General features: G+C 72.4%; 53 protein-coding genes, 1 tRNA gene and 1 pseudogene. 30 read left to right on the top strand and 25 right to left on the bottom strand.

Annotated features, from left to right (window positions below; genetic code table 11):
* Positions 1-22: 22 nt before the first annotated feature.
* Positions 23-928 (bottom strand): ABC transporter permease, encoded by a 906-nt coding sequence (locus tag JSX79_RS13955; protein WP_229086725.1) that lies wholly within the window; start codon positions 926-928, stop codon positions 23-25.
* The gene (locus tag JSX79_RS13950) at positions 928-2,058 is read right to left on the bottom strand and encodes an ABC transporter permease (RefSeq protein ID WP_229086724.1); all 1,131 of its coding nucleotides are present in this window, start codon (positions 2,056-2,058) and stop codon (positions 928-930) included. The genes JSX79_RS13955 and JSX79_RS13950 overlap by 1 nt, the downstream gene beginning before the upstream one ends.
* A 254-nt stretch (positions 2,059-2,312) precedes the next feature.
* On the opposite strand from JSX79_RS13950, the gene JSX79_RS13945 reads away from it, so the two are divergent.
* The 3 genes from JSX79_RS13945 to JSX79_RS13935 all read left to right on the top strand — a co-directional run bounded on the left by JSX79_RS13945 (position 2,313) and on the right by JSX79_RS13935 (position 4,435).
* Positions 2,313-3,041: a GntR family transcriptional regulator gene (locus JSX79_RS13945; protein WP_022907943.1), complete on the top strand. Its 729-nt coding sequence runs from the start codon at positions 2,313-2,315 to the stop codon at positions 3,039-3,041.
* A gap of 89 nt (positions 3,042-3,130) precedes the next feature.
* Positions 3,131-3,940, top strand: a complete 810-nt coding sequence (locus JSX79_RS13940) for an Ltp family lipoprotein (protein ID WP_229086723.1) — start codon at positions 3,131-3,133, stop codon at positions 3,938-3,940.
* A 60-nt stretch (positions 3,941-4,000) separates the two neighbouring features.
* Positions 4,001-4,435 carry a VOC family protein gene (locus JSX79_RS13935; RefSeq protein ID WP_229086722.1) on the top strand — a complete coding sequence of 145 codons (435 nt, stop codon included), beginning with the start codon at positions 4,001-4,003 and terminating at the stop codon, positions 4,433-4,435.
* 6 nt (positions 4,436-4,441) lie between these two features.
* On the opposite strand, the gene JSX79_RS13930 is transcribed toward JSX79_RS13935, so the two are convergent.
* Positions 4,442-5,401: a manganese catalase family protein gene (locus tag JSX79_RS13930; RefSeq protein ID WP_229086721.1), complete on the bottom strand. Its 960-nt coding sequence runs from the start codon at positions 5,399-5,401 to the stop codon at positions 4,442-4,444.
* A 166-nt stretch (positions 5,402-5,567) separates the two neighbouring features.
* Here JSX79_RS13930 and JSX79_RS13925 point away from each other — a divergent pair, with 166 nt between their 5' ends.
* Positions 5,568-6,536 (top strand): helix-turn-helix transcriptional regulator, encoded by a 969-nt coding sequence (locus tag JSX79_RS13925; RefSeq protein WP_070416877.1) that lies wholly within the window; start codon positions 5,568-5,570, stop codon positions 6,534-6,536.
* Positions 6,537-6,545: 9 nt separating this feature from the next.
* A complete protein-coding gene (locus JSX79_RS13920; protein WP_071295327.1) occupies positions 6,546-7,421 on the top strand; it encodes a DUF808 family protein in 876 nt (291 codons plus the stop codon).
* Positions 7,422-7,472: 51 nt separating this feature from the next.
* Here the strand turns inward: JSX79_RS13920 and JSX79_RS13915 are convergent, their stop codons facing one another.
* The gene (locus JSX79_RS13915) at positions 7,473-8,312 is read right to left on the bottom strand and encodes a glycoside hydrolase family 16 protein (protein WP_070416879.1); all 840 of its coding nucleotides are present in this window, start codon (positions 8,310-8,312) and stop codon (positions 7,473-7,475) included.
* A 187-nt stretch (positions 8,313-8,499) separates the two neighbouring features.
* Here JSX79_RS13915 and JSX79_RS13910 point away from each other — a divergent pair, with 187 nt between their 5' ends.
* Together JSX79_RS13910 and JSX79_RS13905 are read left to right on the top strand one after the other, a co-directional pair.
* Entirely contained in the window at positions 8,500-8,853 is a 354-nt protein-coding gene (locus JSX79_RS13910; protein WP_071295328.1) for a helix-turn-helix transcriptional regulator, read from the top strand.
* Complete coding sequence (locus JSX79_RS13905) at positions 8,850-9,533, top strand: cation diffusion facilitator family transporter (RefSeq protein WP_071301769.1); 684 nt, start codon at positions 8,850-8,852, stop codon at positions 9,531-9,533. Before JSX79_RS13910 ends, JSX79_RS13905 begins: the two co-directional genes overlap by 4 nt.
* Before the next feature lie 15 nt (positions 9,534-9,548).
* Here the strand turns inward: JSX79_RS13905 and JSX79_RS13900 are convergent, their stop codons facing one another.
* The 3 genes from JSX79_RS13900 to JSX79_RS13890 all read right to left on the bottom strand — a co-directional run bounded on the left by JSX79_RS13900 (position 9,549) and on the right by JSX79_RS13890 (position 13,328).
* Entirely contained in the window at positions 9,549-11,510 is a 1,962-nt protein-coding gene (locus tag JSX79_RS13900) for a potassium transporter Kup (protein WP_229086720.1), read from the bottom strand.
* A gap of 371 nt (positions 11,511-11,881) precedes the next feature.
* A complete protein-coding gene (locus JSX79_RS13895; RefSeq protein WP_229086719.1) occupies positions 11,882-12,769 on the bottom strand; it encodes a serine hydrolase in 888 nt (295 codons plus the stop codon).
* Between the two features lie 157 nt (positions 12,770-12,926).
* On the bottom strand, positions 12,927-13,328 hold the full coding sequence (locus tag JSX79_RS13890) for a hypothetical protein (protein WP_071295331.1): 402 nt from the start codon (positions 13,326-13,328) through the stop codon (positions 12,927-12,929).
* Between the two features lie 141 nt (positions 13,329-13,469).
* Between JSX79_RS13890 and ppk2 the strand changes: the two genes are divergently transcribed.
* From ppk2 to JSX79_RS13865, 5 genes are all read left to right on the top strand, one after another.
* Complete coding sequence (gene ppk2 / locus JSX79_RS13885; RefSeq protein WP_070416884.1) at positions 13,470-14,378, top strand: polyphosphate kinase 2; 909 nt, start codon at positions 13,470-13,472, stop codon at positions 14,376-14,378.
* Between the two features lie 72 nt (positions 14,379-14,450).
* A complete protein-coding gene (locus JSX79_RS13880; protein WP_229086718.1) occupies positions 14,451-15,266 on the top strand; it encodes a glycosyltransferase family 2 protein in 816 nt (271 codons plus the stop codon).
* Positions 15,263-16,099: an endonuclease/exonuclease/phosphatase family protein gene (locus JSX79_RS13875; protein ID WP_229086717.1), complete on the top strand. Its 837-nt coding sequence runs from the start codon at positions 15,263-15,265 to the stop codon at positions 16,097-16,099. Before JSX79_RS13880 ends, JSX79_RS13875 begins: the two co-directional genes overlap by 4 nt.
* Positions 16,096-16,719: a hypothetical protein gene (locus JSX79_RS13870; RefSeq protein WP_083295052.1), complete on the top strand. Its 624-nt coding sequence runs from the start codon at positions 16,096-16,098 to the stop codon at positions 16,717-16,719. The genes JSX79_RS13875 and JSX79_RS13870 overlap by 4 nt, the downstream gene beginning before the upstream one ends.
* A gap of 98 nt (positions 16,720-16,817) precedes the next feature.
* A complete protein-coding gene (locus JSX79_RS13865; protein ID WP_229086716.1) occupies positions 16,818-17,582 on the top strand; it encodes a carboxymuconolactone decarboxylase family protein in 765 nt (254 codons plus the stop codon).
* Between the two features lie 99 nt (positions 17,583-17,681).
* On the opposite strand, the gene JSX79_RS13860 is transcribed toward JSX79_RS13865, so the two are convergent.
* From JSX79_RS13860 to JSX79_RS18725, 4 genes are all read right to left on the bottom strand, one after another.
* The gene (locus JSX79_RS13860) at positions 17,682-18,518 is read right to left on the bottom strand and encodes an alpha/beta fold hydrolase (RefSeq protein WP_229086715.1); all 837 of its coding nucleotides are present in this window, start codon (positions 18,516-18,518) and stop codon (positions 17,682-17,684) included.
* Between the two features lie 56 nt (positions 18,519-18,574).
* Positions 18,575-19,291: an alpha/beta fold hydrolase gene (locus JSX79_RS13855; RefSeq protein WP_071295148.1), complete on the bottom strand. Its 717-nt coding sequence runs from the start codon at positions 19,289-19,291 to the stop codon at positions 18,575-18,577.
* Positions 19,292-19,429: 138 nt separating this feature from the next.
* Complete coding sequence (locus tag JSX79_RS13850; RefSeq protein ID WP_229086714.1) at positions 19,430-22,153, bottom strand: AAA family ATPase; 2,724 nt, start codon at positions 22,151-22,153, stop codon at positions 19,430-19,432.
* A gap of 124 nt (positions 22,154-22,277) precedes the next feature.
* Positions 22,278-23,021 (bottom strand): IclR family transcriptional regulator, encoded by a 744-nt coding sequence (locus JSX79_RS18725; RefSeq protein ID WP_229086713.1) that lies wholly within the window; start codon positions 23,019-23,021, stop codon positions 22,278-22,280.
* A 101-nt stretch (positions 23,022-23,122) separates the two neighbouring features.
* On the opposite strand from JSX79_RS18725, the gene JSX79_RS13840 reads away from it, so the two are divergent.
* Together JSX79_RS13840 and JSX79_RS13835 are read left to right on the top strand one after the other, a co-directional pair.
* Positions 23,123-23,737 (top strand): nuclear transport factor 2 family protein, encoded by a 615-nt coding sequence (locus JSX79_RS13840; RefSeq protein WP_229086712.1) that lies wholly within the window; start codon positions 23,123-23,125, stop codon positions 23,735-23,737.
* Positions 23,734-25,185, top strand: coding sequence for an amidohydrolase family protein (locus JSX79_RS13835; RefSeq protein WP_229086711.1), 1,452 nt, complete (start codon positions 23,734-23,736; stop codon positions 25,183-25,185). The genes JSX79_RS13840 and JSX79_RS13835 overlap by 4 nt, the downstream gene beginning before the upstream one ends.
* Before the next feature lie 25 nt (positions 25,186-25,210).
* Here JSX79_RS13835 and JSX79_RS13830 read toward each other — a convergent pair.
* A tRNA-Gln gene (locus JSX79_RS13830) sits at positions 25,211-25,282 on the bottom strand.
* Between the two features lie 80 nt (positions 25,283-25,362).
* Here JSX79_RS13830 and JSX79_RS13825 point away from each other — a divergent pair.
* The 3 genes from JSX79_RS13825 to JSX79_RS13815 all read left to right on the top strand — a co-directional run bounded on the left by JSX79_RS13825 (position 25,363) and on the right by JSX79_RS13815 (position 27,736).
* Positions 25,363-25,857, top strand: coding sequence for a MarR family winged helix-turn-helix transcriptional regulator (locus tag JSX79_RS13825; protein WP_070416944.1), 495 nt, complete (start codon positions 25,363-25,365; stop codon positions 25,855-25,857).
* Positions 25,858-25,959: 102 nt separating this feature from the next.
* Positions 25,960-27,285 (top strand): D-alanyl-D-alanine carboxypeptidase, encoded by a 1,326-nt coding sequence (locus tag JSX79_RS13820; RefSeq protein ID WP_229086710.1) that lies wholly within the window; start codon positions 25,960-25,962, stop codon positions 27,283-27,285.
* A 10-nt stretch (positions 27,286-27,295) separates the two neighbouring features.
* Positions 27,296-27,736: a VOC family protein gene (locus JSX79_RS13815; protein ID WP_229086709.1), complete on the top strand. Its 441-nt coding sequence runs from the start codon at positions 27,296-27,298 to the stop codon at positions 27,734-27,736.
* Positions 27,737-27,742: 6 nt separating this feature from the next.
* Here JSX79_RS13815 and JSX79_RS13810 read toward each other — a convergent pair whose 3' ends face one another.
* From JSX79_RS13810 to glp, 8 genes and pseudogenes are all read right to left on the bottom strand, one after another.
* Positions 27,743-29,089, bottom strand: a complete 1,347-nt coding sequence (locus JSX79_RS13810; RefSeq protein WP_374475511.1) for an ABC-F family ATP-binding cassette domain-containing protein — start codon at positions 29,087-29,089, stop codon at positions 27,743-27,745.
* A gap of 56 nt (positions 29,090-29,145) precedes the next feature.
* Positions 29,146-29,614: pseudogene (locus JSX79_RS18865) on the bottom strand (ATP-binding cassette domain-containing protein); the annotation flags it as partial.
* A 161-nt stretch (positions 29,615-29,775) separates the two neighbouring features.
* Positions 29,776-30,174 carry a PLDc N-terminal domain-containing protein gene (locus JSX79_RS13805; RefSeq protein WP_070416948.1) on the bottom strand — a complete coding sequence of 133 codons (399 nt, stop codon included), beginning with the start codon at positions 30,172-30,174 and terminating at the stop codon, positions 29,776-29,778.
* Positions 30,175-30,196: 22 nt separating this feature from the next.
* Complete coding sequence (locus JSX79_RS13800) at positions 30,197-30,841, bottom strand: hypothetical protein (protein ID WP_229086707.1); 645 nt, start codon at positions 30,839-30,841, stop codon at positions 30,197-30,199.
* A gap of 34 nt (positions 30,842-30,875) precedes the next feature.
* The gene (locus JSX79_RS13795) at positions 30,876-31,319 is read right to left on the bottom strand and encodes a molybdenum cofactor biosynthesis protein MoaE (RefSeq protein ID WP_229086706.1); all 444 of its coding nucleotides are present in this window, start codon (positions 31,317-31,319) and stop codon (positions 30,876-30,878) included.
* A complete protein-coding gene (locus JSX79_RS13790) occupies positions 31,316-31,828 on the bottom strand; it encodes a molybdopterin-binding protein (RefSeq protein ID WP_229086705.1) in 513 nt (170 codons plus the stop codon). Before JSX79_RS13790 ends, JSX79_RS13795 begins: the two co-directional genes overlap by 4 nt.
* Entirely contained in the window at positions 31,825-32,316 is a 492-nt protein-coding gene (gene moaC, locus JSX79_RS13785) for a cyclic pyranopterin monophosphate synthase MoaC (RefSeq protein ID WP_229086704.1), read from the bottom strand. The genes JSX79_RS13790 and moaC overlap by 4 nt, the downstream gene beginning before the upstream one ends.
* Positions 32,313-33,542, bottom strand: a complete 1,230-nt coding sequence (gene glp / locus JSX79_RS13780; RefSeq protein ID WP_229086703.1) for a gephyrin-like molybdotransferase Glp — start codon at positions 33,540-33,542, stop codon at positions 32,313-32,315. Before glp ends, moaC begins: the two co-directional genes overlap by 4 nt.
* Positions 33,543-33,661: 119 nt before the next feature.
* Between glp and JSX79_RS13775 the strand changes: the two genes are divergently transcribed.
* From JSX79_RS13775 to JSX79_RS13735, 9 genes are all read left to right on the top strand, one after another.
* Entirely contained in the window at positions 33,662-34,561 is a 900-nt protein-coding gene (locus JSX79_RS13775) for an MTAP family purine nucleoside phosphorylase (protein ID WP_229086702.1), read from the top strand.
* Positions 34,558-35,628, top strand: coding sequence for an NAD-dependent epimerase/dehydratase family protein (locus JSX79_RS13770; RefSeq protein WP_229086701.1), 1,071 nt, complete (start codon positions 34,558-34,560; stop codon positions 35,626-35,628). The genes JSX79_RS13775 and JSX79_RS13770 overlap by 4 nt, the downstream gene beginning before the upstream one ends.
* Positions 35,629-36,139: 511 nt before the next feature.
* Entirely contained in the window at positions 36,140-36,886 is a 747-nt protein-coding gene (locus tag JSX79_RS13765) for a glycosyltransferase family 2 protein (RefSeq protein WP_229086700.1), read from the top strand.
* Positions 36,883-37,515 carry a DUF2064 domain-containing protein gene (locus JSX79_RS13760; protein ID WP_139219734.1) on the top strand — a complete coding sequence of 211 codons (633 nt, stop codon included), beginning with the start codon at positions 36,883-36,885 and terminating at the stop codon, positions 37,513-37,515. Before JSX79_RS13765 ends, JSX79_RS13760 begins: the two co-directional genes overlap by 4 nt.
* Positions 37,512-38,174, top strand: coding sequence for a class I SAM-dependent methyltransferase (locus JSX79_RS13755; RefSeq protein WP_229086699.1), 663 nt, complete (start codon positions 37,512-37,514; stop codon positions 38,172-38,174). The genes JSX79_RS13760 and JSX79_RS13755 overlap by 4 nt, the downstream gene beginning before the upstream one ends.
* Positions 38,175-38,292: 118 nt before the next feature.
* Positions 38,293-38,538, top strand: a complete 246-nt coding sequence (locus JSX79_RS13750; protein ID WP_071295066.1) for a hypothetical protein — start codon at positions 38,293-38,295, stop codon at positions 38,536-38,538.
* 153 nt (positions 38,539-38,691) lie between these two features.
* Positions 38,692-40,311, top strand: coding sequence for a phosphoglucomutase (alpha-D-glucose-1,6-bisphosphate-dependent) (pgm, locus tag JSX79_RS13745; protein ID WP_229086698.1), 1,620 nt, complete (start codon positions 38,692-38,694; stop codon positions 40,309-40,311).
* Positions 40,312-40,323: 12 nt separating this feature from the next.
* Positions 40,324-41,259, top strand: a complete 936-nt coding sequence (locus JSX79_RS13740) for a hypothetical protein (protein ID WP_229086697.1) — start codon at positions 40,324-40,326, stop codon at positions 41,257-41,259.
* Between the two features lie 187 nt (positions 41,260-41,446).
* Positions 41,447-43,927, top strand: coding sequence for an MDR family MFS transporter (locus JSX79_RS13735; RefSeq protein WP_229086696.1), 2,481 nt, complete (start codon positions 41,447-41,449; stop codon positions 43,925-43,927).
* Between the two features lie 8 nt (positions 43,928-43,935).
* Here the strand turns inward: JSX79_RS13735 and JSX79_RS13730 are convergent, their stop codons facing one another.
* Positions 43,936-44,853 carry a site-specific DNA-methyltransferase gene (locus JSX79_RS13730; RefSeq protein WP_374475493.1) on the bottom strand — a complete coding sequence of 306 codons (918 nt, stop codon included), beginning with the start codon at positions 44,851-44,853 and terminating at the stop codon, positions 43,936-43,938.
* A 46-nt stretch (positions 44,854-44,899) separates the two neighbouring features.
* Positions 44,900-46,285, bottom strand: coding sequence for a hypothetical protein (locus JSX79_RS13725; protein WP_229086694.1), 1,386 nt, complete (start codon positions 46,283-46,285; stop codon positions 44,900-44,902).
* Positions 46,286-46,354: 69 nt separating this feature from the next.
* Between JSX79_RS13725 and JSX79_RS13720 the strand changes: the two genes are divergently transcribed.
* Positions 46,355-46,642: a GNAT family N-acetyltransferase gene (locus JSX79_RS13720; RefSeq protein ID WP_070416961.1), complete on the top strand. Its 288-nt coding sequence runs from the start codon at positions 46,355-46,357 to the stop codon at positions 46,640-46,642.
* A gap of 39 nt (positions 46,643-46,681) precedes the next feature.
* Here the strand turns inward: JSX79_RS13720 and JSX79_RS13715 are convergent, their stop codons facing one another.
* Positions 46,682-47,011, bottom strand: coding sequence for a hypothetical protein (locus JSX79_RS13715; RefSeq protein ID WP_139199469.1), 330 nt, complete (start codon positions 47,009-47,011; stop codon positions 46,682-46,684).
* A 232-nt stretch (positions 47,012-47,243) separates the two neighbouring features.
* On the opposite strand from JSX79_RS13715, the gene JSX79_RS13710 reads away from it, so the two are divergent.
* Positions 47,244-48,803 (top strand): ATP-binding protein, encoded by a 1,560-nt coding sequence (locus JSX79_RS13710; protein ID WP_229086693.1) that lies wholly within the window; start codon positions 47,244-47,246, stop codon positions 48,801-48,803.
* A 22-nt stretch (positions 48,804-48,825) separates the two neighbouring features.
* Here JSX79_RS13710 and JSX79_RS13705 read toward each other — a convergent pair whose 3' ends face one another.
* Entirely contained in the window at positions 48,826-49,875 is a 1,050-nt protein-coding gene (locus tag JSX79_RS13705) for a biotin/lipoate A/B protein ligase family protein (protein WP_070416964.1), read from the bottom strand.
* 79 nt (positions 49,876-49,954) lie between these two features.
* Positions 49,955-50,830 carry an alpha/beta fold hydrolase gene (locus JSX79_RS13700; RefSeq protein WP_229086692.1) on the bottom strand — a complete coding sequence of 292 codons (876 nt, stop codon included), beginning with the start codon at positions 50,828-50,830 and terminating at the stop codon, positions 49,955-49,957.
* 98 nt (positions 50,831-50,928) lie between these two features.
* Between JSX79_RS13700 and JSX79_RS13695 the strand changes: the two genes are divergently transcribed.
* Positions 50,929-52,071 carry an inorganic phosphate transporter gene (locus tag JSX79_RS13695; protein WP_229086691.1) on the top strand — a complete coding sequence of 381 codons (1,143 nt, stop codon included), beginning with the start codon at positions 50,929-50,931 and terminating at the stop codon, positions 52,069-52,071.
* Between the two features lie 11 nt (positions 52,072-52,082).
* Positions 52,083-52,352, top strand: a complete 270-nt coding sequence (locus tag JSX79_RS13690; protein WP_071303526.1) for a hypothetical protein — start codon at positions 52,083-52,085, stop codon at positions 52,350-52,352.
* Positions 52,353-52,484 lie beyond the last annotated feature (132 nt).

Genomic DNA, 52,484 nt, shown 5'->3' with positions numbered 1-52,484 from the left:
CGCGTGGGGCGGGTGGTCGCCGTCAGACCCGCGACCGGCCGACGAAGGCCGCGACCAGGACCGAGGCGGACCAGACGGAGAGGCCGAGGGCGGCTGCCGGGAAGAGCACCGGCCACCACCGCCCCACCGCGGCGTCCGGGGCACCGGCGGCGAGCATGGTGCCCCACTCCGCGGTCGGTGTCGGGATGCCGACGCCGAGGAAGCCGAGGGCGGCGCAGAAGATGATCGCCATCCCGAAGATCGTCGAGGTGTTCTCGATCGTCGTCCGGGCGGAGTTCGGCAGCACGTGGCCCAGGAGCAGGCGCAGTTCGGACTCGCCGGACATCCGGGCGGCGTCGACGTAGCCGTCCGACCGTGTGCGGAGGACCTCGGTGCGCATCAGCCGCGCCTGGAACGGGATGAGGACGATCGCGAGGGCGAGCGTGATCACCACGGCGTTGCGTCCGAAGAACGACACGATCACGAGTCCGGCGATCATCACCGGGATCGACTGCACGAGGTCGACGGCGCGGCCCAGCAGTCGGGCCACGAACCCGAGCACGGTGCGGTCGCCCTGGTACATGCCCGAGACGAGCCCGATCACGATGGCGACGACGGTGGCGATGACCGTGATGCAGATCGCGATCACGATGTCGAGGCGGAACGCGGTCATCACCCGGGAGTAGACGTCGAGGCCGTTCGCGTCCGTGCCGAACCAGAACTCCCCCGACGGGGCCTCCGACTGCCCGCCGACCACCGACGTGGCCGGGTGGTTCACCAGGTACGGCCCGACGACCGCGAGCACGACGAGCACGGCGAAGGGAACGAGCCGCAGGACGAAGCCGGTGCGCCCGGCCGGTCGACCGACGCGACCGTCCTGCGTCGAGCGGGTGCTCCCCGCTCCGGTGGTCGTCGGCTCGGGCAGCGCGGTGGGGGTGTCGAGCGCCATCAGGCGTCCTTCCCGGCGACGCCGGCGCGCCGCCTCGAGTCGAGGAGCATCGTGACGATGTCCGTGACGAGGTAGATGACGAGGCACATCGCCGCGGTGACGAGGAGGAACGACCGCAGCGCGAAGACGTCGGAGGCGTTCACCGCGTCCACGGCGTACTGCCCGAGTCCGCCGAGACCGAAGAGCGACTCGAGGACCACCGCGCCGCCGAGGAACAAGCCGAACAGCATGCCGAGCGTGGCGACCGCCGAGGGGAGCGCCCGGCGGTAGATGCTCGCGAGGACCGTCCGGCGGGACGCTCCGGACGCCACCCGGAACCGGGTGGCGGGGTCGTCGATCGCCTGGTCCAGGTTGACGATGAGCATCTTGATGAGCAGCGGGGAGTGGGCGACGACCATCACGACGACGGGCAGCACGAGGTGCTGCGCGTACGACGCGAGGGCTGCCGGGTCCCCGGCGATGAGCGCGTCCACCATCGGGAAGTTCGTGACGGTGGGCGGCGCGATGAGCAGCGGGTCGAGGCGGCCGCTCGGCGCCGGGGCCCAGTGCAGCTCGGCGTAGAAGACGAAGAGGAACGCGATGCCGATGACGTACTCGGGCAGCGCGCCCGCCGACCGGGCGTAGGCGGTGAGCAGCTTCGCGAAGCGGTTGCGGCGGTGCGTGACGATGAAGTGCGCGGTCACGAGCGACACCGCCGACGCGAGGAGCAGCCCCCAGAACACGAGCTCGAGCGTCGCCGGTACCCGGGTCGCGAGGTCCTGCGCGACCGGTCGGCCGGTGGCGATCGACGTGCCGAAGTCGAGGTGGGCGAGCTGTGTCAGGTAGGTGCCGAGCTGCTGGATCCACGAGCCGGTCAGCCCGTAGGACTCCCGCGCCTGCTCGAGCTCGGCGCCGGACAGGCGTCCGCCGGTGGCCGACACGACCGGGTCACCGGGGATGAGCTGCACGAGGAAGAACGAGACGAGGACGAACACCAGGACGTTGGCGACGGTCAGTCCGGCCGGGCGCAGGAACCAGAGACGCTCCCGGGCGCTTCGTCGCCTCGTCGTCAACGAGGTGTCGAGGGCGGCGAGACGCTCGGCCTCCGCACGGGTCGCATCGTCGACGATGTCGGGCTCTCTCACGGTCATGTGCCGGCCTTCCGTCGCATCGGGTGGTGGTCAGCAATGCTCGCGATCGTTCGTTTCCGACGACCGCTCCGGGTGTAACCGGATCATTAAGCGACCAACGGCGAAAGGAAAGCCCAGGTGAGAGCGACTTCACCCGACCGTTCACGCCGTTCGCGCGGTTCGGAGGAATCCGTTGCCCTGCGCGACGAGCGTCGTATACTCACTGCACCCGAGCCGCATCGTGGCGGTGAGATCCTGCGACGATCGGAGTCACGATGAGCGACACGCTGTCCGACCACCCGCGCGCGAAGGGCGGGTCCTCACGCGGCCGACAGATCTCGGCGAGACGGGTCCGCGACCTCATCACCGCCTCGATCCGCGAGGGGCACATCGCACCCGACGCTCCCCTCGCCGAAGAGGACCTCGTCACGCTGTTCGACACCAGCCGCGGTTCCGTCCGCGCCGCGCTCGCGCAGCTCCGGGACACCGGGTTCCTCGAGCGCCGGCCGCGCGTGGGGACGAAGGTCACGCACCGCGGGGTCGTCGTGCCCCTCACCGACATCGACGCCGACAGCGAGCACGTCTACGTCGAGCGCTTCGAGGACCGCATCGTGCCGAGCTTCCCGCTCGTGCGCGAACGGCTCCGCATCGACGAGGACCACGTCCGGATGATCGAGAACCTGCTCGTCACCGACGACGACGTGATCGGACTCCGCGCCGCCTACTTCTCGGTGCGCTACACGCACTCCCCCGAGAGCCTGTCCGGGCCGATCAACATGACGACGGTGCTCCGCGACTTCTTCGACGCGTCGCGCGGCGAGGTGCTCGTCACCATCGGCAGCGAGGCGGCCGACGCCCACACGGCGAAGATGCTCGGTACCGAGGTCGGCGCGCCGCTCATCGTGCGCGAGGTCACGTACCACGACCTCGACGGCGTGCCGGTCCAGACCGTCTTCGACCGGTACCGCGGCGACCGCGTGCGACTCGAGGGTTCCACCCTCTGACCCAGGAGGCGCGGCGCGCCCCGAACTGGGGCCGGGTGATCTGGCTCAACGAACATGAACCATCTCTCACCTTTGCGATACTGATTGGTATGACAACACCCGAGCCGCAGGGGGGCGGCACGTCACCGACTCCTCCCCCGTACCAGCCGCACGCCCCGGCAGGCCAGACCTTCGCTCCGTACCCCGGCGCCCCCACTCCGCAACAGCGCACTGCCGGACTCGCGATCGCCGCGTTGGTCGTCGGGATCGTGGCGTTCGTGTTCGGATGGGTCCCCGTGTTCGGCGCGATCGTCGGCGTGGTCGCCGTCGTTCTCGGCGCGATCGCTCTCCGGAAGCGTCAGTCGAAGGGTCTCGCCATCACGGGCCTCGTCCTCGGCGCCGTGGCCACCATCACGTCGATCACCTTCGCGGCCGGACTCGGTGCGTTGGTCGGCACGGCATCCGACTCGGCGACGCAATCGTCCGTCGTCGCGGAGTCGGCCACCCCGGCGCCGGCCGCGGCCGAGGAGTCCGAGAGCGCCTCCCCCTCGGAGAGCTCCGAGTCCGAGCCGTCCGAGGCCCCCTCCGAGAGCACCGAGGCTGCGCCCGCGACGCCCGTGGAGTACACCTCCGCCCTCGTCAAGGCCGAGAGCTACTCCGAGATGATGCACATGAGCAAGGTGGGCATCTACGACCAGCTCACCTCGGAGTACGGCGAACAGTTCTCCGCCGACGCAGCGCAGTACGCGATCGACCACGTGCAGGCGGACTGGAACGCGAACGCGCTCGAGAAGGCGAAGAGCTACCAGAAGGACATGTCGATGTCCCCCGCCGCGATCCGCGACCAGCTGGTCAGTGAGTACGGCGAGAAGTTCCTGCCGGCCGAGGCCGACTACGCGATCGCGCACCTCAACGACTGACACCGGAACGAGCAGCGGAGGCCCTGTCGAACGACGGGGCCTCCGCTGTATCGTCTGCCCATGGCGACGGTGCGGCAGGTGCAGGTGACGTTCGACTGCGCGGACCCCGAGCGGGTGGCGCGCTTCTGGTGCGAGGTCCTCGGCTACGTGGTGCCGCCGCCACCGGAGGGGTTCGACTCGTGGGACGCCTTCGACCGGGCGCTGCCCCCGGAGCACCGCGGCTCGGCGTTCGCGTGCGTGGACCCGACCGGAGTCGGCCCGCGGTTGTTCTTCCAGCGCGTGCCGGAGGGCAAGGTCGTGAAGAACCGCGTGCACCTCGACGTCCGGGTCGGCAGCGGGCTCGTCGGCGCCGAACGGCTCGCCGCCCTCGACGCCGAGAGCGACCGGCTCGTCGCCCTCGGCGCCACGCAGTTCCGGCGCATGCTCGCCGACGAGGTCAACGAGTCGTGCATCGTCATGCATGACGTCGAGGGCAACGAGTTCTGCCTCGACTGAGACCGGTCAGGCGACGGGGCCGTACACCGGCGCCTCGGCCTGGTCGAGCTCGAGCTCGAGCTCCGCGGTCTGCTGGATGAGTGCGAGCAGATCGGCGTCGAGCCCCGGCGCGAACTCCTCGAGCCGCTCCGGCGCGATGAACGACGGCACCCCGGCGGGTGCCTGCTCGGACGCGTCGAGGTCGGTGCCGTCGTTCGACGGGGAGGCGCCGCGGAAGATCTTCGCGGCCTCGGACGCACCGTCGAGGTCGAAGCTGTACTGCTTGCTCTGCAGCCCCAGGTCGACGAGCGCCTTGACCTCGGGGAACGCCTCGGCGTTGGTCTTCGGGATCGGCAGGAGCTTCCCCCAGTCGACGCCGAGGGCCTCGAGCGCCTTCGCGTAGGCGTTCTCGTGCGCCTGGTCGCGCACGATCAGGTACGCGATGGTGCTGCGAGCGGTGGGGTTGTCGGTCATCTCGTAGATCCGGCACTTCTGCAGGCGGCCGGTCGACTCGAGCATGAGGTTGTACAGCAGGTCGAGCGGCAGGTTGCCGGAGTTGTACACGTAGCTGCCGCTCCACGGGTTCCCGGCCGCGTCGACCGGCAGGGCTCCCTGGGCACCGACGAGGTAGTGGTGGATGTTGCCCGTGTCGAGCGCGATGTGCAGCGGGGTCGCCCCCTTCGCCCCGGGGGTGTCGAGCGGGTCGGTGAGCTTGCCGGAGTACTCGGGAGCACCGTCGAGCAGCCGCGAGATCGTCGTGCCGATGAGCTCGACGTGGCTGATCTCCTCGGTCCCGACGCCCTGGATGAGGTCGCGGAACGGCTTCGCGGCCGGACCCCGGAAGTTCATCGCCTGGAACAGGTACTGCATCATCGTGCGCATCTCGCCGAACTGCCCGCCGAGTCCCTCCTGCAGGGCGTTGGCGGCCGCGGGGTCCGGTTCGCCGTCGGCGATCTCGTTGATCCAGGTCTGTGCGTGGAAGTACATGTGGTCCTCCGTCCGAGCGACGGATCCGCCGCTGTCCTCACCGTCCTCGGCGGCGTCTGGCAGCCCGTACGGAACAGCCGCCGAACGCAGTCGCGTCCGTGGTCGGGTGCGCGAACTGCGTCGCGATGTGACCGATCGGGGACGACATGCGCGACACTGGTCGGACATGGTCCACGATGTCGCGCCGATCCACGTCGATCGCCGGGGGTCCTCCCTCGACGATGCCGTGGCGCTGTACGAGCGGGTGTACGACAGCCGTGACATCCACATCGGCGATGCTGCCCGCGACGGGTTCGCCTTCCGCTTCCGAGCCGTCGGCGACCAGGACGTGGTGGTGGGCACCTCGGACGTGGCGGCACGACGGTGGGGCACGATCGTCCCCGGTCACGACTACGTCCTGGCGTGGGCGACCGGCCCCGGCATGACGATCGACACCGGGACCCGCGACCCGGTGCAGCTGCTGCCCGGCATCCCGGTGATGTACCCGGTCGGTCGCGACTTCACGTTCGAGGGGCTCCCCTCGGGACAGCACTCGGTCCGGTTCGGTGGCGCGTTCCTCGAGTCGATCGCCGCTGCGCGCCGCGGCGACGACGAGCCGCGGCAGCTCGCGTTCCGCCGCACGCTGGGGGTGGACGCGCTGCGGCTGCTCCGCAGCCGGATCGGCGAGGCCGCACCGCGCCTCCTGGACCCGACGGCGCCGGAGACGGTCCGCGCACGCTGGAACCAGTCGATCGCGGACGCCGTGGCGGCGGCGTTCGACGCGACGCCGTCGTCGGCGCCCACGGTGGCGGTCGGGTCGTCGACGATCCGGTTCGCCAAGGAGTGGATGGTCGCGAACGCCCGCCGGCCGCTCACGGTCGCCCAGGTGAGCGCTGCGGCCGGGGTGAGCGCGCGGGGGTTGCAGGCCGCCTTCCAGCGGAACGTCGGCGTCCGGCCGATGCAGTTCCTGCGCGAGGCCCGGCTGCACGGGGTCCGCGCCGAACTGCTCGCGGGCGACCCCGAGCGCGTGACGGTCGCCGAGGTCGCGCTGTCGTGGGGGTTCAACCACCTCGGGCGGTTCTCCGGGTACTACGCCGAGGTGTACGGGGAGTCCCCCTCGCAGACCCTGCGCCGACGGGACGCGCCGAGGCCCTAGTCTGAGCGCATGTCAGTCGGTCTGCTCGCCATCGTCGACGACGTGCTCTCCGCGGCCCTCAAGGCCAGCGCCAAGACCGCTGGCGTCGTGATCGACGACGCCGCGGTGACCCCGCAGTACGTGCAGGGACTCTCGCCCGCGCGCGAGCTGCCGGTCGTGGGGCGGATCGCGCTCGGCAGCCTCTTCAACAAGTTCGTCATCATCATCCCGCTCGCGCTGCTGCTCACCGCGTTCGCGCCGTGGGTGCTGCCGTGGTTGCTGCTGCTCGGCGGCACCTACCTGTGCTTCGAGGGGGCCGAGAAGGTCACCGAGTGGTTCGGCGCGCACCACGTCAGCGAGTCCGAGGAGACCGTCGCCGAGCCGAAGCTCGTGTTCGGCGCGATCCGCACGGACCTCATCCTCAGCACCGAGATCATGCTCATCGCTCTCGCCGGACTCGACCCCGACCTCGGGCTCTGGCCGACGCTCGGCGCGCTCATCGTCATCGGGCTCGTCATGACCGGGGCGGTCTACGGCGCCGTGGCCCTGCTCGTGAAGATCGACGACATCGGGCTGCAGATGATGAAGAACAGCGTCCGTCGCACCCGACGGACCGGCGCGCGGATCGTCCGCGCCATGCCGACCGTGTTCCGTGTGATCGGCATCGTCGGCACGGTGGCCATGCTCTGGGTGGGCGGACACCTCGTGATCGCGAACCTGGCGGAGACCTTCTGGCACGGCCCGTACGACCTGCTGCACGCGATCGAGCACGGCATCGAGGCGACCGGGCCGGTCGTCACGTGGATCGTGGACACCGCGGTGTCGGCGGTGGTCGGGCTCCTGCTCGGCCTGGTGGTCGTCGCCGTCGTGCTGGGCATCGGACGGCTGCGCGGCCGCACCCACTGAGCGGGCGCGGCCGCCCCGGTCCCCGCGTCGGTCAGCGGCGCCGGCGCCCGGTCAGTTCCAGATCGCGATCCAGTCCACGCTGACGTGCCCGACCGCGCTCGCCGGGATCGCCCCGCCGTTCGTGGTGGTCTCCGCCTGCATGGTCACGCGGAAGGCCGTCGTCGGCACCGCCTTGGTGGTCGACGAGACGAGCTTGCCGTCCCAGTAGAACCGGACGATGCCCTTGTCCCACTCGGTCGTCGCGACGTGCCAGCCGGTGCTGTCCGAGGGCGCGAAGGTCTCCTTGCCCGGTTCGAACCGCATGCCGAGCGGCGTCCAGCTGCCGGGCACCGCCGAGGCCGGGCGGGGGCGGGCACCGAGGTCGGCCTCGGGCCAGTCGATCTCGCCCTCGTTCCAGTCGTCGCTCGACGGCCAGAGGATCGTCGAGAACTTGTAGCCCTGGGTCTTCGTCGTCTTGTACCGGATCGACACCCGACCCGTCTTGTGCGGGGCGTACCCGTCGGGCATGATCGCCGCGACGAGGGGCTGGCCCTTCTCGGTGTGCAGCGCGAAGTCGAGCACGCCGCCCTTCACGCTCAGGACCTTCGACGGCGCGTACTTCCCCTTGCCGGTCGTGTCCGTGAAGCCGTCGTAGAGACCGATCCGCGGGTACGTCGCCGCGAACTTGCCGACCGGCGCGGCACTGTCGAACCCGGCGCGGAACGTCTGCTTCCAGGTCCGGCCGTTCGTCGTGACGTTCGTCTTCGGGATCGTCCGGCCGTCCGGCACGGTCGAGGTCGCCTTCGACGAGGCGGGGAGGGCCGCTGCTCCGGCGGGGGCGCCGGCAGCGAGGCTGGTCGCGGCGACGAGTGCGATCGAGAGCGCGGCGACGAGGACGGACGGGGACCGCATGCTGACTGCCTCCTGCGTGGGGGTGTGCGTGTGTTGCGATGGCCGTGGTGCTTGTGCGATGGAGTATCGGGCGTCGCTGCTCGTCGGTTAGTCGATTCCCGGCCTGGATCCCCCGGCGTTCAGGTTCGCTGTACCCGACGTACCCGTCTACCCCCGATCGGTACAGCGCTCGCTGTACTGTGGGTGCATGCTGCTCGTCGCTCCGCGCCTCGAGGTGATGAACCGCCTCGGCCGCGCCCTCGCCGATCCGACCCGCGCGCGGATCCTCCTCCGCCTGCTCGAGTCGCCCCGGTACCCCGCCGTGCTCGCCGACGACCTCGGGACCACCCGGGCGAACGTGTCGAACCACCTGGCGTGCCTGCGCGGCTGCGGGATCGTCGTGGCCGTGCCGGAAGGCCGCCGGACCCGCTACGAGATCGCGGACGCGCACCTCGCCCGTGCACTCGAGTCACTCGTCGACGTCGTGCTGGCGGTCGACGACGGTGCGCCGTGCACTGACGACGCCTGTGCCGTGCCGCTCTGCTGCGGGCCGGGCGCATGAGCGCCGCGCTGCCCCTCGGGCCGCGTCCGACGGCCGTCCGGAGCGCGGTGCTGCGCCGCCGGATCCGATGGATCGTCGCCGCCACCATCACGTACAACGTCGTCGAGGCCGTCGTCGCGATCAGCGCCGGTTCGGTCGCGTCGTCCACCGCCCTGATCGGCTTCGGCCTGGACTCGATCGTCGAGGTGCTCTCCGCGGCCGCGGTCGCGTGGCAGTTCGCCGCGCCCGACCCCGAGCGGCGCGAGCGGACGGCGCTCCGCGTGATCGCCGTCTCGTTCTTCGGGCTCGCCCTCTACGTCTCGGTCGACGCGGTGCTGACGCTGACCGGACTGCGTGAGCCGGAGCACAGCACGGTCGGCATCGTGCTCGCCGCGGTCAGCCTGGCCGTGATGCCGTTCCTCAGCCTGCTCGAACGGCGCACGGGCCGCGAGCTCGGTTCGGCGTCGGCCGTCGCGGACTCGAAGCAGACCCTGGTGTGCAGCTACCTCTCCGCCGCCGTCCTGGTCGGCCTGCTGCTGAACACCCTGTTCGGCTGGACCTGGGCGGACCCGGTGGCCGGGCTCGTCGTCGTGGTGTTCGCGGTCCGGGAAGGGCTCGAGGCCTGGCGGGGCGACGCGTGCAAGCAGCCCGTCGCCGCGCTCACCGGCGAGCGCGAGGTCGAGGCCTGCGACTGCTGCTGACGCGGGCGACGGTCGTCAGATCTCGACGTCGCTGCCCATCGTCACGGTGCGGTGCACCGGCAGCCCGAAGCGGGCGGCCGGGTCGGCGGCGTTGTGCGCCAGCCCGACGAAGAGCTTCTTGCGCCAGCCGACCATGCCCCGGTTCCCCGCCACCGGGCGGAGTGCGCCGCGCGAGATGAAGTACGACGCGTTCGCCATCTCCTCGGGGTCGACGTCGAGCACCTCGGCCAGGCAGGCCGCGTGCAGGGCCTTCGGCAGGTCCTGGTCGTCCGAGAAGCCGAACTTGATCGTGATGTGGTCGATGCCGTCGTCCTCGTAGCCGAGGTCGTCACGGAAGAAGGCCTTGGCGTGCGGCACGTGGGGCACGTTCGCGGTGATGACGGACACGATGACGACCGTCCGGTGCACCACGTGGTTGTGCTCGACGTTCGCCCGGAGCGCCAGCGGCGTCGTCTCCTTGTTGGGGTGCGGGAAGATCGCGACACCCTGCACGCGCGGGATGCCCTTCGTGTTGATCTTCTCGATGAAGTCGGCGAGGGACCCCTCGCGCTCCTTGCGCTCCTCCTGCACGAGCTGCCGGCCACGACGCCACGTGGTCATGAGCGTGATCACCGCGAGCGCGATCAGCAGCGGGACCCATCCGCCGTGCAGGATCTTCGACAGGTTGCCGGCGAGGAACGTCAGCTCGAGCCCGCCGAACGCCACCGCGGCGACGACGAGCTTCCACGTCTTCCAGTGCCACAGCGGCTTCACCACGAGCAGCAGCAGGAGCGTGTCGACGACGAGCGCACCGGTGACGGAGACCCCGTACGCGGTGGCGAGGCTCGCCGAGGAACGGAACGCGAGCATGACGGCCATCACACCGATGAACAGCAGGAGGTTGACGGCCGGCAGGTAGATCTGGCCGCCCTCCTGTCGGGAGGTCTGCCGGATGGTGAGCGGCGGCAGCAGGCCGAGCTGCACGGCCTGACGGCTCAGCGAGAACGCCCCGGAGATGACCGCCTGGCTCGCGATGACGGTGGCCATCGTCGCGAGGATCACGACCGGGATCTGCAACGCGCTCGGGAAGAGCAGGAAGAAGGGGTCCTTCGCCGCCCCGGGCTGGTTGAGCACCAGCGACGCCTGACCGAGGTAGTTCAGCACGAGGGCCGGGAAGACGACGAAGAACCAGGCGCGGAGGATCGGCGTCCGCCCGAAGTGGCCCATGTCGGCGTAGAGGGCCTCGGCGCCGGTGATGACCAGCACGACCGCGCCCATCGCCACGAACGTGATGTACGGGTGCGCGATGAGGAACGCGATGGCCCACGTGGGCGAGAGCCCCTGCAGGACGCCCGGGTGCGCCAGGATGTGCGGCACCCCGGCGGCGGCGATGACGACGAACCAGAGCAGCATCACAGGGCCGAACAGGTTGCCGACCTTGCCCGTGCCGACCCGCTGCACCGCGAACAGCACCACGAGGATGACCGCCGCGATCGGCACGATGAGGTGCCCGACGCTCGGGGCGGCGGTCTGCAGCCCCTCGACGGCCGAGAGCACGGACACCGCCGGGGTGATGACGGAGTCGCCGTAGAACAGCGAGACGCCGACGATCCCGATGACGAGGAAGATCGTCGCTCCCCCGCGGCGCTTCGCGTAGAGGCGTCGGGCCAGTGCGGCGAGCGCCATCACCCCGCCCTCACCGTTGTTGTCGGCGCGCATGAGCACGAGGACGTACTTGATCGACACGATGATCGTGATGCTCCAGAACATCATCGAGATCACGCCGTAGACGTCCTCCTGGTTGGCCTGCACGATGCCGCCGTCGATCGTGAACACGGTGCGCAGCGCGTACAGCGGGCTCGTACCGATGTCGCCGAAGACGACGCCGAGGGCGGCCAGGGCGAGGGCGGCGATGCCCTTCGCGGGGCCGTGGGTGCCGGCGTCGTCGGAGGTCTCGGTCGTCGGGGTCTGAGAGCGGGTCTCGGTCACGCTCGTCACTTCCGTCTCTTCGCCGTCGGGCGACGGCCGCGGATCATCATCGCACCCGTTCGGCCGGAGCGCTCGCAGCGGGCGCACATGCGCACTCCGGCGGGATCGGGTGCGTTCCCCGGACGAACCCGCATGCGCCGGAGGAACCTGTGCGGGCCGGAATGCCCGGGGGCGCCGGACACCGCGCACGTCGAGGAACGCGGTCGTACCGTCGGGACAGGACTCCAGGAGGAACCATGAACTTCGACGGCTTCGACCCCGCGGGACTGATCGTCTTCTGCGTGGCGGTGGTGCTGGTCTTCGGCGGACTGATCTCGAGCCGACGGCGCCACTGACGCCCGGCCCTCGGCCCGCGACCCGCGACCCTCGACCTGCGGCGTTCAGGCCCGGTCGGCCCGTCCTCCCGACTCCAGCTGCGTCGCGACGACCGCCGCGAAGTCGTCCGCTCCGAAGTGGTCGTCCGCCGTCACGGTGACGACCGTGTCGCCGTCGAAGAGCAGCATCTGCCCGTACGCGCCGTGCAGCCGCCAGAGTCGGCCGGGGCCGCCCCACCCCGCCATCGCGTACCGCTCGTAGCCGGGGCCCGTGCCGTCGCGCTCGACCCAGTCGGTGTGCATCGCGTCGCACCAGCGTGCGCTCACGATGCGTCGCCCAGCTGACTCCCCGCGGTCCCGCACCAGTCGGCCGATCCGGGCGAGTTCGCCGGTGCGCAGCGCCAGACCCTCGCCGCCGGCGACGTACCCGTTCGGGCAGCGTGCCCACGGCACGTCCTCGATCCCGAGCGGGTCGAACAACCGCCGGGCGACGAACGCGCCGACGTCGCCGACCCGGGTCTCGAGGACCCGCATCGCCGTGTACGTGCTCGCGTTCGCGTACTGGAACACCCGGCCGCGCGAGGGGCGTCCGAGGAACTCGGCCGCGAGGTCCGGCCAGTCGGTGAGCTCCGTCTCGGACCACGGCATGTCGACACCGCTCGTCATGGTGAGCAGGTGCCGGAGCGTGACCGCGTCCGTGCCCGCCCCGAAGCGGACGGCGGGCAGGAGGGTCGACACCGGGACGTCCACGTCGACGAGTCCGTCGTCGGCGGCGATCCCGGTGGCGAGGACCGCGATCCCCTTGGCGACGGAGTGGACCTCGCGGCGGACGTCGGGCGTCCAGTGGTGCTCGGCGGCGTCGTCCCCGACGAGGACGTGGAGGCCGTGGGCGGCGAAGCCGGTGGCGTCGACGTGACGGACGAGGGCGTCGAGGAGGTCGGTCGCGGTACGCACCCGGCCATCCTCTCGCGGACGCGACCGCGAACGGACGCCGCAGCGGACGGACACCACCGCGAACGGACCGGACCGCAGACGGACGGGAGGCGCGGTGCCAGCCGGCACCGCGCCTCCCGTCCGTCACCGGGTCGCGTCGCGACCCGCACTCCGGTCGTCAGCGACGGCGGAAGTAGCCGTTCGCGCCACCGACGAACATGAGGATGGTCGCGACGATGACTGCGATGCCACCGATCCAGCCGAAGGCGTTGCCACCGGAGGCGGCACCCACGCCGACGCCGATGACCTGCAGGATGGCGAGCACGAGCAGGACGATGCGCGCCCAGTTGCGGCCGTCGCGCATCTTGAAGACGATGATCAGCTCGATGATCGCGAGGATGAAGGCGAAGATCGCACCGCCGATGAGCGGAGCCGTGCCGACGCCCTGCGCAGCCGAGGCGCCGCCGCCGGAGACGAGACCGATGATGCCCTGGATGATGTTCGCGAGGACGACCACCAGCCAGATCACGAACGAGACCGTGACGGTGGTCGGACGTCCCGACCGGGTTGTACCTGACATGCTTGCTCCTTCTGCCGCGATCGCGTCCAGCGACCTCACTGTGAACGTACAGCCCTGACGGAAGTTTGTCCGGTGTCCCTGCGGACGCGGCCGGGAAGCGCACGCCAGGATGGGGGTGCAGCACACCGACGAGGAGGACCCGTGGACAAGGCCCAGTACTCGCAGCCCATCCGGGAGTACATCGAGCAGCTCCGGACCGAGGGCTACAGCGTCGCCGACGGGCACACCGCCGACCCGGACCTCATCGACCCGTACGGCAACCCGGTCCTGACCTGGCGCGACGACTACCCCTACGACGAACGCCTCGGCCGCGAGGAGTACGAGTACCAGAAGTACCACCTGCAGATCGAGCTGCTGAAGTGCCAGTACTGGCTCGAGGACACCGGGCAGAAGGCAGTCGTCCTCTTCGAGGGTCGCGACGCCGCGGGCAAGGGCGGCACCATCAAGCGGTTCACGGAGCACCTCAACCCCCGGACCTCCCGCGTCGTCGCGCTGAGCAAGCCGAGCGAACGCGAGCGCGGCGAGTGGTACTTCCAGCGCTACGTGCAGTACCTGCCGTCGGCGGGCGAGATGGTCCTGTTCGACCGTTCCTGGTACAACCGCGCCGGTGTCGAGCGGGTGATGGGGTTCTGCTCCGACGACGAGTACGAGTCCTTCATGACGCAGGTGCCGCAGTTCGAGCGGATGCTCGTCGACTCCGGCATCCACCTCACGAAGTTCTGGTTCTCGGTCACCCGCCGCGAGCAGCGCACCCGGTTCGCGATCCGGCAGCTCGACCCCGTGCGGCGGTGGAAGCTGTCCGACATCGACCTGCTCTCGCTCGACCGGTGGGACGAGTACACCGAGGCGAAGACCGCCATGTTCGCCCGGACGAGCAAGCGGTACGCACCGTGGACCATCGTCCGGTCGAACGACAAGAAGCGCGCCCGCCTGAACGCGATGCGGTACTTCCTGACGCAGTTCGACTACCCGGACAAGGCGGTGGACGTGATCGGCCGGCCCGATCCGCTCATCGTCCGGCGCGGGAAGCGGGACGTCGACGTGGAGTAGGAGCGGCCAGGAGGCGCGGCGCCGGCCCGCAGCGCTGGGCGCGGTCGGAGCACGGCCTGGTTGGGTGGTCGCATGCGCCGCCCCGACACCGTCACCGTCGTCGTGCCGGTCCTCGACGACGCGGACCAGCTCCGCCGGTGCCTCGCGGCGTTGGCTCGCCAGACGCGGCTGCCCGACGAGGTGGTCGTCGTCGACAACGGCAGCTCGGACGACAGCGCGGCCGTCGCTTCCCAGGCCGGTGCCCGCGTGCTGCACGAACCCGTCCGCGCGATCGCCGCGGCGGCGTCCCGGGGCTACGACGCGGCGACGGGCACCCTGATCGCCCGGCTGGACTCGGACTCCTGCCCGGGTCCGGACTGGCTCGAGCGAGCGCTCCGGCACTTCGACGACGACCGCGTCGTGGCGGTGACCGGGCCGGGCGAGTTCCGCGGGCTCGGTCGTCTGGAGCGGGCGTTCTGGCACGTGGCGTACATGCGCGCCTACTTCGCCCTGATGACGGCGGCACTGTGGCGGCCGCCGTTGTTCGGTTCGAACCTGGTCATCCGACGCCGCGCCTGGGAGGCCGTCCGGTCCCGCGTGCACCGGTACGACGCCGACGTCCACGACGACGTCGACCTGTCCGTGCAGCTCGATCCCGCGTGGCCGGTGGTCCTCGACCGTTCCCTCGTGATGTCCGTGTCGGGCGAGCCCGTCCGCGATCTGCCCGGCCTCGTCGTGCGCACGCGGAAGGCGCTCCGGACACTGGCGCTCGGCGGGTTCCGGATCCTGCCGGTCGTCCGGGCCGTGCGGCGCTGCTGGGCGACGCCCCGTGCCGTGCCCGGTGCCGTGGTCGAGCGCGCCCTCGGGCCGGACGTCGTGGAGCCGCTCGAGGAGGTGCCGGCGTCGTGAGCGACTCCCCGCTCGTCGGGCCGCGGTCCGCCCCGGACCTGCACGTCCTGTCCCTCAACGTCCGCCGCCGCGTCCCGCACCGTCGGACCGACCACCCCGACGCCTGGACGCACCGCCGCGGTGCCGTGCTCGAGCTGCTCGGGTCCGAGTCCCCGCACCTCGCCGCCCTGCAGGAGGTCCTGCCCGACCAGGAGCGCTGGCTCACGGATCGGTTGCAGCCCCGGTGGACCGCGGTGCTCCGAGGTCGCGGGCGCCGTGGCGACGGGGAGCGCGTCGGGATGCTCGTCGACACCGACCGTCTGCGGATCACCGGCGAGCACGTCCGGGCGCTGTCCCGCCGGCCGGAGCGGATCGGGAGCCGGTCGTGGGGCACCCTGTTCCCCCGGATCGCCGTCGGCCTCCGGCTCGAGGACCGCGTCACCGGCACGCGCTTCCTCGCCGTGTCCGTGCACCTCGACGTCGCGTCGCCCCGGGCACGCCGGCGGTCGGCGCAGCTCCTCGTCCGGTGGGCGGACGACGCCGGGCTCCCGGTCGTCGTGCTCGGCGACGCGAACGCCCCCGCCGACAGTGCTCCGCACCGGGTCCTCACCGACGCGGGGTTCGCGGACACCTGGACGGCGGCGGCCTCGCACGAGTCCGAGCAGTGGGGCACGCACCTCGGGTACCGCGCTCCCCGCCAGGGCGGACGCCGGATCGACTGGATCCTGGCCCGCGGTGCCGACGGGGTGCGTGCCTCCGTGTCGGCGGCGGCCGTGTCGACGCGCCGACCGAGCGGGGTGTGGCCGTCCGACCACGCCGCCGTGCAGGCCGTGCTCCGGTGGGAGGCAGCGTGACCACGACCACCGCGGACCACCGCGTGATCGACCGGCTCGGTGCGACGTTCCTCCGCCGACCCCGCGGCGCCGAGGTCGTCGCCGACGCCGTCCGTGCGGTGACGCTGGTGAGCCTGCCGGTCGCCACGATCGGGTGGGGCTGGATCGCGTTCGCCGTGCTCCTGCTCGCACTGCTCGGGGTCGTCGTCCCCCGCGTGCTCGGACTCCGACCGGCTGTCGACACCGCCGTGTGCGCACTGGCGCTCGTCGCCGGGTGGAGCAGCGTCCTCGGCTGGTACACGTCGGTGTTCCTGTGGGACAAGGTCGTGCACTTCGTACTGCTCGCCGCGTTGACCGCGGTGCTCTGGGTGATCGCGAGCGACACCGGGGTGCTGCGCACGGGCGACCGGGTCGGTCGGGTCCAGGCGGTCGTCGTCGCGGGTGTGCTGTCGCTGGCGATCGGATCCGTCTGGGAGATGTTCGAGTTCCTCGGGCACACCTTCCTCGACCCCACGATCTACGTCGGGTACGAGGACACGATCGGGGACCTGGCCGCCGACCTCGGGGGCGGGGTGCTCGCCGGGCTCCTGCTGCCCTGGGCCGTGCGGGACCGTCGGGTCGTCGCCGGACCGTCGTCCTGAGCCCATCCGAACCGCTCGCGCTCGCGGAGGGGTGCCCTGCCGGAGGGTGTCCCAGCGTCCCCTCCCACGGAGGCGACCCCGGTCCTAGCGTCGAGGGCATGCCAGCGAACCCAGCAGCCCAGCGCGAGCACGCCCAGCTCTTCCCGGACCACACCTCGACCCTCGCCGAGACCGACCCGGGGTTCGCGGCGTCCTTCGCCGACTTCGCCCTCGACGAGACCCTGCGCGACGTCGCGATCACCCGGCACGACCGACTCCTCGTCCAGCTCGGCGCGACGATCGCCGTCGGTGCGCACACCGAGTTCGCGGTCCTCCTCGAAGCCGCGCTCGCGAACGAGGTCGCCCCCGTCGAGGCGAAGGAGGTCGTGTACCAGGCAGTCGCCTACGTCGGCTTCGCCCGCACCGTCGACTTCCTCACGATCACCGACGACGCGCTCGTCGCCCGCGGCGTCGCGCTCCCCCTGCCTGATCAGCGCACGACCGCCCCCGAGACGCGACTGGCCCGCGGGCGCGAGGTGCAGGGACGGATCGTCGGCGCCGACCGGGTCGACCGGATGTACGACGCCGCGTCGCCCGACACGGTGCACTTCCAGCGGTTCCTCTCCGGCAACTGCTTCGGCGACACGGTGGCCCGCGGCGGGCTGGACCTCCGGACCCGCGAGCTCGTCACCTTCGCGATGCTCGTCGCGCTCGGTGGCGCCGACGCGCAGGTCCGCGGGCACGTCGCCGGCAACCTCGCCGTCGGCAACCACCGCCGGGACCTGCTCGACGTGCTCACCGTCCTGGTGCCGTTCATCGGGTACCCCCGCACCCTCAACGGACTCGCGGTCGTCGACGACGCGGCGCCCGCGACGGACCGGTGACGGACCGGTGACGGACTGGAGGCGCGGTGCGGGTGAGCCGATCAGCTCACCCGCACCGCGCCTCCAGTCCGGGACGCTGCGTCCGCAGCGTCGGTGCTCTCAGCTCCGGAGGAACGCGAGGATGTCCGGGTTGACGACGTCTGCGTCGGTCGTCAGCATGCCGTGCGGGTACCCCTCGTAGATCTTGAGCGTGGCGTCGGCGAGGAGCTCCGCCTGCTTCAGCGACGCGTCCCGGTACGGCACGACCTGGTCGTCGTCACCCTGCAGGACGAGGACCGGGACGGTGATGGCCCTGAGGTCCTCCGTCTGGTCGGTCTCCGAGAACGCCTTGATGCCCTCGAGGTGCGCGAGGGCGCTGCCCGTCATGCCCTGACGCCACCAGTTCGCGATGACCGGCTCCGACGGCGTCGCACCGTCACGGTTGAAGCCGTAGAACGGGCCGGAGGCGACGGCCTGGAAGAACTCGGCACGGTTGGCGGCGAGCGCCTCGCGGAACCCGTCGAAGACCGAGATGTCGGTGCCGTCGGGGTTCGCCTCGGTCGTGACCATGAGCGGCGGCACCGCCGCGACGAGGACGGCCTTGGCGACCCGGCCCTGCGGCTGGCCGTACTGGGCGACGTACCGGGCGACCTGGCCGCCACCGGTCGAGTGGCCGATGTGGATCGCGTCGTGCAGGTCGAGGTGTTCGACCACGGCGGAGACGTCGCTCGCGTAGTGGTCCATGTCGTGGCCGGTGCCGATCTGCGACGAGCGTCCGTGGCCGCGGCGGTCGCTGGCGATGACGCGGTAGCCCTCGGCCAGGAAGTACAGCATCTGCGCGTCCCAGTCGTCCGAGGACAGCGGCCAGCCGTGGTGGAACACGATCGGCTGCGCGTCGTGGCTCCCCCAGTCCTTGAAGTAGATCTCTGCACCGTCGTCGGTGGTCACGTATCCCATGGTGGTCTCCCTGTGGTTGTTCGGTGGTTCTCGGTCGGTCGGTCGAGGGGCCGGGGTCAGCTGACCGCGGCGAGGGCGGTGGTGATGACCGCGGCGACCTCGGCGGGGTGGGTCTGCATCACGAGGTGGGGGGCGTCGATCTCGACGACCTCGCGGACGCCGGCGCGCTGGTACCCGAAGCGCTCGACGTCGGGGTTGATGGTGTGGTCGGCGCTGGAGACGATGCCCCAGGACGGCTTGGTCTTCCACGCAGCCGCCGATGCCGGCTCGCCGAACGCGACGGCGGAGAGCGGACGCTGCGACACCGCGAGCACCTGCGCCTCGGCCAGTGCGAGCCCGTCCGCGAAGACGGCGGGGAAGGCGTCGACGGCGACGGAGACGTCCGTGCCGGGCTCGCCGCCGTCCACGGGGTAGGGCGCGTACACGAGGTTCGCGGCGAGGTCGCTGTCCGGGAAGCCGCCCTGCAGGGCCCCGAGGCTCTCGCCCTCCTCGAGCGCGTACGCGGCGACGAAGACGAGGCCGACGACGTTCTCGGCGACACCGGCCACGGTCAGGATCGCGCCGCCGTACGAGTGCCCGGCGAGCAGGACCGGTCCGTCGATCTGCTCGACGAAGGACCGGATGTAGGCCGCGTCGCCGGAGAGGCTGCGGTTGAAGACGGGCGGGACGAGGACGTGGTGACCCTGGTCGAGGAGGAGCCTCGTCACCGGGGCCCAGCTGGAGGCGTCGGCGAATGCTCCGTGGACGAGGACGATGGTGGGTGATCCGGGCATGGTGCGGTCCTTCCGGGTCCGCAGCGGGAGGCGCGGACCTGCTTCGTCGAGGGCGGTGCCTGGTGGCGCTGACGACGCTAGGGGCGCGCGGTGGAGGTGCACATCGGTCACGGTGACCGAGATGCGTTGCCGGATGACCTAGTCGCCGGACGAGCCGGCCGCCAGGGCCGCGGCGAGTTCCTGCCGGGCCGAGATCCCGAGCTTCTGGAACGCGGCGTACAGGTGCGCCCCCACCGTCCGTGGGGAGACGAACAGGTGCTCGCCGATCGCCCGGTTGCTCAGTCCCCGTGCCGCGAGCGTGCAGACCCGGAGCTCCTGGGGCGTGAGCAGTTCGACGCCGCCGTGCCCCGCGGCCACCACCCGCTGCCCGGTCGCCCGGATGGCGTCACGCGTCCGGTCCGCCCACGCCGGCGCGGGCATCGACTCGAACAGCTCGAGGGCGGCGTGCAGGGCGGCACGGGCGGTGTCCCGCCGACCCGCCCGGCGCAGGCGGCCGCCGAGGCGGAGCAGTGCACGGGCCTGCACGTACGGCACCGGCCACCGTTGGTGCTGCACGGACGCCCACGCCGGTTCGAGGTCGGCGTCGGGGACGAGTGCGAGCCGCGCGTGGTCGAGCGCGGCGCGGACGATCGGCGCGTGCCAGCGGGCGTGGAGCCGCTCGAGGTCCGCCGCCCGCTGCTCGGCGTCGGCCCGGTTGCCCGACTCCAGCGCGGCGTCGACGAAGTCGTGCGAGGTGATGACGGCGAACATCGGGTTGAACGCGTCGTGGTCCGGATCGGCCAGGGCCCGGACGGACTCGAGCGCCTCGGCCGCGCGACCGGACACCAGGGACGCCGCCCCCGCAGCGCCGAGCAGGGTCGCGCGCATCGCACTCGACCGGAGCACCTGCGCCCCGGCAGCCGTTCCGCCCGCGATCCGTTCGGGGTCCGGATGCTTGCCGTCGAGCGCGTCGAACCACGCGAGCGCGCACCGGGTCGCGGCGGTGAAGCCGTCGTCACCGAGGTCCCGTCCGAGCGAGGAGGCCTCCTCGGCGAGGACCCGCGCCCGCGCGAGGTCCCCACCGAGGAACGTGGTCATCGAGGTCCCCATGAGCGCCTGCGGGAAGGTGCGCAGGTCACCACGCGCCCGCATGCTCCGGACGGCACGGTCGAGGAGGACACGTGCCGTCTCGATCTCCCCGACGAGGTTGAGCGCGTACCCGAGGTACCAGGCGGAGCCCTCGTCCTCGGCGGTGGGTGCGGCGGCGAGCGCGCGTTCCAGCACACGGTCGCCACGCACCACCGGCTCGGTCCGGGCCGCGAGCAGGATCGACCGGGGGTCGTCGTCCGGCAGGGCGAGCGCCTCGACCACGACGAGCATCGGGTCGCCCGGGTCCGGTTCGGCGGTGTGGTCCCAGGCGATCGCGGCGAGGTGCAGCAGCGCCGCGGTGGCGTGGTCGACCCCGCCGCCCTGCTGCATCTCGGAGACGGCGTGCAGGGCCGGCCCGAGGTCGCCCACCGCGAGCCCGGTCCGACCGGTGGGCAGGGTCTCGGCGACGAAGGCGGCGCGTGCTGCGAGGAGCCGGTCGGGCGCCTCGTCGCACGCTCGCTGCACCAGGAGCGAGGCGTCCGCGAGCCGTCCGGACAGCCCGGCGTGCTCCGCCGCGAGGATCCGCCGGCCGACGCGTCGGGCGACGTCCGAGGTCAGCTCGGCCGAGCGCTCGTACGCCCGGCTCGCGACGAACGGGTCGGACATCGCCGATCGCTCGTCGCCGATCGCGGCGATCTCGTCCGCGAGGTCGTCGTCGTGTCCGGTCGCCAGCTCGGCCCGCCACCAGACCGTGCGCGCGGGGTCGTGGTCGTGCTCGAGGACCAGGGAACGCAGGACCGCGGTGCGCTCCGTCGGCGACGCGGCGGTGAGGACCGCCGACTGCACGAGCGGGTGCCGGAACCGGATCGCGCGGGGCGCCACCCACTCGAGCAGCGACGACGCCGAGGCCTGCTCCGTCCACGTCGGCGGCGGGAACCTCCCGAGCGTCCGGGCGGCCACCCGCGCGGCTTCCTCGGCGCCGGTACCACCGGACAGGGCGACGGCGAGGATGGCCAGCCGGACGGGATGGTCCAGCTCCGCGTACCGCGCGGCGAACTCCTGCTCCACCCGGCCCACCACGGGACGGTCGCGGGTCCGGTCCCCCGGTGTCGTGCGGCTGAGTTCGTGCAGCGCGAGCGGGTTCCCCTCGGCGCGGAGCACCAGGTCACGTCGCGCCTGGCCCATCGGCGCCCCGGGGACGGCGTCGAGCAGGCGGCCGGCGTCCGACTCGTCGAGCGGCGTCAGGTGGAGGCGCCGGACCGCGGGGTCGTCCGCGCTCTCGGTGTTCCGGGTCGTGATCACCATGACGATCGGGTCCTGGTCGACCCGCCGGGCCATCATCCGGATCGCCCACTCGGACGCGGCGTCCATCCAGTGCAGGTCCTCGGCGACGACCAGGATCGGGCCCTCCGAGGCGGCGTCGGAGACCAGCGTCAGCGCCGCCAGCCCGGCGAGCAGCGGCGAGGGCTGGATCCCCGTCGCGAGACCGAACGCGACCTCGAGCGCACGACGCTGCGGTGCGGGCAGGTCGGCGATCCCGATGCGCAACGGGTACAGGAGCAGGTGGAGCGCGGCGTAGGGCTCGGCCGACTCGGCGAGGGTCCCCGCGGTCGAGAGCCGTCGGACGCCGAGGCCGGTCGCGTGGCGGACCAGGTCGGCGACCAGCGTCGACTTGCCGATCCCGGCCTCACCGTCGATGACGAACGCGGAGCCGCCGTCGTGGACGTCGCGGAGGGCGTCCCGCAGGGCGGAGCCCTCCCGCTCGCGCCCGATGACGGGCTGCGCCATCGTCATGCCGCCAGTATGGCAGCGGTGGGGCCGCCGGCGAAGGGCCCGGCATCTGACGGGAGGCGCGGTGCGGGCCGGCACCGCGCCTCCCGTCCGACGCGGTGCCGGACCACGGCACGGCGCGAGCGGGTCAGCGCGTCGCGTCGCGCGTGATCGCCCGTGCGCACGCGTGCAACGCGGGCACGACGGTGCTCGGCTCGGCGTGCCCGGCCGGCATCACGATCGAGAGGGCCGCGACGACGCCCGAGGCGTCCCGGATCGGCGCACCCGCCGCGACGAGCGCACGCGGGGACCGCTGCGAACCGACGGCGGCACCCGTCCGACGGACGGCCGACAGGTACCGGCGGAGCTCGACCGCCGACGTCACCTCGTCGACCGAGGTCCGCACGTCGAACGTCGTGATCGCACGCTCCTGGACCTCGTCGGGCGCGAACGCGAGCAGGACGAGTCCGCCGCCGGTCGCCGCGAGGGGCATCCGGCCACCGACCCGGTAGTCGACGCTCCGGGTCCCGCGCTTGGGCGAGACGCGCTCGACGAGGACCGCCTCGTCCCCCTCACGGACGCTGAGCATGGCGTGCTGTCCCGTCAGGTCGTGCAGGTCCTGGAGGTACGGCAGGGAGGCCTGGCGGAGCCCCACGCCCCGCGGGGCGAGGGACGACAGTTCGTACAGGCGCAGCCCGATCGTGAACCGGCCGTCGGCCCGGCGTTCGAGGGCGCCCTCGGCGACCAGGCTCCGCGCGATCCGCAGCGTCGAGTTGACGGGCAGGCCACAGCGACGCGCGAGTTCGCTCAGCGTCAGCGTCGGATGGCGGTCGTCGAAGCACCCCAGGATCGCGAAGGCCCGACCGACCGTCCCCGTGCGAGTGTCGCCCACCGCTGCACCCTACCGCCGACGCCGTGTTCCGCTGAGTGGAAACCCACGCCGGACCGCTCTCGCGCCGTCCTACGCTCGGCCCCCGGACGAAGGAGCAGATCGTGGACGACGTCACCGACATCAGTCAGCTCGTGCTGCGCGAACGCCAGGGGCGGGACCGCGGGCTGTGGGACCGCATGCGTGACGCGTGGGAGCCGGACGGCCGCGTGCGCATCAGCTGGTTCGACGGCAGCGCGCGGGACTTCGTCGCGGGGTCGATCGCGATGGCCGCCGGTGGGACGGCCGCCACACACCGGATGAGCCCGCCGGTCGTCGACCTCCTCGGTGACCGCGCGATCGTCGCCGCACCGGCGGTCATCGAGGTCCGCGCCGGACTGGGCGGCGCCGAGGTCGACCTGGCCTCCCGCGTCCGGCTGCTGTACCGCGCACGCCGGACCGGCACCGGCTGGCGGCTGGCCGCGATGACGTGCGTCTACGAATCCGACACGGTGACACCGACCGTTCCCGGCACCGTGCCGGACCTGTCCTCCGTCGCGGTCGACGACCGTCGGCCGTCGTACCGATGGCTCGCGACGGTCCTCGGGGCGACCGGTCACCGAATCGCCGACGACCTGCCCGGCACGGACCGGCCCGGGTCCGTCGAGGCGGTGGAAGCCGCCGAGCAGGACTGGCTCGACGGCCACGATCGCGGCGTCCGGGACGGAGACCGCGCATGAGCCGCTACGTCACCGCACCCACCGCCGACCACGACGTCGTCATCCGCGACGTCACCGTCGTCGACCCGCTCGACGGGACCGCCACGGCCGGGCAGGACGTGCGGTTCACCGGCGCGACCATCGCGTCGGTGTCCGCCACGTCGCAGACCGGGACGGCCGCGGGCCAGCAGGTCGTCGACGGACGCGGCCGGTTCCTGGTGCCGGGCTTCGCGGACATGCACGCCCACCCGCTCAACTCCCCGGACGACGTCGACGGCGCCTACGCACTGATGCTCGCGAACGGGGTGGTCGGGTTCCGCCAGATGTCGGGATCGCCCGCCCTGCTGGCAGCCCGGGCCGCGGGTGCACTGCCCGCACCGCTCGGCGCACCGGCACTCCTCGCCACGCCGGGGGACCTCCTCACCCCGGTGAACGCGTCGACCGCGGAGACCGCCGTCGCGACCGTCCGTGACCAGCACGCCCAGGGTGCCGACTTCGTCAAGGCGGCCCTCGTCGGGCGCGATGCGTTCCTCGCAGCACTCGCTGAGGCAGGTCGGCTCGGTGTCCCGCTCGCAGGACACCTCCCGAACGACGTGGACCCGCGCGAAGCGTCCCGGGGAGGCATGCGAGCGATCGAGCACCTCGGGCCCGGCGCGACCGTGTTCGCCGCGACGTCCTCCAGCGAGGCCGAGGTGCGATCCGCGGTCGGAGCGGCTCGCACGCTGAAGATCCCCACGGTCAGGCTGCCGGGCATGGACCGCGTCATCGGTCGCGTGATCCGCGGCATCGTGGTGAACCCGGCCACGAGGACCTCGGACTCGTCCGCCCGCGCGCTCACCCTCGCCGACGACACGTTCGACGAGGAGGCCGCCCAGGAGTTGGCAGCGCTCTTCGTCGAGCACGAGACCTGGCAGTGCCCAACCCTTGTCCGCCTGCACACGCAGCAGTTCCCGAACGCGCCGGAGCACCGACACGACGACCGTCGCCGCTACATCGCACCCGGGGAGCTCCGCTCGTGGGACCGGTCCGGCCGGAAGTTCGCCGGCCTCCCGACGGAGACCCGGGACGCCCTCGAGTCGCACTGGGCGGCCCAACTGCGCCTCGTCGGGCTCCTGGCCGGTGCGGGCGTCCCGATGCTCGCCGGGACGGATGCCGACGGTGCCGCCGGGGTGATCCCGGGCTTCGCGCTCCACGACGAGTTCGGGTACCTCGCCGACGCCGGTCTGGGACCCCTGCAGATCCTCCGGACGGCGACGTCCGACGCGGCGCGGTTCCTCGGGCTCGAGACCGAAACCGGACGCCTGGCCCCCGGGTCACGGGCGGATGCGGTGCTGCTCGCCGCCGATCCGATGACGAGTCACACGGCGCTGGGGCGCATCGACGGGGTGGTCCGGGCGGGGTCGTTCTGGGATCGATCGGCGCTGGACGGGATCCTCGAGCGGGTGGCGGGGGCGCCGGGGGCGCGCTGAGCGATCCTGCCCGCTGGGTGTCCGGCTCCGCCTCCAGGATTCGAACCCGGACCTAACGGCACCAAAGGCCGTCGTGCTGCCATTACACCAAGGCGGAACGCGCACGGAGGCGCCCGTCCATCCTCCCACGACCGCGGCGGCTGGCCGTGCAGCCCCTGCTTCCGCCAAGATGGTGGGATGCCGCAGGAGGACGAGGTCGACCGCATCGTCGCGGCGTGGGGTCGCGAGCGCGCCGACCTGGACTTCGGCCCGCTCGAGGTCCTGTCCCGCGTCGACCGGCTCGCCCGACACCTCGACCGTGCACGACGGGCGGCGTTCGACGCGAGCGACGTCGAGCCGTGGGAGTTCGACGTCCTGTCGGCACTGCGGCGGGCGGGTGAGCCGTACGAGCTGAGCCCGAAGACGCTCCTCCAGCAGACGCTGGTGTCGAGCGGCACGATGACGAACCGGGTGGACCGGCTGGCTGCCCGCGGGCTCGTCGCGCGTCGGACCGACCCGAAGGACGGCCGGGGGATCCTCGTGTCGTTGACCGCCGACGGGCGTGCAGCGGTGGACGCCGCGATCGCGGACCTGCTCGCCGCCGAGCGGGCCATCCTCGCGGGGGTGTCCGACACCGAGCAGGACCAGCTGTCGGGGTTGCTCCGACGCCTCATCCTCGGGCTCGGCGACTGATCCGACCGCCGCGCGGCTTCATCCGTTCGGCCGAGTCCACGGGCCGGGCTTCGGTCGTCGGGTCGATGTGCGACGAAGCCGGCTCCGGCCACGATGATCGACGTGCCCAGACTCCGCGCCCTCATCCGTCGCCGCCGCTCCACCCTGCTCTTCGTGCTGGTGCTCCTGCTGCTGGCGGCGGGCATCACGGCCACGACCTCGGCCATCGGTGCGCAGCGCCAGGCGAAGGCGGCGGGCGAGCTCTGCACCGCGGACGACCTCGCCGCCCGCTGGCACCACGGTGCGCTGTTCCTCGACGCGCGATCGGCCCGGACGGGGAAGACGGTCCTGACGCACCGGGGTGACGAGCCGACGCAGACCGGCAGCACGATGAAGGTCGTGACGGCAGCCGCGGCGGTGTCCGCGCTCGGGCCCGACCACCGGTTCACGACCCGGGTCGTCGCGGGCACCGATCCGGGCGCGGTCGTGCTGGTCGGCGGCGGTGACCCGACCCTGAGCCGGCTGCCGTCCGGTCAGGACAGCGTCTACCCGCACGCACCGCACCTCGACGACCTGGCGCGGCAGGTGCTCGAGGCTCGTGCGGGCCAGCCGGTGACCTCGGTGCAGGTCGACACCAGCCTGTTCGACGGGCCGGCGTGGCACCTGAGCTGGCCGGAGAGCGCCCGGACCAGCGGCAGCGTCTCGAACATCACGTCGCTCATGGTCGACGGCGACCGCGACGACCCGACCGAGTCGTACTCGCTGCGGAGCGCCGGGGCGGTCGCGCGCGCGGCGACGGCGTTCGCGGCACTCCTCGGGCCGGACGTCCGGGTGGACACGACCTCGGTGCCGGCGCCGTCCGGCGCGCAGGTGCTCGGGACCGTGCGGTCGGCGACGGTGTCGGAACTGGTCGGGATGCTGCTGACGGACTCCGACGACACCCTCGCCGAGGTGCTCGCCCGCCACGTCGCCATCGCCGAGGGTGCCGGCCGCTCCTTCGACGCCGTGCAGGCCGGGAGCACGAAGGCCCTGGTGCGGTACGGGGTACCGACCGGAGGCCTGCGCCTCGTCGACGGCTCGGGCCTCAGCCCGGACAATCGCGTACCCGCCTCGGCGCTCACCACGCTGATGCGCGCCGTCGCTTCGAAGCAGGACGGCCTCGGTCCGGTCGACGCCGGGCTCGCGGTCGCGGGACGGACGGGCACGCTCGGCGACGACGGCCGCTTCACCGGCGCCGCAGCGGACGCCCGCGGGCACGTCCGGGGCAAGACCGGGACGCTCGACGACATGTACGGCCTGACCGGGGTGACCGATGAGGTCGGCGGGGACCGCATCGTGTTCACGGTCTTCGCCGAGGGCACGAGCGACCCGGGCGCGCGGAAGGAGATCGACGCCCTGGCAGCGGCGTTGTGGCGGTGCGGCGGACACGCTCCGGCGCTGCGGGGGTAGCCTCCGGCCCATGCACGCGATCACCCTGGCCGTCGCCGACGTCGCACGCTCGGCGGAGTTCTACCGCGCCCTGCTCGGGGTCGACGGCAGCGGGGTGATCGGCACCGAGTACCCCGCGACCGACACCGAGGCGGGCGGCACCACGGCGATGTTCACGCTCGACGACGGACTCATCGTCAGCGTGTACGGCCGCGACGACATGGCGAAGGACTCCGGGACCGTCCTGGCGACCGCGCCGAGCAGCACGATCGGGCACTTCGTGGACAGCCAGGCCGACGCCGAGGCGTTCCTCGACCGCGCGCGGGCCGCCGGCGCGACGATGCTCGCGCCGCCGTACACGCGGCCGTGGGGCATGTGGTCCGGGTTCTTCCAGGACCCCGACGGGCACCTGTGGGAAGTCGTCGCGAATCCCGGCGGCGGGGCCCCCGAGGACGCGAAGCCAGCGGAGTAGACCCGCTCAGACCCCGAGCTGCTCCGCGACCTCGAGCCAGCGCTCCTCGAGTTGCTCGACCTCGGATTCCAGAGCGGCCAGGCGAGACTGCAGCTCCCCGAGACCCGCGTAGTCCGACTGGTCGTGCGTCGCGAACTGGTCGAGCAGCTGCTTCCGGTCGGCACCGACCTTCGCGATCTTGCGGTCGAGCGCCGACATCTCCTTCTCGGCCGTCCGACGCTCCGCACCCGACAAACCCGAGGCGGCCGCGGCCGACGTGCCGGGACCGGCCGTGGCGGTGGACCCGGCCACAGCACCGGCCGAGCCGGTCCCGCCAGCCGTGTCGGGCCTCCCGGCAGACGCGGCGGCAGCCGCTGACGCGGTCCCGCCACCGGTGCCGGCCGCACGGAGCCGCATGTACTCGTCGACGCCGCCCGGCAGGTGCCGCAGGTGCCCGCCGAGCACGGCGTACTGCTGGTCGGTCACGCGCTCGAGCAGGTACCGGTCGTGGCTCACGACGAGGAGGGTGCCGGGCCAGGTGTCGAGCAGGTCCTCCATGGCGGTGAGCATGTCGGTGTCGAGGTCGTTCGTGGGCTCGTCGAGGATGAGCACGTTCGGCTCGTCGAGCAGGATGAGCATGAGCTGCAGGCGGCGCTTCTGGCCACCGCTGAGGTCCTTCACCGGCGTGGAGAGCTGCGCCGAGGTGAAGCCGAGCCGCTCGAGCAGCTGGGACGGCGTCATCTCCTTGCCGTCGGCGACGTAGCTCGTCTTCTTGCGGGCGATGACCTCGCGGACGCGGTCGTCGGCGAACTGCGCGAGGTCGGCGAGCTGCTGGTCGAGGACGGCGACCTGCACGGTCTTGCCGGTCTTGACGCGGCCGCTCGTGGGCTGCAGGCGTCCGGACACGAGGCTGAGGAGCGTCGACTTGCCGGCGCCGTTCGGGCCGAGGATGCCGGTGCGCTCCCCCGGCGCGATCCGCCACTCGATGCGGTCGAGGATCTCGGTGCCGTCGAACGAGACGCTCACGTCGAGCAGGTCGACGACGTCCTTGCCGAGGCGCGCGGTGGCGGTCTTCGCGAGGGCGACCGTGTCGCGGATCGGCGGCACGTCGTCGATGAGGGCGTTCGCCGCGTCGATGCGGAACTTCGGCTTGCTCGTGCGGGCCGGGGCGCCGCGGCGGAGCCATGCGAGCTCCTTGCGGGCCAGGTTCTGCCGGCGCTGCTCGCTCGCGGCGGCCTGCCGGTCACGCTCGACGCGCTGGAGGATGTACGCCGCGTAGCCGCCCTCGAACGGGTCGACGACGCCGTCGTGGACCTCCCACGTGTCGGTCGACACCGCGTCGAGGAACCACCGGTCGTGCGTCACGACCACCATTCCGCCCTGGTTCGCGGACCACCGGCGGTTGATGTGCTCGGCGAGCCACTGGATGCCCTCGACGTCGAGGTGGTTCGTGGGCTCGTCGAGGAAGAGGACGTCCCAGTCGCCGACGAGCAGCCTCGCGAGGGCGACACGGCGGCGCTGGCCACCGCTCAGCTCGTCCACCGACACGTCCCACGGGATGTCCGACACGAGGCCGCCGATGATGTCGCGGATCTTCGGGTCGCCGGCCCACTCGTGCTCGGCGAGGTCGCCCACGACGACGGTGCCGACCGTCTCGCCCGCGGGCAGGATGTCGCGCTGGTCGAGGTACCCGACGGTCAGGCCGCGGCGGTGCGTGACGCGGCCGCCGTCCGGTTCGAGGCGCTGGGACAGCAGGGCGAGGAGGGTCGACTTGCCGTCGCCGTTCCGGCCGACGACGCCGATGCGGTCGCCCTCGTCGATGCCGAGGGTGACGTTGTCGAAGACGACCTTGGTGGGGAACTCGAGATGCAGGTTCTCGGCGCCGAGGAGATGAGCCACTCGTCAAGGGTAGGCGGCGTGGCCGGGTGGTCGGTACGGGCCCGCGGGTGCGGGCAGTGTGCGAGGTTCTTGGCTCCGTGGGACGGGCTGCGGGTCGCACGGCGGGCGGGACCTCGCACGGTGCGTCCGTCAGGGACGCGGCGCGCGTCGGGAGGCGCGGGTCAGGTCCCGGTGGTCGGCTCGCCCTCGCCTGCGGCTTCCTTTGCCCGCTTGAGGCGCGCCTGGGCCTCCCAGTACTCGATCTCGCGCTCGAGCTCGGCGAGCTCCTGCTCCGTGCCGCTCACCCGCTTGTCGCCGTGTGCGTTGCGGGCATCGCCGAGCGTGGCGTACCGGTCTTCGTGGCGAGCCGGCTCGAGGTACCGGCCGTGGTTCCGCTCGCCCGGCGCCCAGTCGTGTCCGACGGCGAACCAGACGATGCTGCCGACGACGGGGACGAGGACCACGAGGAGCACCCAGGCGAACTTCGGGAGCCCACGGATCTGGTCGTCGGTCTTCGTCAGGATGTCGATCAGGGCGAAGACCAGCAGGACCACGCCGGCCCCGTACAACAGCACGCTCATGGTCTCGGATTCTATGGATCGGCTAGGAACCGGCGCTACGCCCCGAACGCGTGGCGCGGTTGCGATCCGGCAACGGTCCGCTGCGGGGATCCACAGGGTCGCCGGCGAGGTACCGACGTGCGACGACGACGTCGCGGAACCCGAACCCGACCGCGACGGCGGCGGCGATCGCGGCGGCGAGGTAGAGCGGCCAGAAGAGGATGTTCGAGACCGCGACCGAGGTCAGGAGGACGAGCCCGCCGCCGGTGGACAGCAGGGCGCGGCCGCTGCTCGACTGCACCGCGGTCGCGCGCACCACGTCCAGCCGTTCGTCGGGAGCGTCCACACGTCCCCGGATCGCCCGGTCGACGGCATGCCGCTCACGGCCCGACAGCGACCGGGTCACGGGGAGTCGCTCGGGGTGTCGGCTCGATCGGAACGTCCGGCTCGAGTCGAGGATGACGACCGCGAAGCCGACGCCGCCCCCGACGGTCGCCGCCACCCAGCGTCCGTCTGAGTCCGGTGCGAACACGAGTGCAGCGGCGATCAGCGCGAGGACCGCTGCTGCGAACGCGACGGTCAGCGTGGCGATGGGCAGGCGGCGCGGCGGCTGCGCGTCGAGCACGAGCCGTGCGCGTTCCTCGGCCAGCGCCCACCGGGACGCGGCCCGTGCTGCGGTGTCGGTCATCGCCCCCGATGCAACCAGATCGACTGAGGATCCGTCAGAGGGCGGCGACCCACTCGTCGGAGCCGTCGGTGAACCGCTGGTGCTTCCAGATCGGCACCCGCTCCTTCACGAGGTCGACGAGCGCACCGCAGGCAGCGAACGCCTCGGCCCGGTGCGGGGACGACACGGCTGCGGCGAGCGCCACGTCCCCGATGCCGAGCGCGCCCACGCGGTGCAGCACGGCGATGCGGACCTCGGGGTGGGCGACCGCGATGGTCCGGGCCACCTCGGCGATGACGTCGCCGGCGCTCGGGTGCCGTTCGTACTCGAGCGCGGTCACGCCCTTGCCGCCGTCGTGGTCGCGGACGACCCCGGCGAAGGTGACGACGGCGCCGTCCTGGTCGGTGGCGACGACGGCCGAGACCTCGTCGACGGTGATCGAGCGGTCCACGACGTCGGCCACCACGACCCGGTCGCCATCCGTCGCAGCGTCCGTCACGAGGCGCTCCGCGGCGCGTGACCCTCGCCCGAGACCTGGGCGAGCACGTGGTCGAGCAGGCCGTCGAGGACCGCGAGTCCGTCGGCGACACCACCGCGGGACCCGGGGAGCGTGACGACCAGGGTGCCGCCGCCGGCGATCCCCGCGATGCCACGACTGAGCAGCGCGGTCGGTCCTGCTCCGGCGAGTCCGCGGCGCCGGATCTCCTCCGTGATGCCGGGGAGCTCGAGGTCGATGAGCGGTGCGATCGCCTCGGGCGTGCGGTCGGTCGGGGTGACGCCGGTCCCGCCCGTGGTGATCACGACCCGGGCGTCCGACAGGAGTTCGGCGGAGACCGTCTCGGCGATCGGGCCGCCGTCGGGCACGATGACCGGCTCGGCCACGGTGAAGGCGCGCTCGCGGAGCCAGCCCGCGATGACGGGACCGGTCCGGTCGAGCGCGGGGTCGACGGACGCCTGGGTCGACACCACCACGACGGCCGCCCGGCCCCTGGTCGGCTGCGAGGTCATCGGTTGCTCCAGTCCCCCGAGCGTCCGCCGTGCTTCTCGAGCACCCGGACGTCCGTGATCGTGGCCGTGCGGTCGACGGCCTTCACCATGTCGTACACGGTCAGGGCCGCGACGCTCGCGCCGGTCAGCGCTTCCATCTCGACGCCGGTCCGTGAGGTCGTCCGCACGGACACCTCGACGACGACGCGGTCGTCGACGCCGGTGATGTCGACCTCGACCCCGGCGATCGGCAGCGGATGGCAGAGCGGGATGAGGTCGGAGGTCTTCTTCACCGCCATGATCGCCGCGATGCGGGCGGTGCCGATCACCTCGCCCTTGGGCAGCGAGCCGTCGAGGATGCGGGCGACGACGTCGGGGCGGGTGACGAGGGTCGCGGTCGCGGTGGCGGACCGCGCGGTGACGTCCTTCTCGGAGACGTCGACCATGTGGGCGGTGCCGTCGGCGCGGACGTGCGAGAGTTCGTTGGCGGCGGGTGCTGGTTCGGTCAACGGAGACTCCAGACGGTCAGCGGGTCACCGGGCGCCACCGTGGCGGTGCCGATCGGGACGTGGACGAGGTGCGTGGCGGTGGCGTAGTGCGCGAGCAGGTGCGAGCTGGGACCCCCGACGAAGTGCACGCGGCCGTCCTCGACCCGGCCGCGCCGGACCTGGTGCTTGCCCTCGGGCGAGGTCGCGGTGTCCGCAGCGGGCAGCACCTCGGCGACGCGGTCGTCGGGGATCCCGGCGTCCGCCGCCAGGAGCGGGCGGAGGAAGACCTCGAACGAGACGAGGGCCGACACGGGGTTGCCGGGGAAGGACACCACGGGGACCGGACGCCCGGCGAGTTCGACGGTACCGAACGCCTGGGGGCCGCCGGGCTGCATCGCGACGGGGGTGACGGCGAGACCCCGCGGTTCGAGGGCCTGCCGCACGACCTCGTACGCCCCGGCGCTGATGCCACCCGTGGTGAGCACGAGGTCGGCCCAGTCCCCCACCGCATCGTCGAGCGCTGCGACGAACGTCGTCTCGTCGTCCGGCACCCGCACCGACCGCGAGACCACCCCGACCTCGGCGAGCGCCGCCCGCAGTGCGATCCCGTTGGCGTCGCCGATCGTGGCGTCACCGGCGCCCTGGAGTTCGGAGCCGGTGGACACGACGAGGACCCGGAGCTGCCGGACGACGTCGACCGTCGAGACCCCGGCCGCGGCGAGCGTCCCGAGCACCGCGGGTGTCACGGCAGCACCGGCAGGAGCCAGCTCGCCCCCGCTCGACAGGTCGGTGCCCGTCGCCCGGACGAAGGTCCCGGGGGCGAGGTCGTCCGGCACCGTGACCTCGGCCAAGGCCAGCGCCGCGGGGAACGCCCCGAGGTCGGTGGCCTCGACCGGGAACACCGCGTCGGCGCCGAGCGGGATGCGCGCCCCCGTCATGATCGGCGCAGCGGTCCCGGGGTCCAGCGACGGGGGCATCGTCCCCGCCGGGATCGGGGCGACCACCCGCAGCACGCGACCGGCGTCGGCGGCGCGGACGGCGAAGCCGTCCATCTGGCTGTTGTCGAACGGCGGGAGCGGCACGGGTGCGACGACGGCACGTGCGAGCACGCGGTGCCCCCGTCCGCCGCCGGCACCGGTGGCGAGGTCGTCGAGGTCCCGTGCCTCCGGGACGGCGGAGCGCCTGGCGGACAGGACCGGCGCGACCAGGGCCGCGATCTCGTCGCGGTGCTGACCGATCGTTCGCACGTGCGCCTCCGAACAGGTGAGAAGTGTGCCCGCTCCCGGTCCGGCCGGGGGCGGTCCCAGTAGCGTAACGAGCGCGCAGAACGCGCCGAGGACCATTCGGAGGACCTGTGGAGAACGACGTGACCACGACCGGGGCTGTGGACGAGACGCGCATCGGGGTGATCGGCGGTTCGGGCCTCTACGAGCTGTTCGAACCCGGCACCGCGGACGAGGTCGACGTCGACACCCCGTTCGGCGCCACGTCGAGCCCGATCAGCATCGGCACGATGGCCGGCAAGCGCGTCGCGTTCCTCACCCGGCACGGCCGCGCGCACTCCGTCGCCCCGCACCGCATCAACCACCGCGCGAACCTGTGGGCGCTGCGGTCGCTCGGGGTCCGCGCCGTGGTGTCGTCGAGCGCCGTCGGCGGGCTGCACCCCGACTACGCCCCGGGGACCTTCGTCGTGACCGACCAGCTCATCGACCGCACGTGGGGCCGCGCGGACACGTTCTTCGAGGACGCCGTGCAGCACCTCTCCTTCGCGGACCCGTTCGACCCGGTGCTCCGACGCGTCGCGATCGGTGCGATCGAGCGCCTCGACGTGCCGTTCCGCCCGACGGGCACGTGCGTGGTGATCCAGGGGCCGCGGTTCTCGACGCGTGCGGAGTCCGTCTGGATGCGCGAGGCCGGCGGCCACACGATCAACATGACGATGACGCCGGAGGTGCCCCTCGCGGCCGAGCTCGGCATCGGGACGGTGAACCTCTCGTTCGTGACCGACGCCGACGCCGGCCTGGCCCCGTCCGAGGCCGAGGCGGAAGCGCAGGCAGCCGCCGGAACCGGCGAGGCCCCGGTCACGCACGGCATGGTGATGGAGCGTCTGGCCCGCGCGAACGAGGTGATCGTCCGCGCGATCGGCTCGATCGTGGCGGCGATCCCGGACGACTACACGCCGCGCGAGCTCGTCCCGGCCGAGGCGAGCGCGAGCGCCATGACGAGCGCACGGCCCGCAGCAGCGACCACGGGAGCCACCGCGTGACCCGCCTGCTCGTCACCGGCGGCGCCGGCTTCATCGGCTCCGCCATCGTCCGCCGCGCCCGGGCCGAGGGCCACGAGGTGCGCGTGCTCGACTCCCTCCGCGACGACGTGCACGGCGACCCCGCCGAGGTCGTCACCGCTCACCAGCAGCAGGGCATCGAGTTCGTGCACGGCGACGTCCGCGACCGGGTCGCCCTCGACGCGGCCCTCGACGGCGTGGACGTGGTGTGCCACCAGGCCGCCAAGGTCGGCCTCGGCGTCGACTTCCAGGACGCCCCGGACTACGTCTCGACGAACGACGCGGGCACGGCCCACGTCCTCGCCGGCATGGACCGCCACGGCATCGGCCGGCTCGTGGTCGCGAGCTCGATGGTCGCCTACGGCGAGGGGGCGTACAGGACCGCCGCCGGCGAGCCCGTGCGCCCACCCGCACGTCGCCGCGCCGACCTCGACGCCGGTGAGTTCGACCCGATCGGGCCGGACGGCACGCCGCTCCTGCCCGGCCTGATCGACGAGTCCGCCGCGCTCGACCCCCGCAACGTGTACGCGCAGACGAAGGTCGCGCAGGAGCACCTCGCGTCGTCGTGGGCGCGCGCCACCGGAGGCCGCGCGATCGCCCTGCGCTACCACAACGTCTACGGGCCGGGCATGCCCGCGAACACGCCGTACGCCGGGGTCGCCTCGCTGTTCCGCTCGGCGCTCGCCCGCGGCGAGGCCCCCCGCGTCTTCGAGGACGGCCGCCAGCGTCGCGACTTCGTGCACGTCGACGACGTCGCCGGCGCGAACGCCGCGTCGATCGCCGCGACGGCGGAGCTCCCAGCGGAGACCTTCCGTGCGTACAACGTCGGTTCCGGCGTCGTGCACACCATCGGCGAGATGGCGGCCGCGATCGCCGGTCCCGAGGGGCCGCGACCGGTCGTCACGGGCGAGTACCGCCTCGGGGACGTCCGGCACGTGACGGCGTCGTCGGACCGGATCGCCGCCGAGCTCGGGTGGCGTGCCGAGGTCGACTTCGAGCGCGGCATGCGGGAGTTCGCGACGGCGCCGCTGCGCGCCGCGGTGCAGTAGGCCACGCCCCCGCCAGCAGGCGAGCGGGCGGAATGCGTCGCCCGGGCTGAGCGGCCGAGCGGGCACGACTCGCCGCTCGCGTTCGGCGAGCGGGCGGAACCGGCCGCACAGCGGCCGCGAACGGGACGTTTCGTGCCCGCTCGGCGACTGGGCCGGCGGGCGGGCAGGCAGGTAGGCGGGCAGGCGGGCAGGCACGCGGGCCAGCGGGCAGGAGCGCGACCGCCTGGAGGCGCGGCGCCGGTCCCCGAAACCGGCGCCGCGCCTCCAGGCCGGCACCCCCACCGCGTGACGCGTCCGCCCGACGCCCCACCTGCGTGTCCCCCGATCAGGGGTGGCCCGCCACCAAGAGTGCGCGGAACGTCCATCGGGGGACGCCGATCCTGTACCCCGACCGCTCGTAACGTGTTGTGTCGTAGGCATGGAACGACAGCCGGCCCACGAGACCGACCGCCCCGCCCCGCCGACGCGCGCGGCGGGAGCCGACACCAGTCGTTCCGACGCTCCGCACCGAATGGGCGACATGAACGTCGACGTCATCCTCCCCTGTCTCGACGAGGCCGATGCCCTCCCCGAGGTCCTGGGCCGACTCCCGCGCGGCTACCGCGCGATCGTCGTCGACAACGGCTCGACCGACGGCTCCGCCGACGTCGCCCGGGCCCACGGCGCCCTGGTCGTGACCGAACCGGTGAAGGGCTTCGGCTCGGCCTGCGCCGCCGGGGTCGCCGCCGCCACGGCCGAGTACGTCGCGTTCTGCGACGCCGACGCCTCGATGGACCCGGCCGAGCTCGTCCCGCTCGTCGCCCGCGTGGCCACGGGACACACCGACCTCGCCCTCGGACGCCGCGTGCCGACCACGCCCGGCGCCTGGGCACCGCACGCCCGGTTCGCCAACCGCGTGCTCGCGGTTCTCATGCGTCGCGCGACCGGGTACCGGCTGCGCGACCTCGGCCCGATGCGCGTGATGCGTCGCGCGGACCTGGTCTCCCTCGACCTGCGCGACCGGCGCAGCGGCTACCCGCTCGAGATGGTCCTCGCGGCGCACGCCGCCGGGTGGCGCGTCGACGAGTCCGACATCGGGTACGCGCAGCGCATCGGCGACAGCAAGGTCACCGGCACGCTCCGCGGCACCGTCAACGCCGTCAAGGACATGTCGCGTCTGCTGCGCGAGTACCGCCGGGAGGCGCGACCCACCCTCGTCGTACCCGCTCCGGTCCGCCACGTGGCCGGTCCCACCCACTCCGAGGAGGTCCACTCATGACGACCGACATCACCGTCGCGGTGGTCGCGAAGGAGTGCCTGCCCGGCCGGGTCAAGACCCGCCTGACGCCGGCGCTCACCCCCGAGGGTGCCGCACGGGTCGCCGCCGCGAGCCTCGCGGACACGCTGGCGACCGTCCGTGCGCTGCCCGCCGCCCGACGGGTGCTGTTCTACGACGGCACGGTGCTGCCGACCGGCGCCGAGGGCTTCGACGTCATCCACCAGACCACGGGCGGCCTCGACGAGCGGCTCGGTGCACTGTTCGACGCCGTCGACGGCCCGACGCTGCTCGTCGGCATGGACACGCCGCAGTTCGGCCCGGCCGACGTCGCGCCGGTGTTCGACGAGCCGCAGCGCGACGCGTGGTTCGGCCCGGCCGAGGACGGCGGCTTCTGGTCCCTCTACCTGCGCGACCCGGACGGCGACCTGCTCCGCGGCGTGCCGATGTCGCAGGACGACACCGGTGCGGTCCAGTTCGCCCGCCTGACCGACGCCGGGCTCGACGCGGGCACCCTCGGGGTCCTGCTCGACGTCGACACCGTGCCGGATGCCGAGCGCGTCGCCGATCTCGTGCCCGACTCCGCGTTCGCCGCCGCACTGCAGGCCGAGACCACGGGGGCACTCCGATGACCATGGAAGCACCCGTCTCCTTCGGGGCCGGCGGTGGCGAACCGTACGCGCGTGCGCTCCGCACCGACGGTCGCATCCGGCTGACGGACATGTCCCGACCGGACCGGGCGGTCACGCTCGACGTCGGCCGCTGGAGCGCCGCGGCGGACCGCATCGACCGGTCGCTCCTCGACGGTGCGGACGGGCCGGTGATCGACATCGGCTGCGGGCCGGGGCGGATGCTCGTCGCCGCGCGCACCCTCGGCATCCCGTCGCTCGGCGTGGACGTCTCCGCCGACGCCGTGGCGATCGCCCGACGCTCCGGCGGGACGGCGATCCAGGGCTCGGTCTTCGACCCGGTCCCCGACGAGGGGCACTGGGACACGGCGCTCGTGATCGACGGGAACATCGGCATCGGCGGCGACCCGGCGGCCCTGCTCGCCCGGTGCCGCGAGATCGTGCGCGTCGGTGGCCGCGTGGTCGTCGAGACCCACGTCGACCGCACCGCCGACCGGGTGTACACCGCCCGCGTGGTGGACGCCGACGGCCACCAGAGCGCGGGCTTCCCGTGGGCCGAGGTGGGCGTCGACGCCCTGCTCGACCACGCCGAGACGGTCGGCCTCGTGGCGAAGCAGAGCTGGACCGCCGAGGGCCGGACCTTCTGCGAGCTGCTCGCCTGAGCATTCCTTCTTTTGTGTCATGCAAAAGAAGGAGGTAGTGTGGTGGTCATCAAGCCGACGGCGTCGCGGTCGCCGGCCCGGTGACCGACGACCCTCGGCACGACGACGAGGAGCATCCATGCAGAACCGTCAGAACCCCCTGGGCGGCGCGTACGTGACCGGCCTCGAGAACCGTGACGAGCTCGGCGCCTACGCGGTGGACGCCGCCTGGCGACCGATCGGCACCTACACCGGAACCGGGATCGGGCGTGCGCTCGGCCGCTTCGTCGACACGCAGTCCCGTCGGCCCGGCACCGCGACGTCCTCGACGCGCACGGCCACCGGTTCGCTGCGGACCGCGACGGGCTCGTTCCGCACGGCCTGACGCCGTCCCCGTACCGCGAGCGGTCGTCCACCCGGGGTGTCCCCCTTCCTCCCCGGTGCGGACGGCCGCTCGCTCCTCGTCCACAGGCGCGCTCGTCGTCCACAGGCGCGACGTTCCTGGGCGTGCCGACCCGCGCGATGCCAGGATGGACGCATGAACGACCGCGCCGGCACCCCTGCCACTGCAGACGACCTCGTCGACCTCGACGCCCTCATCGCCGCGTACCACGACCGCGTCCCGGACGTCTCCGTCCCCGAGCAGAAGGTCGTCTTCGGCACCTCGGGCCACCGCGGCTCCTCGCTGGACTCCGCGTTCAACGACACCCACATCGCCGCGATCACGCAGGCGATCGTCGAGTACCGCACGTTGCAGGGCACCGACGGCCCGCTCTTCATCGGCCGTGACACGCACGCGCTCTCCGGCCCCGCCGAACGCACCGCGCTCGAGGTCCTCGCCGCCAACGGCGTGCACGTCCTCGCCGACAGCGAGAACGGCTACGTCCCCACCCCGGCGCTCAGCCACGCGATCATCGCGTACAACCGTGCCGGCAACGCGGACACGGCGGACGGCATCGTCATCACACCCAGCCACAACCCGCCCCGCGACGGCGGCTTCAAGTACAACCCGCCGCACGGTGGCCCGGCGGACAGTGACGCGACGAGCTGGATCGCCGAGCGCGCGAACGCGATCATCGCCGGCGGCAACGCCGAGGTCCAGCGCACCGAGCACGCCTCGCCCGACCGCTACGACTTCCTCGGCGCCTACGTCGCCGACCTCGAGAACATCATCGACATCGACGCGATCAAGCGTGCCGGCGTGAAGATCGGCGCCGACCCGCTCGGTGGTGCGTCGCTCCCCTACTGGAACCGCATCCGCGACCACTACGGGCTCGACCTCACCGTGGTCAACCCCGACGTCGACCCCACCTGGTCGTTCATGACCCTCGACTGGGACGGCAAGATCCGGATGGACCCGTCGAGCCCGAGCGCGATGGCCTCGGTCGTCGCGCGCAAGGACGACTACGACGTCCTCACCGGCAACGACGCCGACTCCGACCGGCACGGCATCGTCACGCCCGACGGCGGCCTGATGAACCCGAACCACTACCTCGCCGTGGCGATCGAGTACCTCTACGCACACCGTCCGGCCTGGCGCGACGACGCCGCGATCGGCAAGACCCTCGTGTCGTCGAGCATCATCGACCGCGTGGCCGAGTCCCTCGGTCGTCGCCTGTGGGAGGTCCCGGTCGGCTTCAAGTGGTTCGTCCCGGGCCTGATCGACGGTTCCGTGGCCTTCGGCGGCGAGGAGTCGGCGGGCGCGTCGTTCCTCCGCAAGGACGGCACCGCGTGGACCACCGACAAGGACGGCATCATCCTGGCGCTCCTGGCGTCGGAGATCATCGCGGTCACCGGCAAGACCCCGTCACAGCTCTACGACGAGCTGACCGAACGCTTCGGCGCCCCGGTCTACCAGCGTGTCGACGCCGCCGCGAGCAAGGAGCAGAAGGCCCGCCTGTCGAAGCTCGACGGTGACGCCATCACCGCCGAGACCCTCGCGGGCGACCCGATCACGGCGAAGCTGTCGAAGGCTCCGGGCAACGACGCGGCCGTCGGCGGCGTGAAGGTCGTCACCGACAAGGCGTGGTTCGCGGCCCGCCCGTCCGGCACCGAGGACGTCTACAAGATCTACGCCGAGAGCTTCGTCGGGCAGGAGCACCTCGAACAGGTGCAGCGCGAAGCCAAGGAGATCGTCGACGCCGCACTCGGGGCCTGAGGTCCCGCGCGGATGGGGTGGTTCGGCCGGAAGCAGGACGGTCGGCACGACGAGCCCGCCCCGACGCTCGTGGTGCTCGCGCAACGAGCCCTCGCCGAGCGTGGGATGGAGACCACGGTCGAGGTGCCGGCCGGCGAGCAGGCTCGCCTGGTCGGCACCGACGGCCGGGTCTTCCTGCTCGAGAACCTCGCGGCGCAGGTGCACGGCGAGACCCCGGACGTGCAGGCCGACATGGTCGCCGAGCACTTCGACCGGATGATCCAGGCGTACAGCGAGCCGGCACCCGAGGAGCTCGGCGCCGACGAGCTGCGGCAGCGCATCCGACTGCGGATCCTGCCGGACCCCAGCGCGGACGGCAGTTCGGGCCTCGGCGCCGGCCCGTCCGACCCCACAGACCTCGACTACGCCCGACCGTTCGCTCCCGGGCTGGTGCTCGGGCTGTGCGTCGACTACCCGACGATGGTGAGCACGCTGTCGGGTCCGACCCTGCCGCGGCTCGCGCTCGGCATCGACGAGCTCTTCGCCTTCGGGCAGCTGGGCACCGACGACGAACCGGTGGACGAGCACGCCGAGATCGCCCCCGGGGTGTTCATCGTCGAGGGCGAGTCCCTGTTCGTCGCGTCGAAGGCGGTCAACCTCCCGGCGCTCTTCGGCGCCGCGGGGTTCGGCACGGTGTTCGCGATCCCGCACCGGCACCTCCTGCTCGCCGTCCCGATCCGTGACGCGTCGAGCATCACCTCGGTGCAGATGCTCGCCGGCCTGGTCGTGCAGGTGCTCACGGACGGCGAGCACGGCCTGCCCGGCGGGGTGCTGAGCCCCCTGCTGTACTTCTCGCGCCACGGCCGGGTCAGCGCGGTGTCCGGCTTCGACGGCGAGACGGGTGCGATGCGCATCGAGGTGGACGAGCGGTTCCAAGAAGCGCTCGAACAGGCCGCCGCCGCGTCCTGACGCACCGCTCGCCACGCTCGGGCGTACTGTGACGGCGTCGGGGGCGCTCACGAGGGCGTTCCGACAGGCACCACCGAAACCGGTGCCGGTGCTGCCGATCCACTCAGGAACCCACTCCGGCGCGACCCTTCACCTTGCGGCAGATGTAACTTTGCAGCCAGCGCAAAGTTTCCGGGAGACCCTGCACATGACCCAGACCGCGACCGCACCCGCGGCACCCACCACCTCGTCCAACGCCGTGATGAACCACCGGCAGATCCTGCTGGTCATCTACGGCCTGATGGCGGGGATGTTCCTCGGCGCCCTCGACCAGACGATCGTCGGTACCGCGATCCGCACGATCGGCGACGACCTGCACGGCCTCGACCAGCAGGCCTGGGTGACGACCGGCTACCTCATCGCGTCGACGATCACGACACCGATCTACGGCAAGCTGTCCGACATCTTCGGCCGGCGTCCGCTGTTCCTCACCGCGATCGGCATCTTCATCGTCGGATCGTTCGCCGCGTCGTTCTCGACCTCGATGCTCATGCTCGCCGGCTTCCGCGCACTGCAGGGCCTCGGCGCCGGCGGCCTGATGTCCCTGCCGCTCGCCATCATGGGCGACATGCTCGCCCCGCGCGAGCGCGCCAAGTACCAGGGCTACTTCCTGGCGGTCTTCGGCATCTCGAGCGTCATCGGCCCGCTGGTCGGCGGTGTCTTCGCCGGGGCGGACCAGCTGCTGTTCATCGCCGGGTGGCGCTGGGTGTTCCTGATCAACGTGCCGATCGGCATCATCGCGCTCTTCATGGTGCTGACGTTCCTGCACCTGCCGAAGTTCGGCGACCGCGGCAAGCCCCGGATCGACTGGTGGGGCGCGACGCTCGTCATCGTGACCCTCGTGCCGCTGCTCCTCATCGCCGAGCAGGGCCGCGAGTGGGGCTGGGACTCCCCCGGCGCCTTCGCCTGCTACGGCATCGGTGCGCTCGGGCTCATCGCGTTCATCATCGTCGAACGCGCGATGGGCGACGACGCGATCCTGCCGCTGAAGCTGTTCGGCTCGCGGGTGTTCTCGATGTCGGCGATCCTGTCCGTCCTCGTCGGCTTCGGCATGTTCGGCGCGATGCTCACCATCCCGCTGTACCTGCAGATCGTGAAGGGCGTCACGCCGACCGAGTCCGGGTTCGCGATGCTCCCGATGGTGCTCGGTCTGATGATCTCGTCGATCGCCTCGGGCCAGATCATCTCGCGGACCGGCAACTACCAGGTCTTCCCGATCACCGGCACGGCGTTCACGGCCATCGGGTTCACCGTCCTGACGTTCCTCACCGCCGATCGCCCGCTCTGGTTCCTGATGCTCGGCATGTTCGGCATCGGCCTCGGGCTCGGGCAGCTCATGCAGACCCTGACCCTGGCGGCGCAGAACTCGGTCAGCCCGCGGGACATCGGCGTCGCGACGAGCGCCGCCACGTTCTTCCGCCAGATCGGCGGCACCATGGGCACCGCCGTGCTGCTGTCCGTCCTGTTCACGCTCATGCCGACGAACATCACGACGGCGATGCAGAACGAGGGCGACCTGAAGAGCGCCCTGAACGCCGCACTCACCCCGTCGGTCGCGAACGCGTCGGACAACAAGGGCGTGATGGACCAGATCTGGAACAAGATCGTCGACCCGGTGCAGCAGAACGTCCAGGACGGTCTCGACAAGGGCGCCGCCCAGGCCAAGGAGGCCGCGGACGCCGCCGTCACGAAGCAGGTCACCGCTGCCGTCCAGCAGCAGGTCGCGGCCGGCACGGTCCCCGAGGCTTCGGCGGACACCGTCATCGCCCAGCAGGTCGCCGCCGCGAAGCCCGCCGCCGAGCAGCAGGCACTCGAGACCGCCGCGTCGAAGGCGAACGCCGAGGTCGTGGACGGCACGCTGCAGGTGGACTACTCGAACGCCGACCAGCGCCGGAACGTCGTCGACGAGGTCGCTCCGACGCTCGTCAAGCAGCTCAAGAGTGGCGACTCGAGCGCGAGTTCCTCGACCAGCTCGTCGACGAGCGACACGTCGTTCCTCAACGGCGCGGACAAGCGCCTCACCCGGCCGTTCCTCGTCGGGTTCAGCGACTCCGCCGTGGTCGTCTACTACGTCGGCCTCGCCGTGATCCTGCTCGCCTTCGTGCTCACCTGGTTCTTCCGCGTGCCGCCGCTCCGCAAGGTCTCGGCACTGCAGGAGCAGGCGAACACCGAGCGCGCGGACAACGAGCGGGCGACCGCCGACGCGGACCGCCTGACCGTGGACGCCCAGCACGCAGCCGCCCGGACGGGATCACTGGTCTCGCCGGACACCGGCTCGATGGCGGTCGTGCCGACCTCGCCGGACGTGGTCTCGCAGCCGCGCTCGGCCGGTTCCGCGGTCGGTGTCGGTGTCGGGCAGTCGACGACCCGGTCGGGCGGAGCAGCCGGCGGTGCCTCCACCGTCTCCCTCGACGGCACCCGCGCGCCGCTGCCCGACGCGACCACGCACGGCGCGCACTCCGCCGCCGCGCCGGTCGACGAGCCACCCACCACCACGGGCGCGATCCGCACCCGAGCCGCACACGCCGCAACGGACGCGACCACGGACACCACCGGCGGCGACGCTGCGGAGGCGAGCCGCGCCTCCAGGCCCGACGAGCACGGGCACGGGCGTCACTCAGCCGAGTAGCGACGCGGTCAGCCCGTCGATGCGTCCGACGGGCTGACCACGTCGAACGACGCCTCCGGCAGCCGTCGGCGCATCACGTCGACGGCCACCGGGTTGTCGTCCACGAGCACGAACCGCCGGCCGAGCGCGCGGGCCACCGCGCCCGTCGTCCCGCTTCCGGCGAAGAAGTCGAGGACCCAGTCGCCCTCGCGCGACGACGCCTGCACGATGCGGCGCAGCACACCCTCGGGCTTCTGCGTCGGGTAGCCGGTCTTCTCCCTGCCGGTCGGCGACACGATCGTGTGCCACCAGACGTCCGTCGGGAGCTTGCCGCGCGCGCGCTTCTCGGGCGTGACGAGTCCCGGTGCCATGTAGGGCTCACGATCGACCGCCTCGGAGTCGAACCAGTACCGCGACGGGTCCTTGACGTAGACGAGGATCGTGTCGTGCTTCGTCGGCCACCGTGACCGGGACTTCGCACCGAAGTCGTACGCCCAGACGATCTCGTTGAGGAAGGACTCCCGGCCGAACAGGGCGTCGAGCAGGACCTTGGCGTAGTGCGACTCGCGGTAGTCGAGGTGGAGGTAGAGGGTGCCGTCCTCGGCGAGGAGCCGCCACGCCTCGAGCAGCCGCGGTTCGAGGAACGACCAGTAGTCCTCGAACCGGTCGTCGAAGCGCATGAGGTCGCCGCGGACGCGCTCGTAGGAGCTCCCCCGGAAGCCCGTCACCCGCTCACGTCGGCGATCGGCAGCTGTGGCCTCGTCGCCGACCGTCGGCTCGCGGACCGCGGCGCTCGCGTGCCGACGCTGGTAGCGGCCGGTGTTGAACGGCGGGTCGAGGTACACGAGCGTGAACGAGCCGTCCGCCAGGGTCGGCAGGACGTCGAGGTTGTCGCCGAGGACCACCCGGTCCGGGCCTCGATCGTCGCCGCTGTGCACGTGCACCATTCTGGTCCACGCGGCGTCCCGTCCCCGCGGAGCCCGCGGGCCGGGCTCAGCCGCAGGTCACCTGGGAGATCGTCGCGTCGTCGTCCGGCAGCCACGCGCCGCCGGCCCAGACGTCCACCGGTTCGCCCGCTCGCAGTGCCGTCGCCACCACGAGGTCGTGCGGACCGGGCAGCGTCGCGACCTCCTCATCCACGGAGAACTGCACGGTCGCCGAGTCGCAGGACGCCTCGGGGGTGACCTCCCACCCGGCGCAGCCGTAGTCGACGCAGCCGTCCGGCCAGGAGCCGTCGGCGTCCTCGGCGTCGGAGTCGAGCGGGCTCCGGGTCAGCGCCACGGCGTGCTCCGGTGCGGTGGAGCAGGTGACGTCGCGGATGCCGCCCCACTCCTCGGACCCCTGCTCGGTGAGGACGAGCGGTCGCCCGGAGGTCAGCACGACCGTGCGGGTGTCGGTGCGCACGTCGTCACCGCTCTCGGTGGCGGAGAACCCGACCGTGACCTGGGCCGGCCCGTCGCACTCGCTGTCGATCTGCCACGACCAGCAGCCGTCCGCGAAGTCGATCGCTCCGCAGGTCGCCTGCCACGTCTCGTCGTCGCCGATGAACGACGCGGTGACCGTGCCGTCGTCCGAGGTCCACGGTGCCTGGTCCCCCGCGTCCGGTGCGTCCTGGTCCGGTGCGTCGTCGTCCGGGCCGCTGTCGTCCGGAACGCTGCCGTCGGGTGCGGTGTCCTGGAGTCCGTACGCGAGCGTCTGCCCGTCGCTCTGCAGCGCACGGACGACGGGGTCGACGGCCGTCGTCGCGCCGACGACGAGCAGGAGCGCGGCGGCACCCGCGGTCACGGCGACGACCGTACGGGTGCGGTGGCGCAACGGCGAACGCCGCGGTGCCGCGTCCGCCGCCACGGCGAACGGCCGCACGGTGGGCAGCCCCCACGCCGCCGCCTCCCAGGCGGCCACGGCTGCGTCCTCATCGGGCTCCGGGAACGCCGCCCGCGCCCGCGCCGGGACCTCCGTCCGACGCCACACCGCCGCATCGTCCCGGATCGAGGCCGCGGTCCGGTCAGCGAGCTCGCCCGCCCGCGCGGAGCACACCACCAGCACCGCGATCCCGGCCACGAGCGGCAGGAGTCCGACCACGGCCAGACCACCGAGCGCCGCGACGACGATGACCGCGGCGAGCGCGAGGAGCGCCACCACGAGGCCGATCCACTGCGCGACGCGGAGGCGGCGGGCTGCGGCCGGCACGAAGCCCCGGAACGACCGCGGGACCGGGGCCCAGAAGCGCCAGTCCTCGGGTGCGGGCGGGATCCCCGGTGCGGGCGACCACCCCGGTGCGGGCTCGGCGGCCTGGTGCAGTTCCACCCACTCGGCGGAGGGTGTCGGCCACCCGGGAGGCGTCCGGAAGCGGAACGGCGGGGTCGTCTCGTGCTGCACGATCAGACCCTAGCCCGGCGTCCAGCGCGCACACAGGCCCTTCTTCGGGAGGGGCGTAGCGTCTGCTCCATGGCGACACCCGAGGTCCGGAACGACACCGACAAGCAGCAGTACTCCCTCGTCGAGGACGGCGAGGTGATCGGCTTCGCGGCGTACGAGGTCGACGGCGACGAGATCCGCTTCGTCCACACCGAGGTGGACCCCGCGCACCGCGGCGGTGGTCACGCCTCGATCCTCGTCGAGCACGCGCTGGACGACGTCCGCTCGGGGTCCTCGCGTCGGGTCGTCCCGCAGTGCAGCTACGTCGCGGCCTGGATCGAGCGGCACCCGGACTACCAGGAGCTCACGACCCGCTGACGCGGCCCGCGCGTTGCCGGCTCCCGCCAGGACGAGTCGTCAGTACGACCGGTCGTGCGTCCCGGCCCGCACCGCGTGCCGACCGGCGCTGCGCACCGCCGGCACCTTGATGAGGACGCTCCCGCTGAGCAGGTCGTGGTCGTCGTCCGCCGGCGTCGGGGCCTCTCTCGGGAGGCGCGACTGCCGTTCGTACTCCGCTTGCGTCTCGTGACGGGTCGGCGCGAACACCTCGTCCATCATCGAGACCACACCGCCGGATCCGCCGCTGCGCGTGGCCTTGTTCGACAGGTCGATCCACCCCACGCGATCGGCGATCCACATCACGACGGCCGCGGCGGCCACCGCCCCCAGGAGGATCAACCAGTTCACGCACACGACGCTACGTCGGCGATCGGACGGGGACATCCGCCGCGCGGAGGATTCTCACGATCCACATGGCTCGTTCTTCAGGACGACACCCACACTGGTCCTGCGGCCGCCCGGAACCCCCCTCTCCGGGCGGCCGACCACGTGCGGCAGGAACCCCACAGTGTCCCCGACCGCCCGGGCGGCCGACCACGGGGGCCGGGCGCGTTCCAGCGCTGCGTGCCAGGATGGCGACGTGCTCGACGACGCAGACCGGGACCTCATGCGGGCGTTCGCCCGCTACATCGAGAAGGCGAACGAACTCGCCGCCGCGGAACAGCAGGCGGTGACCACACCGATCGGTGAACGGATCGGCGCCCACCTCGGCGTCGACCCACAGTCGGTCCCCGTGGTCACCGAGGAGTTCCCCGACCACCGCCTCGTCGACGCCGACATCGCCCTCGAGGAGCTCGCCGGCATCGACCCCGACGCCCTCGTCGGCATCGCGGGCGACGACAGCCGGTTCCACAGCTCGGTCAGCGAGTTCATCGCGAACCCCCACATGCGGTGGGCGCCCGGCCCCGTGAGCTACGCCACCCGGGCCACCGGTGCCGACACCACCCGTCGGGTCGTGTCGTTCGGCCTCCGATTCCTCACCTTCGACGGCGCTCCGGTCGCGGTCGTCCAGCGGTCGGCCAAGCCGGAGTACGGCCGTGGCCGCGCCAGCCTCGAGATCCTGTCGCCCGACCAGGACGCCGCCACCGCGTTCCTGCTCCGCCTCCGTGCCCTGATGATCGAGCGGAGCGTCCTGCGCGGGCAGGTCCTCTCGTTCGTGCAGTCCGAGTACGGGTCCGATGCCGGGGCGACGTTCCTCCACCGGCCCGAGGTCGACGCCGACGACGTCGTCCTCGGCGCGGGCGTGCTCGACGAGGTGGTCGACCACGTCGTGGGGATCGGCGAGCAGCGTGCGGCGCTCCTCGCGGCCGGACAGCACCTCAAGCGCGGTGTGCTCCTCTACGGCCCTCCCGGGACGGGCAAGACGCTCACGATCCGGCACCTCCTCACCCGGACGACCGGGGTCACCGCGATCCTGCTCACCGGCTCGAGCATCGCGGCGATCGGTGCCGCGGCCGAGATCGCCCGGACGTTCCAGCCGTCACTCGTCGTGATGGAGGACATCGACCTCGTCGCGATGGAACGCCACAGCTCCCCGCAGCCGCTGCTGTTCGAGGTGCTCGACGCCCTCGACGGGCTCGACGGCGACGCGGACGTCGCCTTCGTGATGACCACGAACCGGGTGTCCGTGCTCGAACGCGCCCTCGCGGACCGTCCCGGCCGGGTCGACCTCGCCGTGGAGATCCCGCTCCCCGCCCTGCCCGAGCGCGTCCGGCTCTTCCGTCGGTACGCCGGCTCGCTGCCCTTCTCCGAGGCCGCCCTCGCCGAGGCGGCCGAGCGTGCCGAGGGCACGACGGGCTCCTTCGCCAAGGAGCTCATGCGGCGGAGCGTCCTCGGTGCGGCCCTGCGCGGCGCCGAGCCCGCCGACGTCGACCTGCGTGCAGCGCTCGACTCGCTGCTCACCGAGCGGAGCGCCCTGACCCGGAAGCTGCTCGGCACCCGCTCCGCCGACGACACCGACGAGCCCGACGACATCGACGAGGAGGACGACGCCGAGCACGAGGTCACCTTCAGTGGCTCGTACGTCGCGCCCGTGAACCAGACCTTCCTCCGCCCGGGCCAGCCGTCGGGCGCCATCGACCTCGTCCTCCGCGCCCCCGCCGACCACGCCGACGACGAGGACGATCAGCCCAGTTCGTAGGTCCGCTGTCCGGCCTCGAACCTCAGGGGACGCGCTCGAGCCACTCCCGCGTCGCGAACTTCGACGCCACGAGCTCCTGCGCCCGCCGCCGCTCGTCCGCGGTCACGTGCCCCTCGTGCGCCCCGTACAGCTTCGTGAAGGTCGCGATGAGCCGGTCGATGATCTCCGCACGGGTGAGGCCGGTCTGCGAGCGCAGCGGATCGACGCGCTTCGCAGCCGAGGTCGTCCCCTTGTCGCTCATCTTCTCGCGACCGATGCGCAGCACCTGCACCATCTTCTCGCCGTCCATGTCGTAGCTCATGGTGGCGTGGTGCAGCAGCGATCCGGTGCCGAGCCGCTTCTGTGCTGCGCCGCCGATCTTGCCCTTGGTCGACGAGATGTCGTTGAGCGGCTGGTAGTAGGCCTCGATGCCGAGGGACTTCAGCGCCTCGATCACCCACTCGTCGAGGTACGCGTACGAGTCGGCGAAGGTCATGCCCTGCACGAGGTCGGTCGGCACGTACAGCGAGTACGAGATGATCGCGCCGGCGTCCATGAACATCGCGCCGCCGCCGGAGATCCGACGGACGACCTCGACGCCGTACTTCGCAGCACCCTCGGGGTCGACCTCGTTCTTGAGGGACTGGAACGACCCGATGACGACGGCCGGCTGGTCCCACTCCCAGATGCGGAGGGTCGGGCCGCGGCGTCCGGCGCCGACCTCTTCCGTGAGGACCTGGTCGAGCGCGAGGTGCTCGTTCGGGCTGATCGGCCCCTCGTGGATGATCTCCCAGTCGTACTCACGCCAGGTCGACGCTCGCGAGAGGGCACGGCGGACGGCGACCCCGACGGACTCGGGCGTGAACCCGAGCAGGACGGCGTCCTCCGGCAGGGCAGCACGGACGGCGGCGGCGATGCCCGCGGCGTCGGTCGTGGCCGGCAGCCCGTCCACGGCGGCGTCGATGAGCGGCAGCGCGTCGTCCGGTTCGAGGAAGAAGTCCCCGGCGAGCCGGAACTGGTCGATCACCCCGTCGACGACCTCGAGGTCGACGACGACCAGCTTGCCTCCCGGGACCTTGTACTCACCGTGCACACCACGAGCCTACGCCGCGTCGGACGGGAGGCGCGGGGCGGCGCCGCCCCGCGCCTCCTGGCCGTCAGCCGGTACCGTCTCAGGACGTGCGCGCGACCGCCCGGTCCAGCCACGCGACCAGGTCCGCGACGACCTCGTCGCGGTTGGTCTCGTTGTAGACCTCGTGCCGCGCCCCCTCGTACACCCGCACGGTGACGTCGGAGAGCCCACCGCGCCGCCGGTACGCCTGCGCGAGGCGCTCGACCGACCGCGGGCCGCCGAGCGAGTCCTCGGAGCCGACCTGCAGCAGCATCGGCAGGTCGTGCGCGATGCCCCGACGCGGGACCCCGAGCAGCCGGAGGGCGTCCCGCAGCCCGAAGAGGCCGATGACGTCTGCCTCGACCGCGAGCGGGTCGGCCGCGACGGCCTCGATGACCGCCCGGTCCCGGGTGAGCCACTCGAACTTCGTCGGCCCCGAGCCCGCGTGCCGGGCGTTCAGGTCACCGCTGTTCATCCACCCCGGCAACCGGTACGCACTCGCGGAGAGGACAACCCCGTCGTAGGACCCGGACGACGTGTTCACGATCCGCTGGGCCATGAGCGAGCCCCACGAGTGGCCGAGCAGCACGAGCGGGACGCCGGGGGTGTCGTCGCGCGCGACGGCGCTCATCTGCTCGACGGCCGCGATCGCGGCGCGCAGGCCTCCGGGGCCGAGCCGTCCGAGCTTGGCGTGATCGCCGTCCCACTGCGCGAGGCCGGTCCGACCGTGCCCGCGGTGGTCGTTCGCGTGCACGGTCCAGCCCGCGCGGACGAGGTCCTGCGCGAGCGGCTCGTACCGGAGTCCGTGCTCGCCGACCCCGTGCGCGATCTGCACGATGCCCTTCGGACGCGCCGCACGCCAGGTCGAGTAGACGATCTCGACGCCGTGCGCGTCGGTGAACGAGGCGTCGCCTCGCGCTGCGGAGAAGGTGGGCACGTGAGCATCCTCGCAGACGGGTCGGACGCAGCCAGGTGGCCGCCGGTGTTCACCCGGCGTTCACGCAGCAGGTTCGGAGCAGGCCTAGCGTCTCGCGCATGGACGTCCTCGTCACCGTCGTGCTGGTGATCGTGGTGGCCCTCGTGTTCGACTTCACGAACGGCTTCCACGACACCGCGAACGCCATGGCCACCTCGGTCGCCACGGGTGCCCTCAAGCCCCGCACCGCCGTGCTCATCTCCGCCGTCCTCAACGTGGTCGGCGCGTTCCTGTCCACCGAGGTCGCGAAGACCGTCTCGCAGGGCATCATCCGCGAGGGGCAGGACGGCATCCACATCTCGCCGACCATGATCTTCGCGGGACTCGTCGGCGCCGTCCTCTGGAACCTCGCCACCTGGTACTTCGGCCTCCCGTCGTCCTCGACGCACGCGCTGTTCGGCGGGCTCATCGGCGCGTCGATCATCGGCGCGGGCCTGAACTCGGTCGACTGGGCGACGGTCGTCTCGAAGGTCGTCCTGCCGGCCCTGCTCTCCCCCGTCATCGCGGGCGTCATCGCCCTCGTTGCGACGTACATCGCCTACACACTGACGAAGAACGCGACCACCCACGGTGCGGCGACGGGCTTCCGGCACGGCCAGACGATCTCGGCGTCGCTCGTGTCGCTCGCCCACGGGACGAACGACGCGCAGAAGACGATGGGCGTCATCACGCTCACCCTCATCGCCGCGAACTACCAGGCCGCCGGCACCGGACCGGCGCTGTGGGTGATCCTGGCGTGCGGCCTCGCGATCGGCCTCGGCACCTACATGGGCGGCTGGCGGATCATGCAGACCGTCGGCAAGAAGATCTCCGACGTGCAGTCCCCGCAGGGCTTCGCGGCGGAGACCAGCTCGGCGGCGACGATCCTCGTGTCCTCGCACCTCGGCTTCGCGCTCTCGACCACCCACGTCACGAGCGGCTCGGTGATCGGCTCCGGCCTCGGCAAGAAGCTCGCCGACGTGCACTGGTCGGTCGTCGGTCGCATCGTCGTCGCGTGGGTGATCACGCTGCCCGCGGCCGCGGTCGTCGGTGCCCTCGCCACCTGGGTCGCGTCGACGTCGACCATCGGGCTCGTCCTGGTCGCGGTGCTCGCCCTGGCCGCCGGCCTCACGTTCTACGCCCTCGCCAAGCGACGCCCGGTCTCGCACGAGGACATCACCGCGGACGAGGCCGAGCGCGAGCCCGTCGCGGCCCGGAACTGAAGGGGACGACGATGGACATCGACTTCACCAGCATCGGCACCGTCGCGGGGGTCGGCTTCGTGGCCGCGGTCGGCGTGGTGCTCCTCTACACGCTCGGGCTGCGGCTGCTCGGCACCGGCCAACCGGTCGACGCCGGGGGCGAGCACACCCAGTACGCGCAGGAGACCCCGAGGTCCGGCCACACGCCCCCGCTCGCGCTGGCGGGTGCCGGGCTGTGCTTCGCGGTCTGCATCGCTGCCGTGCTCTTCGGCATCTGGATGACGATCCCGCAGTTCCACTGAGCGCCGCGCGGGCGCGGGCGCGCCTGCGGGCGCGCCTGCGGGCGCGCCTGCGGGCGCCGCATGGTGAGCAGAAATGGTCGGGTCCGGCGTGCGGACCCGACCTTTTCTGCTCACCGAGCGCGCGCCTGGGTG

Origin of the sequence: Curtobacterium sp. GD1, assembly GCF_020882855.1 — a bacterium.
Classification (GTDB): Bacteria; Actinomycetota; Actinomycetes; order Actinomycetales; family Microbacteriaceae; genus Curtobacterium.
The sequence above is the reverse complement of the archived record's forward strand: the minus strand, read 5'-3'. Positions and strand labels throughout refer to the sequence as shown.

Excerpts from the sequence above, each read along its gene's own strand:
- JSX79_RS13760 (WP_139219734.1), top strand. The coding sequence starts at position 36,883 with ATGACGACCGACATCACCGTCGCGGTGGTCGCGAAGGAGTGCCTGCCC.
- JSX79_RS13790 (WP_229086705.1), bottom strand. The coding sequence starts at position 31,828 with ATGACCTCGCAGCCGACCAGGGGCCGGGCGGCCGTCGTGGTGGTGTCG.
- JSX79_RS13835 (WP_229086711.1), top strand. The coding sequence starts at position 23,734 with ATGAGCCGCTACGTCACCGCACCCACCGCCGACCACGACGTCGTCATC.
- JSX79_RS13825 (WP_070416944.1), top strand. The coding sequence starts at position 25,363 with ATGCCGCAGGAGGACGAGGTCGACCGCATCGTCGCGGCGTGGGGTCGC.
- JSX79_RS13735 (WP_229086696.1), top strand. The coding sequence starts at position 41,447 with ATGACCCAGACCGCGACCGCACCCGCGGCACCCACCACCTCGTCCAAC.
- JSX79_RS13800 (WP_229086707.1), bottom strand. The coding sequence starts at position 30,841 with ATGACCGACACCGCAGCACGGGCCGCGTCCCGGTGGGCGCTGGCCGAG.
- JSX79_RS13945 (WP_022907943.1), top strand. The coding sequence starts at position 2,313 with ATGAGCGACACGCTGTCCGACCACCCGCGCGCGAAGGGCGGGTCCTCA.
- JSX79_RS13850 (WP_229086714.1), bottom strand. The coding sequence starts at position 22,153 with ATGACGATGGCGCAGCCCGTCATCGGGCGCGAGCGGGAGGGCTCCGCC.
- JSX79_RS13910 (WP_071295328.1), top strand. The coding sequence starts at position 8,500 with ATGCTGCTCGTCGCTCCGCGCCTCGAGGTGATGAACCGCCTCGGCCGC.
- JSX79_RS13935 (WP_229086722.1), top strand. The coding sequence starts at position 4,001 with ATGGCGACGGTGCGGCAGGTGCAGGTGACGTTCGACTGCGCGGACCCC.
- JSX79_RS13765 (WP_229086700.1), top strand. The coding sequence starts at position 36,140 with ATGGGCGACATGAACGTCGACGTCATCCTCCCCTGTCTCGACGAGGCC.
- JSX79_RS13940 (WP_229086723.1), top strand. The coding sequence starts at position 3,131 with ATGACAACACCCGAGCCGCAGGGGGGCGGCACGTCACCGACTCCTCCC.
- JSX79_RS13920 (WP_071295327.1), top strand. The coding sequence starts at position 6,546 with ATGTCAGTCGGTCTGCTCGCCATCGTCGACGACGTGCTCTCCGCGGCC.
- JSX79_RS13890 (WP_071295331.1), bottom strand. The coding sequence starts at position 13,328 with ATGTCAGGTACAACCCGGTCGGGACGTCCGACCACCGTCACGGTCTCG.
- JSX79_RS13810 (WP_374475511.1), bottom strand. The coding sequence starts at position 29,089 with ATGGTGGTCGTGACGCACGACCGGTGGTTCCTCGACGCGGTGTCGACC.
- JSX79_RS13925 (WP_070416877.1), top strand. The coding sequence starts at position 5,568 with ATGGTCCACGATGTCGCGCCGATCCACGTCGATCGCCGGGGGTCCTCC.
- pgm (WP_229086698.1), top strand. The coding sequence starts at position 38,692 with ATGAACGACCGCGCCGGCACCCCTGCCACTGCAGACGACCTCGTCGAC.
- JSX79_RS13695 (WP_229086691.1), top strand. The coding sequence starts at position 50,929 with ATGGACGTCCTCGTCACCGTCGTGCTGGTGATCGTGGTGGCCCTCGTG.
- JSX79_RS13805 (WP_070416948.1), bottom strand. The coding sequence starts at position 30,174 with ATGAGCGTGCTGTTGTACGGGGCCGGCGTGGTCCTGCTGGTCTTCGCC.
- JSX79_RS13740 (WP_229086697.1), top strand. The coding sequence starts at position 40,324 with ATGGGGTGGTTCGGCCGGAAGCAGGACGGTCGGCACGACGAGCCCGCC.
- JSX79_RS13880 (WP_229086718.1), top strand. The coding sequence starts at position 14,451 with ATGCGCCGCCCCGACACCGTCACCGTCGTCGTGCCGGTCCTCGACGAC.
- JSX79_RS13720 (WP_070416961.1), top strand. The coding sequence starts at position 46,355 with ATGGCGACACCCGAGGTCCGGAACGACACCGACAAGCAGCAGTACTCC.
- JSX79_RS13930 (WP_229086721.1), bottom strand. The coding sequence starts at position 5,401 with ATGTACTTCCACGCACAGACCTGGATCAACGAGATCGCCGACGGCGAA.
- JSX79_RS13755 (WP_229086699.1), top strand. The coding sequence starts at position 37,512 with ATGACCATGGAAGCACCCGTCTCCTTCGGGGCCGGCGGTGGCGAACCG.
- JSX79_RS13690 (WP_071303526.1), top strand. The coding sequence starts at position 52,083 with ATGGACATCGACTTCACCAGCATCGGCACCGTCGCGGGGGTCGGCTTC.
- JSX79_RS13865 (WP_229086716.1), top strand. The coding sequence starts at position 16,818 with ATGCCAGCGAACCCAGCAGCCCAGCGCGAGCACGCCCAGCTCTTCCCG.
- JSX79_RS13730 (WP_374475493.1), bottom strand. The coding sequence starts at position 44,853 with ATGGTGCACGTGCACAGCGGCGACGATCGAGGCCCGGACCGGGTGGTC.
- JSX79_RS13855 (WP_071295148.1), bottom strand. The coding sequence starts at position 19,291 with ATGCCCGGATCACCCACCATCGTCCTCGTCCACGGAGCATTCGCCGAC.
- JSX79_RS13915 (WP_070416879.1), bottom strand. The coding sequence starts at position 8,312 with ATGCGGTCCCCGTCCGTCCTCGTCGCCGCGCTCTCGATCGCACTCGTC.
- JSX79_RS13860 (WP_229086715.1), bottom strand. The coding sequence starts at position 18,518 with ATGGGATACGTGACCACCGACGACGGTGCAGAGATCTACTTCAAGGAC.
- JSX79_RS13750 (WP_071295066.1), top strand. The coding sequence starts at position 38,293 with ATGCAGAACCGTCAGAACCCCCTGGGCGGCGCGTACGTGACCGGCCTC.
- JSX79_RS13955 (WP_229086725.1), bottom strand. The coding sequence starts at position 928 with ATGGCGCTCGACACCCCCACCGCGCTGCCCGAGCCGACGACCACCGGA.
- JSX79_RS13815 (WP_229086709.1), top strand. The coding sequence starts at position 27,296 with ATGCACGCGATCACCCTGGCCGTCGCCGACGTCGCACGCTCGGCGGAG.
- JSX79_RS13950 (WP_229086724.1), bottom strand. The coding sequence starts at position 2,058 with ATGACCGTGAGAGAGCCCGACATCGTCGACGATGCGACCCGTGCGGAG.
- JSX79_RS13905 (WP_071301769.1), top strand. The coding sequence starts at position 8,850 with ATGAGCGCCGCGCTGCCCCTCGGGCCGCGTCCGACGGCCGTCCGGAGC.